This window comes from Streptomyces sp. NPDC052043, assembly GCF_044548235.1.
Taxonomy (GTDB): domain Bacteria; phylum Actinomycetota; class Actinomycetes; order Streptomycetales; family Streptomycetaceae; genus Streptomyces.
Map to the genome: position 1 here is coordinate 289,515 of NZ_JBIUBT010000005.1, position 57,671 is coordinate 347,185.

Annotated in this window: 46 protein-coding genes and 2 pseudogenes (2 of these 48 cut by a window edge); 25 read left to right on the top strand and 23 right to left on the bottom strand. The window is 72.4% G+C overall.

The annotated features are described in order from the left end of the window. The 4 genes from ACIHCX_RS15610 to ACIHCX_RS15625 all read left to right on the top strand — a co-directional run. Positions 1-568 carry the end of a DUF5682 family protein gene (locus ACIHCX_RS15610; RefSeq protein ID WP_400029550.1) on the top strand. It extends 1,757 nt beyond the left edge of the window, so only the last 568 of its 2,325 coding nucleotides appear in the window; its start codon lies beyond the left edge, outside the window; it ends in the stop codon at positions 566-568. Next, a complete protein-coding gene (locus ACIHCX_RS15615; protein ID WP_400029552.1) occupies positions 565-1,725 on the top strand; it encodes a VWA domain-containing protein in 1,161 nt (386 codons plus the stop codon). Before ACIHCX_RS15610 ends, ACIHCX_RS15615 begins: the two co-directional genes overlap by 4 nt. Next, entirely contained in the window at positions 1,722-3,680 is a 1,959-nt protein-coding gene (locus ACIHCX_RS15620) for a hypothetical protein (RefSeq protein WP_400029554.1), read from the top strand. Before ACIHCX_RS15615 ends, ACIHCX_RS15620 begins: the two co-directional genes overlap by 4 nt. A gap of 855 nt (positions 3,681-4,535) precedes the next feature. Further along, entirely contained in the window at positions 4,536-5,843 is a 1,308-nt protein-coding gene (locus ACIHCX_RS15625; RefSeq protein ID WP_400029556.1) for a tetratricopeptide repeat protein, read from the top strand. 229 nt (positions 5,844-6,072) lie between these two features. Here the strand turns inward: ACIHCX_RS15625 and ACIHCX_RS15630 are convergent. Continuing rightward, positions 6,073-6,282: pseudogene (locus ACIHCX_RS15630) on the bottom strand (Fic family protein); the annotation flags it as partial. 2,348 nt (positions 6,283-8,630) lie between these two features. Continuing rightward, positions 8,631-8,759, bottom strand: a pseudogene (locus tag ACIHCX_RS15635) (GlcNAc-PI de-N-acetylase); the annotation flags it as partial. Positions 8,760-9,069: 310 nt separating this feature from the next. Here ACIHCX_RS15635 and ACIHCX_RS15640 point away from each other — a divergent pair. Beyond that, positions 9,070-10,590, top strand: a complete 1,521-nt coding sequence (locus tag ACIHCX_RS15640) for an MDR family MFS transporter (RefSeq protein WP_400029558.1) — start codon at positions 9,070-9,072, stop codon at positions 10,588-10,590. Between the two features lie 92 nt (positions 10,591-10,682). Here ACIHCX_RS15640 and ACIHCX_RS15645 read toward each other — a convergent pair whose 3' ends face one another. From ACIHCX_RS15645 to ACIHCX_RS15655, 3 genes are all read right to left on the bottom strand, one after another. Beyond that, a complete protein-coding gene (locus ACIHCX_RS15645; protein ID WP_400029560.1) occupies positions 10,683-10,847 on the bottom strand; it encodes a hypothetical protein in 165 nt (54 codons plus the stop codon). A 382-nt stretch (positions 10,848-11,229) separates the two neighbouring features. Then, positions 11,230-12,354 carry an NAD(P)-dependent alcohol dehydrogenase gene (locus ACIHCX_RS15650; protein ID WP_400029562.1) on the bottom strand — a complete coding sequence of 375 codons (1,125 nt, stop codon included), beginning with the start codon at positions 12,352-12,354 and terminating at the stop codon, positions 11,230-11,232. Positions 12,355-12,514: 160 nt separating this feature from the next. Next, on the bottom strand, positions 12,515-13,204 hold the full coding sequence (locus tag ACIHCX_RS15655; protein ID WP_400029564.1) for a type 1 glutamine amidotransferase domain-containing protein: 690 nt from the start codon (positions 13,202-13,204) through the stop codon (positions 12,515-12,517). Positions 13,205-13,575: 371 nt separating this feature from the next. On the opposite strand from ACIHCX_RS15655, the gene ACIHCX_RS15660 reads away from it, so the two are divergent. Beyond that, positions 13,576-14,448 carry an SDR family oxidoreductase gene (locus ACIHCX_RS15660; protein ID WP_400029566.1) on the top strand — a complete coding sequence of 291 codons (873 nt, stop codon included), beginning with the start codon at positions 13,576-13,578 and terminating at the stop codon, positions 14,446-14,448. A gap of 35 nt (positions 14,449-14,483) precedes the next feature. On the opposite strand, the gene ACIHCX_RS15665 is transcribed toward ACIHCX_RS15660, so the two are convergent. From ACIHCX_RS15665 to ACIHCX_RS15675, 3 genes are all read right to left on the bottom strand, one after another. Then, complete coding sequence (locus ACIHCX_RS15665) at positions 14,484-15,251, bottom strand: SDR family NAD(P)-dependent oxidoreductase (protein WP_400029568.1); 768 nt, start codon at positions 15,249-15,251, stop codon at positions 14,484-14,486. A gap of 372 nt (positions 15,252-15,623) precedes the next feature. Continuing rightward, a complete protein-coding gene (locus ACIHCX_RS15670) occupies positions 15,624-16,364 on the bottom strand; it encodes a class I SAM-dependent DNA methyltransferase (protein WP_400029570.1) in 741 nt (246 codons plus the stop codon). A gap of 84 nt (positions 16,365-16,448) precedes the next feature. Continuing rightward, a complete protein-coding gene (locus ACIHCX_RS15675) occupies positions 16,449-16,844 on the bottom strand; it encodes a DUF5997 family protein (RefSeq protein WP_400029572.1) in 396 nt (131 codons plus the stop codon). A gap of 58 nt (positions 16,845-16,902) precedes the next feature. Between ACIHCX_RS15675 and ACIHCX_RS15680 the strand changes: the two genes are divergently transcribed. Continuing rightward, positions 16,903-17,784, top strand: coding sequence for a LysR family substrate-binding domain-containing protein (locus ACIHCX_RS15680; protein ID WP_400029574.1), 882 nt, complete (start codon positions 16,903-16,905; stop codon positions 17,782-17,784). Positions 17,785-17,808: 24 nt separating this feature from the next. Here the strand turns inward: ACIHCX_RS15680 and ACIHCX_RS15685 are convergent, their stop codons facing one another. Further along, entirely contained in the window at positions 17,809-18,285 is a 477-nt protein-coding gene (locus ACIHCX_RS15685; protein ID WP_400029971.1) for an Lrp/AsnC family transcriptional regulator, read from the bottom strand. 325 nt (positions 18,286-18,610) lie between these two features. Between ACIHCX_RS15685 and ACIHCX_RS15690 the strand changes: the two genes are divergently transcribed. Together ACIHCX_RS15690 and ACIHCX_RS15695 are read left to right on the top strand one after the other, a co-directional pair. Beyond that, a complete protein-coding gene (locus tag ACIHCX_RS15690) occupies positions 18,611-20,152 on the top strand; it encodes an FUSC family protein (protein ID WP_400029576.1) in 1,542 nt (513 codons plus the stop codon). Between the two features lie 99 nt (positions 20,153-20,251). Next, positions 20,252-21,286 carry a lactonase family protein gene (locus ACIHCX_RS15695; RefSeq protein ID WP_400029578.1) on the top strand — a complete coding sequence of 345 codons (1,035 nt, stop codon included), beginning with the start codon at positions 20,252-20,254 and terminating at the stop codon, positions 21,284-21,286. 232 nt (positions 21,287-21,518) lie between these two features. Here the strand turns inward: ACIHCX_RS15695 and ACIHCX_RS15700 are convergent, their stop codons facing one another. Both ACIHCX_RS15700 and ACIHCX_RS15705 read right to left on the bottom strand, forming a co-directional pair. Next, entirely contained in the window at positions 21,519-22,442 is a 924-nt protein-coding gene (locus ACIHCX_RS15700; RefSeq protein ID WP_400029580.1) for a sirohydrochlorin chelatase, read from the bottom strand. Positions 22,443-22,627: 185 nt separating this feature from the next. Next, complete coding sequence (locus tag ACIHCX_RS15705) at positions 22,628-23,620, bottom strand: N-acetylglucosamine kinase (protein WP_400029582.1); 993 nt, start codon at positions 23,618-23,620, stop codon at positions 22,628-22,630. 248 nt (positions 23,621-23,868) lie between these two features. On the opposite strand from ACIHCX_RS15705, the gene ACIHCX_RS15710 reads away from it, so the two are divergent. Then, positions 23,869-24,546 carry a uracil-DNA glycosylase gene (locus tag ACIHCX_RS15710; protein WP_400029584.1) on the top strand — a complete coding sequence of 226 codons (678 nt, stop codon included), beginning with the start codon at positions 23,869-23,871 and terminating at the stop codon, positions 24,544-24,546. Positions 24,547-24,594: 48 nt separating this feature from the next. On the opposite strand, the gene ACIHCX_RS15715 is transcribed toward ACIHCX_RS15710, so the two are convergent. Beyond that, positions 24,595-27,123 carry an FtsX-like permease family protein gene (locus tag ACIHCX_RS15715; RefSeq protein ID WP_400029973.1) on the bottom strand — a complete coding sequence of 843 codons (2,529 nt, stop codon included), beginning with the start codon at positions 27,121-27,123 and terminating at the stop codon, positions 24,595-24,597. Positions 27,124-27,420: 297 nt separating this feature from the next. Here ACIHCX_RS15715 and ACIHCX_RS15720 point away from each other — a divergent pair, with 297 nt between their 5' ends. Continuing rightward, complete coding sequence (locus ACIHCX_RS15720) at positions 27,421-28,224, top strand: SAM-dependent methyltransferase (RefSeq protein ID WP_400029586.1); 804 nt, start codon at positions 27,421-27,423, stop codon at positions 28,222-28,224. Positions 28,225-28,233: 9 nt separating this feature from the next. Here ACIHCX_RS15720 and ACIHCX_RS15725 read toward each other — a convergent pair whose 3' ends face one another. Beyond that, the gene (locus ACIHCX_RS15725) at positions 28,234-29,319 is read right to left on the bottom strand and encodes a WD40/YVTN/BNR-like repeat-containing protein (protein ID WP_400029589.1); all 1,086 of its coding nucleotides are present in this window, start codon (positions 29,317-29,319) and stop codon (positions 28,234-28,236) included. A 309-nt stretch (positions 29,320-29,628) separates the two neighbouring features. Here ACIHCX_RS15725 and ACIHCX_RS15730 point away from each other — a divergent pair, with 309 nt between their 5' ends. After that, a complete protein-coding gene (locus ACIHCX_RS15730; RefSeq protein WP_400029591.1) occupies positions 29,629-30,204 on the top strand; it encodes a hypothetical protein in 576 nt (191 codons plus the stop codon). 133 nt (positions 30,205-30,337) lie between these two features. Here ACIHCX_RS15730 and ACIHCX_RS15735 read toward each other — a convergent pair whose 3' ends face one another. Next, positions 30,338-32,086, bottom strand: a complete 1,749-nt coding sequence (locus tag ACIHCX_RS15735; protein ID WP_400029593.1) for an acyl-CoA dehydrogenase family protein — start codon at positions 32,084-32,086, stop codon at positions 30,338-30,340. Between the two features lie 76 nt (positions 32,087-32,162). On the opposite strand from ACIHCX_RS15735, the gene ACIHCX_RS15740 reads away from it, so the two are divergent. Next, entirely contained in the window at positions 32,163-32,912 is a 750-nt protein-coding gene (locus ACIHCX_RS15740; protein ID WP_400029975.1) for a PaaX family transcriptional regulator C-terminal domain-containing protein, read from the top strand. 92 nt (positions 32,913-33,004) lie between these two features. Here ACIHCX_RS15740 and ACIHCX_RS15745 read toward each other — a convergent pair whose 3' ends face one another. After that, positions 33,005-33,994: a polysaccharide lyase family 1 protein gene (locus tag ACIHCX_RS15745; RefSeq protein ID WP_400029595.1), complete on the bottom strand. Its 990-nt coding sequence runs from the start codon at positions 33,992-33,994 to the stop codon at positions 33,005-33,007. 440 nt (positions 33,995-34,434) lie between these two features. On the opposite strand from ACIHCX_RS15745, the gene ACIHCX_RS15750 reads away from it, so the two are divergent. The 3 genes from ACIHCX_RS15750 to ACIHCX_RS15760 all read left to right on the top strand — a co-directional run bounded on the left by ACIHCX_RS15750 (position 34,435) and on the right by ACIHCX_RS15760 (position 41,242). Further along, positions 34,435-35,745, top strand: a complete 1,311-nt coding sequence (locus ACIHCX_RS15750) for an SGNH/GDSL hydrolase family protein (protein ID WP_400029977.1) — start codon at positions 34,435-34,437, stop codon at positions 35,743-35,745. A 529-nt stretch (positions 35,746-36,274) separates the two neighbouring features. Next, entirely contained in the window at positions 36,275-36,913 is a 639-nt protein-coding gene (locus tag ACIHCX_RS15755; protein WP_400029597.1) for a hypothetical protein, read from the top strand. A gap of 9 nt (positions 36,914-36,922) precedes the next feature. Further along, on the top strand, positions 36,923-41,242 hold the full coding sequence (locus tag ACIHCX_RS15760) for an HAD-IC family P-type ATPase (RefSeq protein WP_400029599.1): 4,320 nt from the start codon (positions 36,923-36,925) through the stop codon (positions 41,240-41,242). A gap of 141 nt (positions 41,243-41,383) precedes the next feature. Here ACIHCX_RS15760 and ACIHCX_RS15765 read toward each other — a convergent pair whose 3' ends face one another. The 5 genes from ACIHCX_RS15765 to ACIHCX_RS15785 form a co-directional block, all read right to left on the bottom strand. Further along, a complete protein-coding gene (locus ACIHCX_RS15765; RefSeq protein WP_400029601.1) occupies positions 41,384-42,730 on the bottom strand; it encodes an FAD-dependent oxidoreductase in 1,347 nt (448 codons plus the stop codon). Positions 42,731-42,877: 147 nt separating this feature from the next. After that, positions 42,878-43,555 (bottom strand): TetR/AcrR family transcriptional regulator, encoded by a 678-nt coding sequence (locus tag ACIHCX_RS15770; RefSeq protein ID WP_400029603.1) that lies wholly within the window; start codon positions 43,553-43,555, stop codon positions 42,878-42,880. A gap of 238 nt (positions 43,556-43,793) precedes the next feature. Next, complete coding sequence (locus ACIHCX_RS15775; protein WP_400029605.1) at positions 43,794-44,492, bottom strand: HAD family hydrolase; 699 nt, start codon at positions 44,490-44,492, stop codon at positions 43,794-43,796. Positions 44,493-44,545: 53 nt separating this feature from the next. Continuing rightward, positions 44,546-45,481: a M56 family metallopeptidase gene (locus ACIHCX_RS15780; protein WP_400029607.1), complete on the bottom strand. Its 936-nt coding sequence runs from the start codon at positions 45,479-45,481 to the stop codon at positions 44,546-44,548. A gap of 204 nt (positions 45,482-45,685) precedes the next feature. Then, positions 45,686-46,237 carry a DUF5134 domain-containing protein gene (locus ACIHCX_RS15785; protein ID WP_400029609.1) on the bottom strand — a complete coding sequence of 184 codons (552 nt, stop codon included), beginning with the start codon at positions 46,235-46,237 and terminating at the stop codon, positions 45,686-45,688. A 196-nt stretch (positions 46,238-46,433) separates the two neighbouring features. Between ACIHCX_RS15785 and ACIHCX_RS15790 the strand changes: the two genes are divergently transcribed. Then, on the top strand, positions 46,434-48,113 hold the full coding sequence (locus tag ACIHCX_RS15790; protein WP_400029611.1) for an FUSC family protein: 1,680 nt from the start codon (positions 46,434-46,436) through the stop codon (positions 48,111-48,113). Beyond that, positions 48,110-48,703 carry a MarR family winged helix-turn-helix transcriptional regulator gene (locus ACIHCX_RS15795; RefSeq protein WP_400029613.1) on the top strand — a complete coding sequence of 198 codons (594 nt, stop codon included), beginning with the start codon at positions 48,110-48,112 and terminating at the stop codon, positions 48,701-48,703. Before ACIHCX_RS15790 ends, ACIHCX_RS15795 begins: the two co-directional genes overlap by 4 nt. A gap of 39 nt (positions 48,704-48,742) precedes the next feature. On the opposite strand, the gene ACIHCX_RS15800 is transcribed toward ACIHCX_RS15795, so the two are convergent. Both ACIHCX_RS15800 and ACIHCX_RS15805 read right to left on the bottom strand, forming a co-directional pair. Continuing rightward, positions 48,743-49,507 carry a VOC family protein gene (locus ACIHCX_RS15800; protein WP_400029615.1) on the bottom strand — a complete coding sequence of 255 codons (765 nt, stop codon included), beginning with the start codon at positions 49,505-49,507 and terminating at the stop codon, positions 48,743-48,745. A gap of 102 nt (positions 49,508-49,609) precedes the next feature. Further along, positions 49,610-50,002, bottom strand: a complete 393-nt coding sequence (locus tag ACIHCX_RS15805; RefSeq protein ID WP_400029617.1) for a VOC family protein — start codon at positions 50,000-50,002, stop codon at positions 49,610-49,612. 296 nt (positions 50,003-50,298) lie between these two features. Between ACIHCX_RS15805 and ACIHCX_RS15810 the strand changes: the two genes are divergently transcribed. After that, the gene (locus tag ACIHCX_RS15810) at positions 50,299-50,838 is read left to right on the top strand and encodes a GNAT family N-acetyltransferase (protein ID WP_400029619.1); all 540 of its coding nucleotides are present in this window, start codon (positions 50,299-50,301) and stop codon (positions 50,836-50,838) included. Positions 50,839-50,858: 20 nt separating this feature from the next. Here the strand turns inward: ACIHCX_RS15810 and ACIHCX_RS15815 are convergent, their stop codons facing one another. Beyond that, positions 50,859-51,542 (bottom strand): glycerophosphodiester phosphodiesterase, encoded by a 684-nt coding sequence (locus tag ACIHCX_RS15815; protein ID WP_400029621.1) that lies wholly within the window; start codon positions 51,540-51,542, stop codon positions 50,859-50,861. A gap of 370 nt (positions 51,543-51,912) precedes the next feature. On the opposite strand from ACIHCX_RS15815, the gene ACIHCX_RS15820 reads away from it, so the two are divergent. The 6 genes from ACIHCX_RS15820 to ACIHCX_RS15845 all read left to right on the top strand — a co-directional run. Continuing rightward, positions 51,913-53,310, top strand: a complete 1,398-nt coding sequence (locus ACIHCX_RS15820) for a DUF6421 family protein (protein WP_400029623.1) — start codon at positions 51,913-51,915, stop codon at positions 53,308-53,310. A gap of 44 nt (positions 53,311-53,354) precedes the next feature. After that, positions 53,355-54,110, top strand: a complete 756-nt coding sequence (locus tag ACIHCX_RS15825) for an SDR family NAD(P)-dependent oxidoreductase (RefSeq protein ID WP_400029979.1) — start codon at positions 53,355-53,357, stop codon at positions 54,108-54,110. Beyond that, positions 54,107-55,183 carry a threonine aldolase family protein gene (locus tag ACIHCX_RS15830; RefSeq protein ID WP_400029625.1) on the top strand — a complete coding sequence of 359 codons (1,077 nt, stop codon included), beginning with the start codon at positions 54,107-54,109 and terminating at the stop codon, positions 55,181-55,183. Before ACIHCX_RS15825 ends, ACIHCX_RS15830 begins: the two co-directional genes overlap by 4 nt. Positions 55,184-55,494: 311 nt before the next feature. After that, positions 55,495-56,097 (top strand): toxin-antitoxin system, toxin component, encoded by a 603-nt coding sequence (locus ACIHCX_RS15835; RefSeq protein ID WP_400029627.1) that lies wholly within the window; start codon positions 55,495-55,497, stop codon positions 56,095-56,097. 54 nt (positions 56,098-56,151) lie between these two features. Further along, a complete protein-coding gene (locus tag ACIHCX_RS15840) occupies positions 56,152-57,342 on the top strand; it encodes an MAB_1171c family putative transporter (RefSeq protein WP_400029629.1) in 1,191 nt (396 codons plus the stop codon). Further along, positions 57,335-57,671: the 5' portion of an FAD-dependent monooxygenase gene (locus ACIHCX_RS15845; protein ID WP_400029631.1), read on the top strand. It continues 1,091 nt past the right edge of the window; 337 of the gene's 1,428 nt are visible here — the first part of the coding sequence; its start codon is at positions 57,335-57,337; its stop codon lies off the right edge, out of view. The genes ACIHCX_RS15840 and ACIHCX_RS15845 overlap by 8 nt, the downstream gene beginning before the upstream one ends.

Below are 57,671 nucleotides of genomic sequence, written 5' to 3' on the forward strand. Positions count from 1 at the left end.
GCGCGCCCTGACCGCCGCCCGCGACGCCCTCCTCCACGCCGCACCCGCCCTTGGTCTCACCCCGGAAACCGCCGCCGCAACCGCCGCCCGCATCGCCCGCGACCGGCACGCCCCCGCCGACCTGCGCGGCGCCGCCCTCGGCCTGCGCCGCGCCCTCGGAGCCCTGGCCGAACCCGCCGGCGAGGCCGAAGCGTTCGCCGTCGGGGCCGACCCCGCCGTCCTCGGCGACTGGCTGGCCGGCCTACTCGCCCTCGCCCGCGACGAGATCCTGCGGCCCGCCCCGAAGGGCGAACAGTCCCTACTCGACACCCTGGACGGCGTCGTCACCACCATGACCGACGACGTCTTCCTCCACGCCCTGCCCGCCCTGCGTCAGGCCTTCGCCTTCTTCCCGCCCCGTGAACGCGAACGCGTCGCACAACTCCTCCTCGACCGCCGGAACCTGCACGGCTCCGCCCGCACCCTGCTGCGCACCACCGCCGACCCGCTGCTCCTCGCCCGTGCCGCGGCCCTCGAGGAACACACCGACCTCCTGCTCGACCGGCACGCCCTCGGAGCACCCCGATGACCCCCGACGACCCCCGCGCAGGACTGGAACGCTGGCGGCTGATCCTCGGCGCCCCCGCCGAACGCCGCACCGGCGGCCTCGACGGCCCGGACGCCGCCCGCGACACCGCCCTCCAGTGGCTCTACGGCCGCGACGACGACCTCGCCCGCCGTGGTGAACGCCGCGGCACCGCCGACGACCGGGAAGGCGGCGACGGCCCCTCCACGCTCGCCGTCGTCGACTGGCTCGACGACATCCACCGTCTCTTCCCCCAGGAGACGGTCGAACGCCTCGAACGCGACGCCGTGGAGACCTACGGCATCGACGAGATCGTCACCGACCCCGACGTTCTTCTCCGCGTAGAACCCAGCACCAGCCTGCTGCGGGCCGTGCTGCGCACCAAACACCTGATGAACCCGCAGATTCTGGCCGCCGCCCGGCGCATCGTCGAAGCCGTCGTGCGCGACCTGACCGAGCGGCTGAGGCCGGAGATCCGGCGCGCCCTCACCGGAGCCCGCTCACGCCGCCCCAGCCGAACCCCCCGCGCCCGGAACTTCGACTTCAGGGCAACGATCCGCGCCAACCTCGCCCACTACCGGCCCGAGGACCGCCGCATCCTCATCGAGCAGCCGCACTTCCACTCCCGCACCCGCCGCCACATCGAGCAGTGGCAGCTGATCCTCCTCGTCGACCAGTCCGGCTCCATGGCCGGATCCGTGATCCACTCCGCCGTCACCGCTGCCTGCCTATGGGGCCTGCCCGGACTGCGCACCCACTTGGTTGCATTCGACACGCAGGTCGTCGACCTCACCTCCGACGTCACCGACCCCGTCGAACTCCTGATGAAGGTCCAGCTCGGCGGTGGCACTGACATCGCCCGCGCCGTCGACTACTCCGCCGGCCTCGTCGACAACCCGCGCCGCACGATCGTCGCCCTGATCACCGACTTCTACGAGGGCGGCGACGCCCACCGCCTGACCCGCACCGTCCGCGACCTGACCGGACAGGGCGTCACCGTCCTCGGCCTCGCCGCCCTCGGCGAGGAGGCCGCCCCCTCCTACGACCGCAACCTGGCCGGCCGCCTCGCCGAGGCCGGCGCACACATCGGCGCCATGACCCCCGGCCACCTAGCCGAATTCGTCGCCGAGAGAATGGCCCACGGAGGACGAACGGCATGACCCGCACCGACCTGCTCGCCCTCACCCCCGACACCCTCGCCGCCCTCGCCAACCGCGGCCTGGTCAAACGCGCCGCCAAGGACCTCGACGCCGGAGCAGGCCCCGACCTGGACGTCACCGGCGACCACACCGTGCACGGCTGCTTTCCTGACGGCACCGAGACCCGACTGCCGCCCGGCGCCACCCTGCAGGACGCCCGCTGCAGCTGCGAGGCTCACGGAGTCTGCCGCCACCGCATCGGCCTCGTCCTCGCCTACCAGCGCACCGCGACCGCATCGGACACTCCGCCGCCTTTCACCGACTGGTCCCCCGGAAGCATCGACGACACCGCCCTCGCCGAGGCCTTCGGCCGTCCCGCCCTCACCGCAGCCCGTCGCACCCGCGACCGCGGCTACCAGGCCGTCGTCCACCGCCCCACCCCCGCCGACCCCGTTCCCGCCGTCGAGCTCCCCGCCTGCACCGTCCGTTTCCCCGTGCCCCACCGCCCCGGCTTCGCCGTCACCGACGCGGCCGAGCCGCTGCGCGGCGCGACGGTCGTACTTGCCGTCTGGGCCTTCCGAGCCGCCTACACCGAGGGCAGCGACCGAGTCACCGTCGGAGGAAAGGAAACAACCCCGGACAACGGCGACAGCGCCCACCGCGCAGCCATGGACCTCGTCGACGAACTCCTCGTCGAAGGCGTCCCCCAGGCCGGCCCCGTCCTGGACGGAACCCTCCGCCGTGCCGGCGCCGCCCTCACGGCTGCCGGCCGCCACTGGCCCGCCGCGGCCCTCGAGGGGATACGCCATCAGCTCGCCGAGCACGCCGTCCGCGGCGCCCGCCACGACCGCGAGACCCACGCCCTGCTCCTCGCCGAACTCCACGCCCGCCACCGCGCCGCCCCCACCGACCCCGCAGCCGTCCTCGGCACTGCCGAGACGGCCCGCACAGCCTTGCGCCGAGTCCGCCTCGTCGCCCTCGGCTGCCACGTCGACGGCTCCGCCCGCGACCGCACCGCCGACGTCTTCTTCGCCCACCCCGATGCCGGTATCGTCCTCGTTCTGCACAAACGCTGGGAGCTTCCCGACGGTCAGGCGCCCACCAGCCACGACCTCGGCTCCCGCAGGATCCTCGGTACAAACCTGCGCACCCTTGCCGCCGCCAACGTGGTCAGCGAGGCCACCTCCCGCACAGCCAGCCGCGCCGTGGAGATCTCCCGCGGCCGGATCGCCACCACGTCCGTCACCCCCGTCGGCACCGCCTGGGACGACCTGCCGCCCGGGCTGCTGGTCACCGACCTCGCCGCACAGTTCCCCGCCCCCGGTACCCTCCCTCCCCGCCTCGTCCGCCCTCGAGTGGAGGCCGAGTCCATGCGCGTCCTCGCCGTCGCGGAGGCCGGACCCGTGCGGTACGACCCGGCCGCACAGCGCCTCGAAGCCGTCCTTCACGACCCGGCCGGCAACGAGGCCCTGCTGAGCACCGCGCACAACCCCCACTGCCCCGGCACCCTGGACGCCCTGGCCGACGCCCTCGCCTCCGGCACCGCCGACCGGATCAGCGGTTCCCTCCGCCATGACCGGGGCAGGGTCCTCCTCGCCCCTCTCGCCGTCCGCACCTCCCGCGGCGTCCTCGTCCCCGACCTCGTCCCCGGCGACGGCGACACCGCCCTCCCCGTCGCCCCGCGCCCCCCGGACGACCCCCTCACCACCGCCTTGGAACAGGCCCTCGCAGCCCTCGCCGAGGCCGCCCACCAGGGCCTGAAGAACCTGACTGCCACCGACCACGACATCCTCGAATCAGTAGCCGCCCTCCTGCACCGAACCGGCTTCCACACCACGGCGGACAAGGTCTCCGCTGTGACAACCACCCTCCGCACCCACGGCCCGGCCCCCGCCACTTCTCACTGGCACACCGCCGTCATCCGCCTCGCCACAACCCTGGAACTCCACCGGGCCGGCCCGTATACATTGCCGTGACCGGAAATGATGGTCCGGTGCGTTCACGTTGAGCCCCAGCATCTTGTGCACGTCATCCTCGATCAACTCTCGGTTCGGTGGGACAGGCCGGGTCCACGTGGGGCGGTCGCGGGGCGGGCGGCTGGTGGCGCCGACGCGGAGGCCGTCCTGGCCGGAGACGGAGCCGACGGCCGGGACCAAGAGGTCCTGACAAAGGGTGTGCGAGTGCTCAAGAGCGGCGGGCCCCGGGAGGACCAAGGATCGCGACCAGCCTCTCTTCAGGGAGGCCAGCTATCCTCGGGGTTGCCTTAACGGAGGTTGGTGGACATCAACAAGGACAATCCCAACCGCCAGGTGCGGCTCAGCTTTCTCGGCTGACGTCTGTGGTGGGACTGTAGCGTCGAATTCCGGCCGCGCCGAATGCCCCTTGGACCGTGATCAGTCGTCATGGGCCTGGGCGTGGTCGGGCGGCGGGATTTGAACCGACGACATCTTCGTCCCGAAGCAACTCGGGTCGGGGCTCTGCACTCGTTGCTCTACCTCTTACTGGCGCTGATGGTCCGCAGGCGTCAGCCCCTGCTCGACAGCCCGTACCTGGTCGAAGAATGGGGCCTGCCCACGGCAGTGGTGCTGGTCTCGGGTGACGGGCAGTGGATTGGGCTCGACTACAGGACCCGCGGCCGATACGGGGAACTGTCCGTTGCCTGGTTCGATGCGGAAACAACTCGGAACTGGCCCTCGCACCGGACGTCCACTCCTTCATCCGGGGACTCACCTTCGCCCGGGAGCTCGAGAGCGAGCGGAGCGAGGGCTCGCCCGACTGAGAGGCGCCCACCCAACCGGGGCATGCCACGAGCCCCGTTACCGGGGCAAACCATGCCTGATGCGGCACTAGAGTTCGCGATCATGGACTCAGTCGACCTCGACCACCGCCACCGCATCTACGACGGCTGGATACCACCCGCCGTCGCTGCGGCTCTTCACAAGCATGGCTATCACGGCACACTCCGCGAGGCCGCAGCTCGCGGTGACTGGTTCTGCGCCCACCGACTCGCCGAAGCCGCCGTGGCCGGCGGTGGATCCGATGGACAGGCCGAGGCGTTGACGCTCCTGGAGCCGTTCGCCTCCACCGGATGGTGGCCGGCTGTCCGCACCGTCGGCCGGCTGCTCGCCGACTGGGGGCGCTTCGACGAAGCCGTCGAACTGTTGGGTCTGCACGCCGACACCGGTCACCGAGAGGCCGCGTGCGAGTTTGCGCGCGTGCTGGCCCGGCAGGGTCACATCGACCAGGTCCTCGCACTGCTCGGTCCCCGGACCGCCGACAGTTTCCTTGCCGAGGTACTGGTGGAAGTCACCCTGGGCCATGGCCGTGATGACGAGATCGCCGCCCTGCTCCCACCCGTCGGCGTCGGTGCGACGGTCCCGTTCGAGCCGTGGGCGACGGATGCCTGGGACACCGTCCCCCTGCATGCCACGCTCCTGGAACGCCAGGGTCGCGTCGACGAGGCGGCGGTACTGCTCAGGAAATACGTCAGTGTCGACGGCATGGTGTTCGCCGGGCATGCCGAGCAACTCGCCGCTCTGCTGGCCCGGCACGGACGTGAGGCGGAGCTGCGTGCCTGTCTCACCGAGGACGGGGCCGAGTACGCCCGGACCGCGCTCGCCCGCCTCCTGGAGGAACGGGGCCGGATCGAGGAGGCGATTGCTCTGCTGAAGCAGTACAGCAGAGCAGGAGAACCTCATGCGGCATTCGAACTCGCTGAACTTCTCGCGCGCCATGGCCGCCACGACGAGGCGATCGAGATGCTGAGCCGGGCGGCCGAGATAGCCGGCGGGGACTCCGACTGGATCATCCATCTGCTCTGCCGCATCTTCGTCGAGGCCGACCGAGCAGACGAAGCTCTCGCGTACCTGGACGACCACTTCGCCCGGCACGGTGGTCACTCTGACGAGTATGCCTGCGCCCGCGCCCAGGTCATCAGGCTGTGCAGCCTTCCTGAGACAGCTGACGTCGAACCCTCCCCGCAGACCGTTCCCGCAAAAGACGGCAGTTCCTCCGGGACGCTGGGCGGTGTGGTCGCGGAGGCCGAACGCCTGGTGCATCAGGGTGAGCCGGAGAAGGCGATCGCTCACCTGCGAGAACGCCTGGACGGTATGAGGAGACTGCGCATCGAAGATCTCTGAACTGCTTCTCCGGACGCTCAGGCTGGTCACGGATCCCGATCGACAGCCTCGCCCGACATCCCGGAGAAGGGACCGGCGCCCGGCCCTCCGGTGGCAGTACGCGTCGTATGAGGACGCCGACCACCCGTGCCAGGCCGAGCGCCCCTTCCGCGTCGTCCGCCCTGCGGAGCACACGCCGAACGGGGGCGACCTGGTCGAGGACGATGCCCTCACGGGCCAGGAGATAGGTCAACGTCAGGAACGCACACCGTGCGTTGCCGTCCTCGAACGGGTGAAAAAAGCAGATGTCGCGGTAGGCGCGGGCCGCGCGGGCGTTGAGGGGGAGGGCACGGTCGGTGGCCTGGGCGAGGCAGGCGTTCTGCCGCATCCTGGCCCGCTGGTTCGCCGGGGCACCCGACGACGACGCCCGGCACCGGCTGTGGCGGGGCAGCGCTGGCAGGCTCCGTCCGGGTCGCCGGTCCGCAGGCGTGGCTGCGGCGCGCGTGTCCCACTTCTGGTCCACTGCCGCAGCTTGGTGGTGCGTTCGAACCAGTCCATGGCCGCTGATCGTAGTGACGTTCCGCGGCCCGCAGGCGTGCCCTCGAAATGTTATGCCTGGCAGGCGGGTCAGTTGGCGACCTGTCCTGTGCGGGCACTGTCGGCGTGACTCGCACGGGCCTCCCGTCCGCCACCTGCGGACACCAGCTTGTGGACGATGCTGGACAGCGTCAGTCACTGCCTGGCGTAGGGCGTGCCTGCTTGACGGTGCCAGTAGTTTCGCTTCGCCCCCCTTGGCCGGCGCCTGCTCAAGTTAGGGTTACGACAACAGTTGTAGGAGCATGATCAGTACCACGAGGGCTCCGAGAACCACTGTGGCGATCTGCCAGAGACGCCGGGGCGAGGGCAGGATGACCGCTCTGGGCGAACTGGCCGTAGGAATGACGTAGTAGACACGGTGCGGGTGCGGCGGTGCCACCGCGCGGGCCAGTTTTAGGTGTTTGAACGTGGCCTGCCGCGCGATCTCGGCACGCCTGCTTCGGGCTCCCTTACCGTGTCCTTCTTCGGAGTCCGGGAGATGGTGCCCTCGGTCCACGTCACGATCCGGCCCGCGCCTTTGCACTTATCGTGGTCTTGGGTTCCCGCGCGGTTGCAGTCTGGGCAGCTGCGCTGTCCTCTGCCGCCGCACTGGGAGCAGGGGACGCGGCGTCTGCCATGGCAGGTGGTACATGCGGCGTCCCGCTCCCCGCAGCGTCGGCACAGACCACGTTCGTCCACCGGGCCGCGGTCCTCGGGGATCTTCCGGTTCTTGGTTCCGGTGCCGTCGCAGCGCAGACAGGAGTCCACACCACGGCAGGCCGGACAGATCAACGACTCCGCGCAAGGCAGATCGCCCCGGCCGCTGCAGCGGGGGCAAGGCACCTTGCCGTTACTGCACGAACATGACTCGTCAGCCGCCGTTCCGCGTCGCACCAGCTTCAGCGTCAGTTTCTCCTCTGGGCTCTTCGGCGGCGCCACGTGGTAATTGCTCAGGACGTCGTACACCGGTCGGCTCGACAGGTCGATGGAGCCGTAGTGCTCCTGCTGGCCTTCTTTCCGGGTCTCGATGCATCGCACGGTCTCACCCTCCAGCGGGGAGAACCAGGTGAGCTCCACTGTGTCCGGCAGTCTCAGTTTGGAAGATCCCGCTTGCTCCTGGACACGCTGCCGTACAGCGTTCAGAACGTCGCTCTCGCTCAGCACACCGCACCCCCCTGCCGTCCGCCTGGGGCCTCCACAGTCCCTGTTGCGGATGGAACTCCAACTGGGACAGTAGCGAACGAGCCTCACGACCGTCGGGCGTTCCGCCATTGACCCAGCGCGGCCAGCCGTCGAAGTGCGCCACGACCGGCCGATGGGTCGCGTGCTCGCCTCGCGACGGACCGTTTCGATCGACGTCGGGTGGAGCGATCTCCCTGATGATGAAACGGGCTTGGCTGCAACCCCATGTGGAGAGGAGCGGTGGCACGCTGCGGGGGCCGCGGGACGTTGCGGCATTTCCGCGTAGCTACCATCGGGGTTGCCTTAACGGAGTCTGGTGGAGGCGAGGGTTAGCACCTTTGACAACCGTGGGGCACGCCTTCGAGGATCTCTGCTGGCCTCTTCGACGTGCACGTCGTTGTCAGAGCTGAAGAGGCTGGCGAAGGCGGATCCGGCGTTTGCTGGCTTGTCCTAGAGCGCATCGGGCTGCCCGCCGAGCGGTGGGTCTTCGCGGACGCACGCGGCGACTCTTTCGTCGGCGGGAGCGCCGGGGATCACCACCGTCCACTCAGCGGTCGAGGTCGTGAACGCTACTCGCTACCCGTCCTTACCACTCGTACCGGAACTGACGTGCTACGGATGGGACTTCGCTGAGCACCGCGATCCGGTCTCTCAGTGATCGCCGCGTTCTCCTCCGCTCGGGACTTCAGCCGCGGCGGCTGCGTCCTCCTGATCGTGCACACGCAGGGATTCCGCACCAAGCGCGGTGACGACTTCGGGGGCTAGGCGAACCAGCGCCGGCAGACAGATGCTCCAGTGGCCGGCGCAGAGGGCCTGTGCCACCAGTGCTGGCGCACGGTCGGAGTCGGAATCGATCGCGATCGCCGTCAGGGCCCTGGCACGCTCGGCAGAATCGGGAATGCCGACGGCAATCTCCGCAGCACGCGCGGTATCGTCGCTTCCCGCGTGACCGCGGGCGATCTCGCCGAGAGTGCGCGCTCGCTGGAGCGGCTCGGTGATCGACTGAGAGATGCGCCCCGCCTCGTCAAGGGCGCCGGATGCCACCGCAATCCGCGCGGCGTGCGCGGCCAGCGCATCGAACTTCTGACCACCGAACGCGGTGGTGTCCACCCAGGTGGTGATCTCCTCGTCGGGGAGTCCGATCTCGGCCATCGCGGCGGCCTCGGCGGGATCCGGCTGCTCCCACTCCCTCGCATCCCGGCTGCACACACCCGGCTACGGCAGCTTGCCGACCAGGCCGGGTCCGTGCGCCGGCTGCCGACCCGTACCTTCGTGATCGGATCATGCAGGTGATCAGTCGATGCCCCTCAGGGCGCGATGTGCACCACGCTTTAATTCGGGGGTGATCCACTCGGCGATGAGGCACACTCAGGCGGCCGATGAGTTCTGGTGTGCCCGCCGGTCTGTATCGGTGCGACTACCGACCATCCAGTCCGGCGACCCTCGGCTACGGGGCGACTGCGACCAGGAACCCCAGTGAGGTGCTGTCATGTCAGCTGCGATTCCGGAACGACCAACCGCTGCGGAGGCGGGCGGCGGCACACCTATTGTGGTGCGGCTGCTGGTGCTGGCCACGTTCGTGGTGATCCTCAACGAGACCATCATGATCAACGCGATCCCGCGGCTGATGGATTCATTGCACATCACCGAGCAGTCGGCGCAATGGTTGTCCACCGCGTTCATGCTCACCATGGCTGCGGTGATTCCGGTCACGGGATGGTTCTTGCAGCGGGTCACTACCCGGCGGGCGTACGCGCTTGCGATGGGCACCTTCCTCGTGGGTACCGTCGTGTCGGCCGTCGCCCCGGCCTTCGCGGTGCTACTGGCGGGCCGTGTCGTGCAGGCCGCAGGCACGGCCGTGATGATGCCGCTGTTGATGACCACGTTGATGACCGTGGTGCCTGCGCAGAACCGCGGCAAGGTGATGGGCAACGTCACCCTGGCGATGTCGGTGGCGCCCGCGCTCGGGCCCGCCGTGTCCGGGGTCATCCTGCAGGCCGGCTCCTGGCGGCTGCTGTTCGTGGTCGTGCTGCCGATCGCGGCCGGGGTGACCCTGTTCGGGCTGCGCAAGCTGGAGAACGTCGGTGAGCAGCAGGCGAGTTCCATCGACTGGTTCAGCGTCTGCGTCGCGGCGCTCGGTTTCGGCGGGCTGGTGTACGGCCTGAGCCTGGTCGGTGAGAGCGACCGCAGGACGCTCGGCATCGGCATCGCCGCCGCCGGTATCGCGGCCATCGCGGTTTTCGCGCTCCGCCAGTTCAGGCTGCAGCGCGACGGTACGCCGCTGATGGACCTGCGCACCCTCCGGTACGGCACCTTCACCCTGTCCCTGGCCCTGATGTCCATCGGCTTCCTGACGATGCTCGGCTCGATGATTCTGCTGCCGCTGTATCTGCAGAACGTGCGCGGCCTCAGCCCACTCGAAACCGGCCTGCTGGTCATGCCAGGTGGTCTGGCCATGGGCCTGCTGGGACCGACCGTCGGAAAGACGTTCGACCGGTTCGGCAGCCGGACGCTGGTGCTGCCCGGCTCGATCGGCATCGCGCTCGCCCTCGCCGGATACGCACAGATTGCGATGACGACGCCGTACTGGCAGATTCTGGGTCTGCACGTGCTGCTGATGGTTGGCCTGGCGGCGACGTTCACCCCGGTCTTCGCCCTCGGCATGGGCGCGCTGCCCTCGCACTTGTACTCCCATGGCAGCTCGATTCTGGGAACGCTGCAGCAGGTCGCCGCGGCGTTCGGCACCGCGCTGATGGTGACCGTGATGTCCTCGCGCACCACCAGCCAGATCGCCGATGGTGTCGCCGCCGTGCCCGCCCAGGTGAGCGGTATGAAACTGGGCTTCGGCGTCGCGGCAGCCCTCGCTGTGGTGACGATCGCGATCGCGGCGAAACTGCCGCAGCGGGTCGCGGGCACCGACACCCCCGCCGATGCCCTCGCCGATGCCGACGCGGGCCCGCCCGCGGACGGGAATCCCGACCTCGGTGAGCGGGGCACCGTCAAGGCGTAGAGGCCCTGACCCACCCCCTCCGACTGCGCACCGATCGCGCTGCCGCCCGGCGACAACGTCCGGGCGGGAGCGCGGTCGTATTCAGCGCCGACTCATGACCGCGAACCGGCCAGGACGTTCACGCAGCCAGGCAGCGATGCCCACCCGCCTGGGGCGAGCTGCTTGTTCTTCTCGACCTTGGGGATCGCGAGGGAGCTGCCGCCGTTCTCCGCGCTGTCGATGCCGCCCTTCTTCCACTGCGGCAGTGCGCGACGCACCGGTCGTCTGCGGCGGACTTGACGCCCGAGGTGCAGCTCGCGGGCATACAGGCGCCCATAGTGAGCGTGTCAATGCTGCCGGGATTGGGATGTGTCCAGCCCTTGATGGCGCTGACAACGAGGCCGCCCCACGAGGTCCTTGTTCGACCTTCATGGCTACGCCTCAGCGCAGCTCGCCAGGTATCGTGACGGTTGCCCTAACGGAGGTTGGTGGATACAAACAGGGATAATCCGAACCGGCAGGTGCGACTGAACTTCCTGGGCTGATGCGTGTGACGGAACAGTAGCGTCGAATCCCGGCCGCACCGAATGTCTGGCCCGTACCGGCCTCTCCTTGCTCAGGGCTACGCCTTCCGTCCCGGCGTAGGCGGACCAGTGAGGCTCATTCGAAGACGATGACCCGTCGTCCGACGACGTCGCCGCGGCCGAGGGCCTCCAGGTTCTCATTGATGTCTTCGAGCCTGACTTTGGTGACGTTGTGTTTGACGAGACCGGCTTCGGCGAGGGAGAGCACCTCGACGAGGTCCATGTGGTTGCCCCAGAAGGAACCGAGGTAGGACAGCTCCATCCCTACGAAAGGGAACTGATTGTGCTCGACGCGGTGGCCCATGAGGCCGACGGCCGCCAGTGCGCCCTCGGGGCCCAGAAGGTCGAACCCCATGGAGATGGATGCCTCGCTGCCGACGCAGTCCAGGATCGCGTCGATCGTCGTGCGACCGGTCAGCCCCTCCAACTCGTCCTGGATGGCCTCGGCGGACTTGTCCCTGACGTTGATCCCGTAGTCGGCGCCGTTCTCCCTCGCCACCTCCAGCTTGCTGTCCGTACGCGCGAGCGCCACCACCGTCGCGCCGCTTCCGAGCAGCTTCGCGTACTGGACCGCGTAGCTGCCCAGACCGCCGATACCCGTGACGGCGACGATGCGGCCCGGCCCGAGCTTGCCGGCGTCCCGGAGCTTCCTCATCCCGCGGTACGGAGTCATTCCCGCGTCGGTCATCGGGGCGAGGAGCTCAGGCGCCTTTGCCGCCTCCTCGGAGACCGGAATGGCGTGGCGGTACTCCACGGCCATGTACTCAGCGAAACCGCCCGGAGGGCCGAAGCCCACCCACCGGCCGTTGCCGCTGCACAGATGTTCGTTGCCTTCGCGGCACTGGCGGCATGTGCCGTCTCCCCAGCTGGGATTGACGACGACCATGTCGCCCTCCGAGTAGTCAATCGTTGCTGGTACAGCACTGCCCAGGCCAGCTACACGGCCCGTGACCTCGTGGCCCGGGATGTAAGGCAGGTCCACAGGAAACGGACCTTTGAAATAGCCGTCGACGAGCTGGTAGTCGCTTCGGCACATACCTGTCGCGGCGACCTTCAACAGAATCTCGTCGGGCGCGGGATCGGGCACGGGAACCTCTTCGATCCGAAGGGGCTTGTTGTATCCGCACAACTGAGCTGCTTGCATCTGCATAGGGGGTGCCTCGCTTTCGCCGGCAAGCAGCAGCACGAGCCGGTGCAGCATGGCGAGATCTGGGCGTCGTCACCTGTCCCTGCGGCCGCCACTCCGCTTCGGATACCACCGGGTTCCCGCGTCGGCCGTTACCACGCATCGGGAGATTCGAAGGGCGATAGGCACGGGGGGAGACCTCCGTGGGGTGGGCGGCCAGAGCAGAATCGATCATCTAGAGAACCTTGAGCAGGCGTTCCGCCAGGACGGATGCCGAGGCAGGGTTCTGTCCGGTGAACAGGTTGCGATCCACCACCGTGTAGGGCTTCCACATCTCGCCCTTGGTGAAGTCGACGCCCATTTCAACGAGCTCGTTCTCGACCGTCCACCTGGCCCTCTTGAGGAGTCCGACTGCTTCCTCTTCCTCATTCGTGAACGCGGTGACCTGGTAGCCGGTGAACGGTGACCTGCCGTGAATCCTGGTCGACAGCATCGCTGCCGGGGCGTGGCAGACGACGGCGAGCGGTTTGCCGGAAGCGAGAGCCGCCGTCAGCAGTCGGCCGGCGTCAGCGTCGACGCAGAGGTCCTCCATGGGCCCGTGGCCACCCGGAAAGTAGACGGCGTCGTAATCCTCCAGGCGGGCGTTAGCCAGTTGGATCGGCCGCCGCATCACCTCTGCGGAGCGGATGATCGCCTCCAGTTCGAGGGCGATCTGGGCACTGCCGGCCATCTCGGGGCGCAGGCTCATCATGTCCACCGTCGGCACGACTCCGCGGGGAGTGGCGACGACGATCTCGTGACTGGCCTCGGTGAGGGCCTTGTACGGGGCGGCGAACTCCTCGGCCCAGTAGCCCGTCGCGTGCCTGGTGCCGTCCTTGAGTGTCCAGTAGGCCGTCCCAGTCATCACGAAAAGTAGCTTTGCCATCCGACAATCGCCTTCCTGCCCGGATCCGACATGGTTAGCACGCATCTCATGCGAAAAGCATCATATGCACCTAGGTGATCCGCGAGGTGTGCGGTGCTGACGGATAGCCAGGCCGAGTTCCCTGAGTTGCCGGGAGCCGCATGCGGGCCCAGACTGGATGTCGGGTACGGCGTGGGGGCCATCGGGGCCCGGTCTGAAGATTCTGGTGGCGCTGCGTGTGGCAGGCGGCTCGAGGCTCGACCCCGGTCACTTCACCCAGCCTCACCGTTTGCTCCGAGCCGCCGAGAGGCGCCTGCCGTTGAGCGTTTCCTGCAGTGCCAGGTCCCTACAGCGCCGTGGAGTGACAGAGGATCTGAAAGGAACGACTCCACATGGCGAATGCAGCATTGAAGGAGCTGAAGAAGGTCCTCATTACGGGAGCAGGCACCGGCTTCGGGTTCGAGGCCGCAATGCGCCTCGCCGAGAAGGGCTTCGACGTGATCGCCGGGGTGGAGATCTACGCCCAGGTGCAGACGCTGAAATGGCAGGCGGCGGAGCGAGGAGTCACGCTTCAGGTCGTGAAGCTCGACGTCACGAACGACGGAGACCGTCGCAAGGCCCTCGACTGGGGTGTGGAGATCCTGGTGAACAACGCCGGTGTCGGTGAGGGCGGCTCCACGGTGGACATTCCCGAGGCGAACATCCGGCATCAGTTCGAGGTCAATGTCACGGGTCCGCTGGTACTCACCCAGGGAATCGTCAAGCAGATGGTCAAGCGCGGGGCCGGCCGCGTTGTCTGGGTGTCCTCGAGGGAGGGCCTGAACGTCAATCCCTTCACCGGCATCTACTCCGCCTCGAAGCACGCGATCGAGGCCATCGCCGAGACCATGGCCTACGAGTTGCAGGAGCACAACATCGAAGTCGCCACGGTCAACCCGGGGCCCTTCCTGACCGGCTTCAACGACCGCATGTTCCAGACCTGGGAAAGCTGGGAGGACGACGCCTCGCAGCGCCTCTTCGAATACTCCAAGCTCGCCTTCCCGCGCCCGCAGTTCGACCCCGAAGCGGTGTTCGCCACGTTGACGGCCGTTGCCGCTGGGGAGGTCGACAGCTTCCGCAACCTGGAGCCCAAATCGATGCTTGAGGAGACCAAGCAGCTCCAGGCGGTTCCATGGGAGCGCAAGGTCACGGACGGCCTCGGAACCCGGCATCCGGCAATCCAGCACTCCTACGAGATGAAGCCCGAGACCCCCGTGACCGCCTAGGGCCGGGGCCGCCACAGACGGTGCCGGCTCCGGGTTCACGAGCTCGGGAACAGGGGCCCGCCTGCCATGAGGCCGCCGTCGGCCAGGAGGATGTGCCCGGTGACGTAGCTCGCCTTGTCCGAGCCCAGGAACTGGACGGCTGCGGCGATCTCCTCCGGGGTGCCGGCCCGGTGCAGGGGCAGCACCGAGTCGACCGCGTCACGGGCTGTGTCGTCTCCGGTGAACCGGTCGTACATCGCGGTGCGGGTGTAGCCGGGCGCGACCGCGTTGACCCGGATACCGTGATCGGCGCCTTCGAGGGCGGCGGCCTTGGTGATGCCGACGACGGCGTGCTTGCTGCCGACGTACAAGGCCGCCCCGGGATAGCCCATCAGGCCGAAGGCGGAGCTGACGTTGACGATGCTGCCGCCGCCCTGTGCCCGCATGGCCCGGAACTCGTGCTTCAGGCAGAGCAGCGTTCCCTTGACGTTGGTGTCGAAGGTGGCTTGGTAGGCATCGTCGGTCACCTCGGTGACGGGGCCGGTTGTTCCCTCGATGCCGGCGTTGTTGAAGGCGACGTCGATCCGCCCGAACCGCGCGACCGCGCGGTCGACGAGGTCCTTCACCTCGGCGTCGAAGCGCACGTCGGCCCGGACGAACTCGGCCTGGGCGCCGAGGCCGGCCAACTCCCCGGCAAGCTGTTCACCCGCGTCCTGATGACGGCCGCAGACCACGAGGTTCGCGCCCTCACGGGCGTAGGCGAGGGCGGTGGCGCGGCCGATACCGGTGAGTGCGCCCGTGATGAGGACGACGGGGTCAGACACGTCAAGGTCCTTCCTGCGATCACACAGGTGAGCGACGGGCTGCGACGCGGAGCCCGCGGGCACCGGTTCCCTTCGGGCAGGGCGTATCCCGTGTGCTCCGGGAAGGAAGGTGTCCCGGCCGCGCCGGATCCAACCGCCGCATCCCCCGGACGGCAGCACGTGTTGCCCTGTACGGCGCACGGGCGGCGACCGGGACGGGCCGGACCCGCAGCGGTCACGCGGGCGTGAGGAGAACCGCGGGTTCGCTCGGGAGCCGCCATAGGGCCCCGATCGGTGAGCGGTCCCCGTCGGAGCGCCGGGCCCCGGCGGTGGAGTGCGGCAAGAGGGCAGGAGCAGGATGACAGCGGGGAACCGCGTCAGACCGTCCGATTCTCAAGCGGGCTTGCGCCATACGGAGATGTGCTGGGGGGAGTCCTCGGTGAACGGCGTCCCGTCCCAGTCCGCGACGCGCCGTTCCAGTGCGAGCCCCGCGATCCGCGCCATGAGGTCGAGTTCCGCCGGCCACGCGTACCGGTGCCGGGATTCGGCGCGCCGGTAGCGGCCGTCCTCACCGTCACGGCTGAGGTGGTGCGAGACGAGGACCTGCTCGACGAGGTCGAAGGTGTCGAAGCCGAGGTGCCGGTCGGACACGTCGAACGGCACCGCGAGCTGCCCGGGCGGCAGGAACCGCAGCGGCGGCACGCCCAGCTCGATGACGAACCGGCCACCGGGCGACAGATGGCGCGCGGCGTTGCGGAAGCACTCGACCTGCTCGTCCTGGGTGAGCAGGTTCGTGATCGTGTTGTAGACCAGGTAGACCAGGGTGAACTCGCCGGGGACGGTGGTCGTGGCCATGTCCCCGAGGACGACCGGGAGCCTGTCCTCGTCGATCTTGCGCCGCAGGACCGCCGCCATGTGCTCGGACAGTTCGACGCCCACCACGGGCACGCCCCGTTCCCGGAGCGGGACGCCCACGCGTCCGGTCCCGATGGCGAACTCCAACGCCCGGCCGTCACCGGCGAGTTCGGCGAGGAAGTCGAGAGTCGGGCCGAGGACGGCGGCCGATGACCGCTCGGTCTCCCCGGCGTCGTAGCGTTCGGCGGTTTCGTGGCTCCAGAGTTCGCTGCTCGTCACGGGCGGCCACTTTGCCGGGCGGGCGGGACGCTGTCCACGGGTTTTCCCGCCACCGGCCCCGTCGGCAGGTCAGCGGCCCGGCGGTTACTCCGTGTCCTGCTCGGCGCGTTCGGCGGCGCGCTGCTTCAGACGTGCCGTCTCCTTGCGCACCTCGGCCTGCGTGGCGCGCTCCTTCTCCAGCCACTCGGGCTGCTCCTGCTTCAGCGCCTCGATCTGCTCGGTGGTCAGGGCGTCGGTGACCCCGCCGCGCGCGAGACCGGAGATGGAGACACCCAGCTTGGCCGCGACCACCGGGCGGGGGTGGGGGCCGGTGCGCCGCAGCTCCCGCAGCCACTCGGGCGGATCGGCCTGGAGTTCGGTGAGCTCGGCACGCGAAACGACGCCCTCCTGGAACTCGGCGGGCGTGGCGGGGAGGTACACACCCAGCTTCTTCGCCGCGGTGGCGGGCTTCATCGTCTGGGTGGTCTGGTGCGACTTCATGGTGTCCAGACTATCGACCGTGGACGAGGGCGCCGACCACGCCGGGTAACCTTGCGGCGTGACCGGCTCGGATGCATCTTCCTCGTTCCGGCTCGCGTACGTCCCCGGGGCGACGCCCGCCAAGTGGGTGCGCATCTGGAACGAGCGCCTGCCCGACGTCCCCCTCGACCTCCTCCAGGTCCCGGCCGCCGAGGCGGCCGAGGTGCTGCGGGGCGGTGCGGCGGACGCGGGGCTCGTGCGCCTGCCGGTGGACCGTACGTACTTCAGCGCCATCCCCCTCTACACCGAGGCCACGGTGGTGATCGTCCCCAAGGACCACCTGGTGACGGCCGTGGACGAGGTGTCCCTGGCGGACCTCGCCGACGAGGTCGTCCTCCACCCGCTCGACGACGTCCTCGGCTGGGAGCGCCCGCCCGGCGAGGAGGCCTTCGAGCGGCCCGCCACCACGGCTGACGCCGTGGAGCTGGTCGCGGCCGGAGTGGGGCTGCTCGTCGTCCCCCAGTCGCTGGCCCGCCTCCACCACCGCAGGGACCTCACCTACCGGCCGGTCGTCGACGCCCCGCAGTCGAGCATCGCGCTGTGCTGGCCGGAGGAGGCGCACACCGACCTGGTGGAGCACTTCATCGGGATCGTCCGCGGCCGGACCGTCAACAGCACCCGGGGCCTCGCCCAGCCCCGGACCGAGGAGCAGTCCCAGCGCAAGGACCGGCGTGCCGAGGCGACGGAAACCCGCCGCAAGCCGGCGACCGGTGGAAAGACGACCGGTGGGAAGACGGCCGGAGGCAAGGCGGGCGGCGGTCGTACGGGCCAGGCGGCGGGCCGCTCCGGCAGGGCGACCGGCCGTGCGGGCGGGTCCGCGTCCCACAGCCGGCGCGGCGGCTCGGGTGGCTCCGGCGGCGGCAGGAGCGGCGGGCGGGGCAGGCCGGGCCGCGGGGCCTAGGGCCTCTCGTTAGTCGCCCGCGCGTCACTTCCGTGCGCTGCGGCCGATCGACTCCACCAGGGGCAGCAGCCGGTGCGGGACCCGCTCGCGCAACGCCACCTCGGTGCGGGTGCGCACCACGCCCGGCAGGCTGATGAGCTTCTGGATGACGTCCTCCAAATGTGCGTTGTCCCGAGCCACGACACGGGTGAGCAGGTCGCCTCCGCCGGTGATCGAGAACGCCTCGACGATCTCCGGTACGGCGGCCAGCGCGTCCCCGACGTCGTCCAGGTGCCCCTGGGTGACCTCGATGTGCACGAACGCCAGCACCGGGTGGCCGAGCGCGACGGGGGAGAGGGCGGGGCCCGTACCGGTGATCACGCCGTCCCGTTCGAGCCGGTCGAGGCGTGCCTGGAGGGTGCCCCGCGCGACACCGAGGACGCGGGCGCACTCGCGCACGCTGGTGCGCGACTGCTCCAGGAGCAGCCGCAGAATGCGGGTGTCGAGTTCGTCCACGGCCATGGCGGCGGGGGCCTCCTCCCGGGGCGTCCGGGTCATCCGGTTCGTCCGGGTCGATGATCGATGAATGGTGATCGCTGCTGACTGTACCAATGGCTCATCAGAACGCCACTGGGATGAGCCAGGGTCCTTGGTCCATTGGCTGTCTGCCAGCGCGTTGACCATGTGCCGGAATGTGCCAATGGCTCAGTGTTGCCGGGTTCGCTTGAGCCAGGGGTGCCGGTGATGCTCTCATGGACACGTCGATGGCGCTGCGGATCACCGCGGCGCCTTTCTCATGCCGGTGCGACGCCGGCGTTCCAGGTGTCTTCCATGGGGGCGGTAAGCAGTGCTGAAGAGGGTGTTCGTGGCTCCGGACCCGGGGCGGACGCGGCTGCGGTTCGCCGCGAGGGCCGTCCTTGGCATCGGCCTGGCGGTCGCCGTCTGCGGGCTGGCCGGACACTCCCTTCCGGGGGCCGTCACCGGCGGTCTCGCCGCCCTGCTCGCCCTGTTCACCGTCACCGACCCCACGGTGCGCGGCCAGTTCGTCACCACCGCGCTGCTGCCGGTCGCCGGACTGCCCGTGCTCGCCGTCGCGGCGGTGTTGCACGACCACCCCGCGGCACGCGGCCTCGCCTTCCTCGCCGTGGTCGGCGCGGGCGTGTACGCGCGCCGTTGGGGGCCGCGCGGCCACAGTCTCGGCGTGTTCGCGTTCATGACCTTCTTCGTGGCGCAGTTCCTGCACACCACGACCGGGCAGCTGCCCGAGGTGTCCGCCGCCGTCCTGCTGTCCGTGCTCACCGCGGCGGTGGTGCGCTTCGGCGTGTGGTGTTATGAACGCCGGCTGCCCGCCGCCGCGGCTCCCGCCGCGCTGGGCGGTGCGGGGCTGGACCGGGTGACCACCCGGCAGGCGGTGCAGGCGACCGCGGGCGCCGGCTTCGCCCTCGTCGTGGGCCAGCTGGTGTCCGGGGACCGCTGGTACTGGGCCGTCGGCGCCACCTGGTGGGTGTTCGTGAACACCGCCTCACGCGGCGAGACCCTGGTCCGCGGCTTCCGCCGGGTCCTCGGCACGGTGCTCGGCATCGGCCTGGCCGCCCTGGTCGTCGTCCCGCTGCACGGGGCCGCGCTCCCCACGACCGTCCTGGTCGCCGTCTGCGTCTTCGGCATCTTCTACACAGCGGCCGTGTCCTACACCTGGATGATGCTCTGGGTCACGCTGCTCGCCGCCGCGCTCTACGGCCTGCTCGGCGTCCTCGTCCCCGGGCTGCTCGCCCTGCGGCTCGGGGAGACCGCCGTCGGCGCGCTCGGCGCCTGGCTGGCCGTGCTGTTCGTGCTGCCCGTCACCACCCACGCCGTCACGGACGCCTGGATCCAGCGGGCGCTGCGCTGCGTCCACGTGTGCACGGCCGAGGCCGCGGCCCGGCTGGCCGGCACCGCCGGCGCCGACCCCGCGCCCCGCGTGGCCGAACTCGAGCAGTCGCTCGGCCGGGTACGGCTCTCCGTGGCGCCGCTCGTGCACCCGCTGAACCCGATGCGCGGCCGCAAGCGGCGCGCCCGCCAGGTGCTCGCCCTGCTCGACGACTGCGCCCGCGAGATCCGCGGCCTCGTCGCCGTCGCCGCCGACCCGGAGGCCTCCCACGACGAACGGCTGGCCGAGGCGTGCCTCCGCGTGGAGAGCGCGGTCGAAGCGCTCATCGACATCGCCGGCGTCGGCGACAACGGAGGCAGGGGCGACGCCGCCGCGAACACCGTCCTGTGGGTCGCCCCCGCCCACCTCCGGCCGACGGCCGAGGAAGCCGCCCTCACCCACGTCCACGCCCTGGAACAGGCCCTGGCGGAACTCGCCACGCCGCTGCGGGCGCCGTCGGGTTCGCGGCTGGTCGGAGCCTGACACCGACGGCACGTCACAGTCCACCTCCCGGCTTGGTCTAGACCGAAATTGATCTGCTGCTACCGTCGCTCGGACCGGACGACCGAGAGGGGACCAGTGGTGACACACGGCGGCAGGCGGCGGGCGTTCATCGGGTCGTTCACGGCGGCGGGGGGACCAGGGGTCGTCACCGCGGCCGTGTCCGAGGACGGCGGGGCGTTGACCGTGCTCAGCGGTGTCGACGGCGTCCTCGACCCCTCGTACCTGGCCCTGTCCCGAGACGGCGGCACGCTCTACGCGGTGAGCGAGACGACCGAGGGCGCCGTGGCGGCCTACCGGGTGAAGGGCGAGACGGTCGAGCTGACCGGCCCGCCGGTGAGCGTCGGCGGCAGCGGCCCCACCCACCTGAGCCTGTTCGACGGGCACGTCCTGACGGCCAACTACGGTTCCGGCAGCGTCAGCGCGGTTCCCGTCCGCGCCGACGGGCGCCTCGCCCCGGCCGCCTCGTTCGTGCTGCCGCACATCGGCTCGGGCCCGCACGAGCGCCGCCAGCGCGGTCCGCACGCCCACCAGGTGCAGCCGGACCCGAGCGGCCGCTGGGCCGTCAGCGTGGACCTGGGCACCGACTCGGTCCGGGTGTGCACGCTGACGGACGGGCGGCTCGCCGTGCACCGGGAGATCGCGCTGCGGCCCGGCTCCGGGCCCCGCCACCTGGCCTTTCACCCGGACGGCGCGTACGCCTACGTCGTCAACGAACTGACGCCCACCGTCACGGTCTGCCGCTGGGACGCCGCCGAGGGCTCGCTCCGACCGCTGACCGAGAACCCGGTCCTGCCCGACGCCCCGGCCGGCGACGCCTACCCCTCGGGGATCGCGGTAGCGCCGGACGGCCGGTTCCTGTGGACCGCGACGCGCGGCGAGGACGTCCTGTCCGTGTTCGCGGTCGAGGCGGACGGGGAGCGGCTGCGGCTGGTCGGACGCGTGCCGTGCGGCGGCCACTGGCCCCGGGCGCTGTCCCTGTCCGACGGTTTCCTGTACGTCGCCAACGAGCGCTCCGGGAACGTGACCTGGTTCGCCGTGGACGAGGAGACGGGGCTTCCCACGCGGGCCGGCGCGGTCGAGGTGGCGGCGGCGTCCTGCGTGGTCTTCGGCTGAACGCCCGCGCGGGCGCCGGACGGTCCGGACGGCCTGTCCCGACGACAAGGACGGTCCGGGCGGCCCATCCGCACGATAAGGAAGGACAGTCCGGGCGGCCCGTCCGCACGACAAGGACGACCCGGGCGCAAGAGGGGTCCTGGCGCTTAGGCCGGCGGCGCGGGCGGCATGGCGAGGGGCCCGCCCCTCGCCCGGCGAGGAGCGGGCCCCTGGTCGTACGGGGGCGCGGGCGTCAGTGGGCCGGCGCGCTCTGCGGCTGCTGCGGGGTGATGCCCAGGGCCGTCGCGTAACTGGCCAGGGCGAGCTTGCCGATCGCCGGGTAGGGGCCGAGTGCCTCGGCGGCGGCACAGCCCGCCTCCTCGGCGGCGGCCTCGAGCAGCTCCGCTTCGATCTCCGGGCCGATCAGGTAGGGCGCCAGGGCGAGCTGCTGGGAGCCGGCGGACCGCAGCTGCTCGGCGACGGAGGCGATCGAGCCCTCCTGGTCGAGAGCGGCCGCCATCACCGGCACGGCGAGGCGCGCGGCGAGCAGCATGCCGGTGATCCCGGCCGCCTGCACGGCCTCCTCGCCGCCCACCGAGGCCAGGATGATCCCGTCCGCCGCGGTCGCCACGGTGAACAGCCGCGCACGGTCGGCGCGGGCCAGGCCCGCCTCCGACAGTCGGACGTGCAATGCCTCGGCGAGCAGCGGGTGCGGGCCGAGCACGTCGGTCAGCTCGGCGGCGACCCCACTGTCCATGACGGCCTGACGGATCCGGCGCAGCAGCGCGCTGTCCGGGCCGGCCAGCAGCGGCACCACGACCGCGACCGGGCCGTCGGGCTCCTTGACGTCCGCGCCGGCGGCGACCGCCTGCTCGTAGCGGGCGGTCCGCTCCTCGGCCGCGCGGGCGAGCACGGACTGCACGGTCGGGTGGTCCGCGTCGTCCCCGTCGAGGTAGGCGATCCGGGCGTCGAGTCCGGGCAGCTCGGAGCGGGCGATGCTCACGACCTCCTCGGCGAGGCCCCGCGTGGCGTCGCCAGGGGTGCCCGGCACCGCGAGGACGAGAGCGGGCGCGCCCTCGGGCGCCGCCAGCGGTTCGGGGCGGCGGTGCCGTCCCGGCTGGCGGGGGCGCGGCATTCGTACTGGTAGGCCGGGCGCGGGCCCAGTGGGGGAGCTCATGGCGCCGCATGTTACTGGCTTCCGGGGCTGCCCTGTTCGGGGAGGGTGCGGGTGAGCGTCATCCGTCCGGTTTTGTCTGATGCGTTACGTACGGGTGCGAAGTGCCGGTGTGGCCCCGCCGGGCCGGATGCGGCAACTCGCTCGGCCCGTCAGATCATTTGTCCGGCAGATGCGGATGTAGGGGATCAATCCCCTTGTGGGGGTGGTACGTACAGCAGCTTTTCGTCACCCGGCAGGGCGAGGACGTCCCCGGCCAGATCGGCCGCGATGCGCACGCAGCCGTGCAGCGGATCGCCCTCGGCACGCACCCGCCGTGCGTGCGGCAGCCGTTCGGAGAGCTCCGTCTCCAGCGGTACGAGGAGCGGGTCGCCCATCTTGAACAGGCCGCCGGTGAGGGCGAGCAGCGGCTCTCCCGAGTGCGGGCAGACGGCCGCGGCGGACTCGGCCATGTGCCGGGCCGCCGCGCGCAGCACACCGGCCGCGACGGGGTCGTCGGCCGCGCACGCCGCCACCTCGGGCGCGAAGGAGGCCAGGACGGCGGCGCGGTCGGAACGCGGGTAGAGCCTGCCGGGCAGTTCCGCCATCGGCCCGAACGCCTTCTCGGCGCGGGCCAGCAGCCGCGCCGAACCGCCGTCCCGGCCGTCGTGGGCGCGCAGCGCGGCCTCCAGCCCCGCCCGTCCGATCCACGCTCCGCCGCCGCAGTCGCCGAGCAGATGCCCCCAGCCGTCGGCACGCCGCCAGCCCGTGAGGTCGGTGCCGATCGCGATCAGGCCGGTTCCGGCGGCGACGACCGCGCCGGGGCGGGGACCCAGGGCACCGGTGTAGGCGGTGACCGCGTCGGCGGCCAGCGCGACCCGCCGCACGCCGAGGTGCCGGGCCAGCGCGCCGGGAAGTTCGGCGCGCAGCGCGTCGCCCAGGGTGGCGAGCCCGGCCGCCCCCAGCACGGCCGTCTCCAGCCGCCCCACCCCGGCCTCGGCCGCCAACGCCCGAGCCATGGGCACCAGTTGCTCCATGAGATGTCCGGGGTCGATACCCCGTTCGCCGGTGCGCACCGGCTCACCGGACTCCCCTCGCGCCAGCGGTCCGCGCCCGGGCACACCGACGACGGCCCGCAGCCCGGAGCCGCCCGAGTCCACGGCGAGGAATCCGGCCGCACCGTCCGGCGCGTCCCCCGTCACGGCAGCACCCCGACCTCGGCGGGGTCCGCCGACGCGGGGGAGGGGGACGAGGGGGCGCGGCGCCCGCGGCCGAGTGGGGTGGTCACTGGACGCACGCCTTGCTCCCTCCCCCTCACGGCCGGCCGCGTGATCCGCCCAGCCGGCTCGATGGCCTTGGTGAGGAGGAAGACTAGCGCCCGCCGACCTTCCCCGGCAGAGGCCGGTCCGCCGGTCCGGGTTGTCGGTGCGGGCCGCTAGAGTGACGCGGCGTGGCACCACGACCGTTGCATGAACTAATAGAGGCCGGCTGGGCGAAGGCCCTGGAACCGGTGGCCGGGCGTATCGCGGGCATGGGCGACTTCCTGCGCGCGGAGGTCGCGGCCGGCCGGACGTATCTCCCGGCGGGAGCGAACGTCCTGCGGGCGTTCCAGCAACCCTTCGACGACGTAAGAGTCCTGATAGTAGGTCAGGATCCCTATCCGACGCCGGGGATGGCGATCGGCCTGAGCTTCGCGGTCTCGCCGGAGGTGCGGTCGCTGCCGGGCAGCCTGGAGAACATCTACCGCGAGCTGAACTCGGATCTGGGCCTGCCCAGGCCCTCCAACGGCGATCTGACCGCGTGGACCCGGCAGGGCGTTCTGCTGCTCAACAGGGCGCTCACCACGGCCCCGCGCAAGCCGGGCGCCCACCGGGGCAAGGGCTGGGAGGAGGTCACCGAGCAGGCCATCCGTGCCCTCGTCGCGCGGGAGCGGCCGCTGGTGTCGATCCTGTGGGGGCGGGACGCGCGCAACCTGCGCCCGCTGCTCGGCGAGTATCCGGCGATCGAGTCGGCGCACCCCTCGCCGATGTCCGCGGACCGTGGCTTCTTCGGTTCCCGCCCCTTCAGCAGGGCCAACGAACTCCTCCAGCGGCAGGGGGCCGAGCCGGTGGACTGGCAACTGCCCTGAGGCTGTCGGCCCAGCCGTCACCGCCTCGCCGCGGAAGCCCTGAGGACGTCACTCCTTGGCCGTCGCGACCGTCACCGCCCGGACCTTCAACGCCAAGTGTCCCGGCAGCGCGGTCGCGACGAGCGCGAGGAACCCGGCCCCGGCGACCACCGCGGTGTACAGCAGCGGGGCGACGGACGGCGCCGCCCGGCCCGTCATGCCGATGCTGAACGAGGTCAGGACGGCCATCGCGATGGTGCTGCCGAGGGCGGCGGCGAGGAGGAGCAGCGACAGCGCCTCGGTGCGCAGCATGCGCAGCACCTGGCCGCGGGTCGCTCCGGACAGGCGCAGCAGCGCGAATTCCCGGATGCGTGCCGAGACCGACACGGCGAGCGTGTTGACCACGGCGATGGCGGTGAAGGCCAGTACGAGCCCCATGGCGAGGAAGCCGACCTCGGCGTCGGCCCGCTGCCGCCGCGCCTGGAGCGAGTCGGCGGCGCCGGGGGAGAGCACGTCGAGCCCGGGAAGGCCGCGCAGTGTGTCCGCGAGCTGTTTCGGCGTCCGTTCCGTGGCGACGAGAAGCGAGGAGGCCAGCGGGTTGTCGACGTGGCGTGCGATGAGGTCGTGCGCGAAGGTGAGATCTCCGAACCCGAGGCCCCTGGAGTAGACGGCGGCGACCGTCAGGGTGGCGGGTGTGCCGTCGCCGAGCGTGAGCTCGAGAGTGCTTCCGGGTTTCAGGTGGAGCCGGTCCGCCGCCAGTCGGCTGATGGCCACGGTGTGTTCGGTGAGTCCGCCGAGGGAGCCGGCGACGACGCCGGGGTCCCAGGTGCGGGTGAGGCCGGCCGGGGTGACGCCCTGGGCGGTGTACTTGTCGAGGCCGACCCGGACGGTCGTACGGACCACTTCGGTCACGGTGTCGTGGTGGGTGCGCAGCCGTCGTGCCGCCTCGGCCGGGACACCTGGTCCCCGGGCGGTGACGATCCGGTCGGCGCGGATGCCTTCGCGGGCCTGGGCGCGGGCCGCGTCGCCGAGGGTGGGCTGGACGAAGAGCACCGTGCAGGTCATGCCGATGAGCAGGGTGAGGGGCGTGACGACGGAGGCCGAGCGGGCGGCGTGGCCGCGGAGGTTGGCGGTGGCGAGCCTGCCGCCGGGGCCGGTCAGGCGCAGCGGGCCGGCGAGGAGCCGTGCCGCCGTTCTGACCAGGAGCGGTCCGAGCAGGGCGACGGAGGCGGACAGCACCACGACGGCCAGATACGTCACCGGTGTCGCGGCGGGCTCGGTGTGGAGCCGGCCGAGGAGGGCGACGAGGGTCGCGCCACCGGCGAGCGACACCAGGCCGGCGAGGAGGCGCCCCAGCGCGGGCCGGGCCCGCTCGGTCCGGGCCTCGGCGAGCGCTTCGGCCGGGCGGATCCGGACGAACCGGCGGGAGGCGATCCGCGAGGCGGCCCAAGCGCCGGACAGGGTCGCGGCGACGGCGGCGAGCGGCGGGAGGACTCCGGTGGTGTGCTGGAGCGTCGAGGGCACGGCGCCCAGCGCGACGAACCTGCCGAGCAGCAGGCCGCCCAGGGGAAGCCCCAGCAGCGCACCGGCTGTGCCCGCGACCGCTCCGACGACCAGCGCCTCCCGCCCGAGCAGTCGGCGGATCTGTCCGGAGGTGGCGGCGACGGCGCGCAGCAGGGCGAGTTCACGGTGGCGTTGCTGAACGGAGAGCGTGAAGGTCCCGACGACCACGAGCACCGCCACGAGCAGCGACGTGCCGCCCATCGCCCCGCCCATGCTGACCAGTTTGGTGCGGGCCGCGGCGGCGTCCGGGAACTCCACCGGGCCCCGGTCGTCTCCCGAACTGACCTGGGCGCCCGTGCCGTGCAGCGCGGTGGACACGGCCTGCCGCAGCCGGCCCGGTTCGGTGCCAGGGGCGGGCAGGACGCCGAATGCGGTGACCTGCCCGGGGTGGGCGGCGAGACGGCGGGCCTCGGCGGCGGTGAAGAAGAGGGGCGTCTGGTGGCGGACCGCCGTGGTGGGGGCGGCGACACCGGAGACGCGGTAGGTGCGCGGAGCCCGCGTCGACTGGACGGTGAGGCGGTCACCGGGGCCGAGGTGGGCCCGCTCGGCCAGGTGGCGGTCGATGACGACGTCGGTGGCGGCCTGGGGGGCGGTGCCCGCGGTGAGCCGGTACGGCGTCAGCGCGGCGGATTCCCAGGAGTGTCCATAGGCGGGTCTGCCGCCGGTGCCTGCGGAAGTCAACGGCTCGGCGAGAAAGGTGAGTTCGGGGATGACCCGGGCGACCCCCGGGACGCCGGCCAGGGTGCGCTCCAGGTCGGCCGGCAGCCAGGCGCGCTCGGTGAGGGGTTTGGCCTTGTGCTTGACCTTGGTCTTGCCCTTCTTGTGCTCGACCGTGGTCCGGTGGACGTTCTGGTCGGCGGAGACCACGACCGGGGTCGCGGCGTAGCGCTCGGTGCCGATGGTGCCGCGCAGGCCCGTCTCCAGGAGCGTGCCGCACGCGGTGATCAGGGCGGCGGCGCAGGCCAGGGCCAGAAAGGCGCCGAGGAAGCCTGCCTTGCGCGCGCGGACGGATCTCAGGGCGTAGCGCAGCATCACGAGGGTCGACCTCATCTCAGTCGTGTGCGGGGTCATGTCCGCGCCAGGCCGGTGCCGTTGGGTGTCGGTGCGGGCCGGGTTTCTGCGGCGTGCGTCCACGGTCCTCCGTGCACCGGGCTCCGCGCACTGCGGCAGCCCGGCGTCCTGGGCGGGGGTTGTCCCCACCCCGGCTCAGCGCGAGACCGCCGTACAGGAGTGCCCGCGGCCGCCGGCCGGGTTGGCCGGGTCGGCTGACAACGATGGCCGTCGGCACGGGAGTTGATCATCGCGACGATCTCTGTGTGCGATGCTCTGCCCATGACTGATCGAAGCGACTGGGACAGCAGGCTGCAGACCGATCGACCCCACTCCGCGCGCGTGTGGAACTACCTGCTCGGCGGCAAGGACCACTACCCGGTGGACAGCGAGACCGGCGACGTGATCCTGCGGATGTTCCCCGAGATCGCGGCCATCGCACGTCAGCAACGGAGCTTCCTCGTACGGGCGGTGACGTTCCTGGCGGGCGAGGCGGGGATCCGCCAGTTCCTCGACGTCGGCACCGGGCTGCCCACCGCGAACAACACCCATGAGGTCGCCCAGGGCATCGCGCCCGACAGCAGGATCGTCTACGTGGACAACGACCCCGTCGTCCTCGCCCACGCCGACGCGTTGCTGCGCAGCACGCCCGAAGGGAAGTGCGCCTACCTCGACGCCGATGTGCGCGATCCGCGGAAGATCCTCGCCCAGGCGGCCCGGACGCTGGACTTCGACCAGCCCATCGGCCTGATCCTGCTCGGCATCATCGGGCAGCTCCCGGACGAGGAGGAGCCCGAGCGGATCGTGGCCGAGCTGATCGACGCCCTGCCTCCCGGCAGCTACGTGGCCTTCAGTGACGGCACGGACACCAGCGACAAGCTCACGTCGGCCATCACCGCCTACAACGCGCAGTCCGCCAATTCGTACCACCTGCGCCCGCCCGAGCAGATCGGCCGTTTCCTCCAGGGGCTGAGTCTGGTCGAGCCGGGTCTGGTCAGGTCCGCCGACTGGCGCCCGGACCCCGACACCGCGGACATCACGCGCGACCAGGGCCACGCCGTCGGCGCGGTGGGCCTGAAGGAGTAGACGCCCTCCTCAGCCGATGACCGCCGCCCGCACGCAGAGCACGTCGGGCAGGTGCGAGGCCAGTTGCCGCCAGCTGTCGCCGTCGTCCGCCGACGCGTACACCTCGCCGTTGCGATTGCCGAAGTAGACGCCGGCCGGGTCCGCGTCGTCGGTGCACAGTGCGTCGCGCAGCACCGTGCCGTAATGGTCCTCCTGCGGCAGCCCCGCCGCGAGCGGCTCCCAGCTCCGGCCCGCGTCCGCGGTGCGGAACACGCGGCAGCGGCGGCCGGCGGGCACCCGGTCCGCGTCCGCGGTGATGGGGAAGACGTACGCGGTGCCGCCGCGGTGCGGGTGGGCGGCCACGGCGAAGCCGAACGTCGACGGCAGGCCCTCGCCGATGTCCGTCCAGTGCGCGCCCCCGTCGTCGCTGCGGTACACGCCCCAGTGGTTCTGCAGATACAGCCGGTCGAGGTTCTCCGCGTCCTGCGCGACCTTGTGCACGCACTGGCCGAACTCCGGGTTCGGATCCGGCAGGAACACGGCGGACACTCCGGAGTTGGACGGTGCCCAGCTCACTCCGCCGTCGCCCGTGCGGAACACCCCGGCGGTGGACACGGCGACCGTGACCGCCCGTGGATCGCGCCGGTCCGTCACCACGGTGTGCAGGCCCTCACCGCCGCCGCCCGGCACCCACTTCGACCGCGTGGGGTGCTCCCACAGCGGGCGGACCAGGTCGAAGCTCTCGCCGCGGTCCTCGGAGCGGTACAGCGCGGCCGGCTCCGTGCCCGCGTAGACGATGTCGGGCTCGGCGGCGGCCGGGTGCAGCTGCCAGACCCGCTCCAGCGAGGCGCCGGTCTCCTTGGGGAACCTCACGGCGGGCCGGGCCGGTTCGGTCCAGGTGCGGCCCAGGTCGTCGGAGTGGAACACCGACGGGCCCCAGTGCGCGCTGTCCCCGCCGGCCAGGAGCCGTGGGACGGAGCCGCGGACGTCGATCGCGACCGAGTAGACGGCCTGCGCGTTGAAGTGGGGACGGTCGTCGAACTCCCAGTCGCCGCCGCGCCGCCGCCCGATGAACAGGCCCTTGCGTGTGCCCACGGCGAGCAGTACTTCGGTCATGCCGATCACCTCCGCGAGGTCTTCGTCCGGACCCTTTTGTCCCGGACACCGGCCAGTCTGCACCCCACCACTGACAGTCACTCCCGCATCGGCGTCGTCGCAGGTCACAGCGGCCTGGCTGGGACAGGGCACCGGTCGAGCCCACCGTGGGAGCCATGGGACGGCCGGACCGCGGCGGCCATGGGACGGCCGGGGCGCGGCACCCATGGGAGGGCCGTGGCCGGGAACCCGCCATGAGCGTCACAGTGCCCTTCGCCGTATGGGAGGGCGGTCCGGCAGGTTCGTGCGCGCACAGGGAGGATGCCGTCGATGGCGTTCCGTGGTCCGAAGGTGCGGCTGTGGCGGTGGCGCCGCAACTCGCTCAAACGCCGCTCCGACACGGTGGAGGGCTGGATCGTGCTCGGCACCTGGGCGCTCGGCGTTCTCGCCGGATGGACGGCGGCCCGGGGCGCGGAACACGCCGCGGCCCTGGAAACCCTCGCGCGGACGCCCACCGTCGCACAGGTGACCGAGCGGGCGCCCGGCTCGCCCGCCGGGTCCGGCGAGGACCCCGGCAGCACACTCCGGGTGTGGGGAAAGGTGCGCTGGACCGCCCCGGACGGCACCGCGCGCACCGACTGGGCCCGGGTACGGCCCGGCAGCGCCGTCGGCACCGAGGTCGCCGTGTGGACCGACTCCCACGGACGGCTCGTGACCGGACCGGCCACGCCCGCCCAGGCCCGTACGCGGGCCGTGATGGCCGGCGGCCTGGTGGGACTGAGCACCGCCGCCGTCCCCTTCGCCACCGGCCACTTCCTGTGCGCCCGCCTGGAACGCCGCCGTCTGGACCAGTGGGACGCCGAGTGGGCCCGCTTCGGCCCACTGTGGAGCCGCAAGACCTGGTGAACGACTCCGGCCCGGAGGTCGGCCCCTTCGGCCCGGAGGTCGGCGCCGCCGAGCGGGGACCTTGCCGTGCCGCGGGACACCGCCGGACGGGGCCCCGCCGCGCCGGAGCGTCGGCCCGGCCCCGGGCAGACCCCTAATCCGGAAGTGACCGTTCCAGGACGGCGTCGAGGTCCGCGCTGTTCGGCAGCGTGCCGAAGGAGTGGCCCCAGTCGCCGCCCAGCCGGGTCGCGCAGAAGGCGTCGGCGACGGCGGGCGGGGCGTGCCGGACGAGCAGGGAGGCCTGCAGGGCCAGGGCCATGAGCTCGACCAGGCGGCGGGCGCCGACCGGGGACGCCTCGCCCAGACCGGTCCTGAGCCGGGTCACGGCCGCGTCCAGGCGGGCGTCGGCGCCCCGGGCCAGGGCGAGTTCGGCGAACAGCGCGTCCGCCGCGCCGGGCTCCCGGCCGAGCGCCCGCAGCACGTCCAGGGCGTTGACGTTCCCCGAGCCCTCCCAGATCGACAGCAGCGGCGCCTCCCGGTAGTGCCGGGGCATCCCCGAGTCCTCGACGTAGCCGTTGCCGCCCAGGCACTCCAGGGCTTCCGCCGTGAAGGCGGGCCCCCGCTTGGTGACCCAGAACTTGCCGACCGCGGTCGCGATCCTGCGGAACGCCGCCTCGCCTTCCCCGCCGCCCGCGCGCACCGTCCGGTCGGCCGCACCGGCCAGCCGCAGCGCGAGCGTCGTCGCGGCCTCGGACTCCAGCGCCAGGTCGGCCAGTACGTTGCGCATGAGCGGCTGGTCGATGAGCAGCGCGCCGAAGGCCCCGCGGTGGCGCACGTGGTGGCCCGCCTCGACGAGCGTCTTGCGCATGAGCGCCGCCGACATCATCACGCAGTCCAGGCGCGTGCAGTTGACCATCTCGATGATGGTCTTGACGCCCCGACCCTCGGGCCCCACCAGCCAGGCCACCGTCCCGTCGAACTCCGGCTCGGAGGAGGCGTTGGACCGGTTGCCCAGCTTGTCCTTGAGCCGCTGGATGCGGAAGGTGTTGCGGCTGCCGTCGGGCAGGACGCGCGGCACCAGGAAGCACGACAGGCCGCCCGGAGCCTGGGCGAGCACCAGGAAGACGTCGCACATGGGCGCCGAGGTGAACCACTTGTGCCCGCGCAGGGTGTACACCCCGGGCTCCGCGGTCGGCGTGGCCGTCGTGGTGTTCGTCCGTACGTCCGAGCCGCCCTGCTTCTCGGTCATCCCCATGCCCGCCAGCAGGCCCTGCTTCTCGGCCGGCACCCGCAGCCCGGGCTCGTACACCCGGCTGGTCAGCAGCGGTTCGTACACGGCGGCCAGCTCCGGCTGGGCGCGCAGGGCGGGTACGGCGGCGTACGTCATCGACGTCGGACAGCCGTGTCCGGCGTCCGTGTGCCCCCACACCAGGCCACCGGCGGTGCGGGCCACGTGCGCGCCGGGCCGGTCGTCCGCCCAGGGCGCGCCGGCCAGGCCCTCGGTGACCGCCGTCCGCATCAGGTGGTGCCAGGCGGGGTGGAAGTCGACCTCGTCGATCCGGTTGCCGTAACGGTCGTGGGTGCGCAGTTCGGGCTCGTGCCGGTTGGACTGCTCGGCCCACTCCTGCGCCTCGACGCTCCCGGCCAGCGCTCCGAGCCGCCGCAGGTCCTGCTCGGCCCAGCCCGCGCCCTCCCGGCGCAGGCCCTCCAGCAGGGCCGCGTCGTCGGAGGCGTCGTAGGGCGCCAGGGGAGGGGCCTGGTTGGTGACGGCGTGCGTGGCGTCCTGCCCGTGCGATCGGGGCCGCGGTCCGGGCGGCGCCTCTCCTGCCCGCCCTGCCCGCTGCTCCTGCGGTGCCCGCCGTGCCTGTCGTTCCTGCTGTTCGTGCGCGAGTGTCGAGGCCATGCACCCATGTTGCACTCATGCTGCGGTCGCAGCAATAGTGCAACACGCTCGATGTCCGTACAGTACGTACGTGACCATGAACGCCTCCCAGGGGACCGCAGGGGCGGGGCTGCGCCCGCTGTCCGCACGGTCGGTCGTCCTGAGCCTGCTGCTGGGCACGCATCCGCCCGAACTGCCGGTGAAGGACCTCGTACGGGCGGTCGAACCCTTCGGGATCGGCGGATCCACCCTGCGGGCGGCCCTGAGCCGGATGGTGGCCGCCGGAGACCTGCGACGCTCCGACACCGTCCACGGCCTCAGCGACCGGTTGCTGGAGCGTCAGCGGCGCCAGGACGCGGCCGTGCACCCCGAGACGAGTCCCTGGGACGGGGAGTGGGAGATGGTCGTCGTGACGGCGACCGGGCGCGAGCCCGCCGAACGCGCCGAGCTGCGCGCCCGGTTGACGGCTCTCCGGCTCGCCGAACTCCGCGAGGGCGTCTGGCTGCGCCCCGCCAACCTGCGCCGCCCCCGGCCGGACGGGGCGTCCCCGGCGGTCCGGCGTTTCACCGCCCGGCCCGAGGAACCCGCCGCCGACCTGGCCGCGCGCCTGTGGCCGCTCGACGACTGGGCGGCGACCGCCCGGACACTGCTCGCCCTGGTCGCGCGCACGGAACGGCCGGCCGACCGCTTCACCGCCCTCGCGGCCGTCGTACGGCACCTGCTGGCCGACCCCGTGCTGCCCGCGCCCCTGCTGCCGGCGGACTGGCCGGGTCCGGCGCTGCGCGCCACGTACACCGCCCGCCGGCGGGAGTTGACCGAGGAGGTGCTCGGGCACGCGAGGCGGTGAGCGGACGGCGGCGGTCGCACGCGGCGCCCTCGGGCACGCCGCGCGCGACCGCGCTCACCGCGTCGGGAGGCCGAGCGCGGCCAGGCCCGTGGTCAGATCTTCCCGGTGCCCGCGCCCGCGGTCACCGAGGAGGCCACACCGGAGGCGGCCTCGGCCGTGTAGCTGTACGGCGGGCTGGTGAAGGTGCCGGTCTGCGACACCTCGGTCGCGGCCCCGCCGAGGTCGTTGCCCCGCAGGTTGGCGTAACCGTCCTGCTTGCTGTCCCGGTTGGTGGTGACGGCGACCGACGTGCTGCGGAAGACGTTGTTCTCCACCAGCATCTGGGCGCCCATGCGCGAGTGCACGGCGGTCTCGGCGCCCACGACGTAGTTGTCGTAGAAGTGCCCCGTGCCGAAACGCAGGCTCGGGATGCGGGAGTTGACGTTGTTGAACCAGTTGTGGTGGTACGTCACCCGCAGATGTCCGGTGTCCTCGCTCGCGTTGCTGTCGCTGTGGCCGACCAGCGAGCCCTTGTAGTGGTCCTTGAAGGTGTTCCAGGACACCGTGACGTAGTCGGAGGCGTGCGAGACGTCGAGCAGGCCGTCGTAGTAGTCCTTGCCGTGGTCGCGGTCGGAGGACAGGGAGTTGTGGTCGATCCAGACCTTGGTCGAGCCCTGGACGGTGATCGCGTCCGTCCCGACGGCCTTGCTGATCTGGAGATTGCGCACGACGACGTTGCTGACGTTCTTCAGCCGCAGCCCGCCGCCGGTGAACCCGGACGACGAACCGACGCCCAGCACCGTGGTGTTGGAGCCGACATCGATCTGACCGCTCAGCGAGATCAGGCCGTTCACCTTCACCACCTTGGCCGTGTTGCCGGTGACGGCCGACTTGAAGGCGCTGAGCGTCGACACGGTCACCGCCGAGGAGCTGCCGCCGCCGGTGGTGCCGGCGCCGAAACCGACCGGTGAGCTCTCGGCGGCCCCGGCCTGCTGCGGCAGGGCGAGCACCGCGAGGGCGGCGGCCGCGGCGACGGCCGCCGCCAGTGCCGGCCTGGGGGCGTGGGGGCGTGAGGAGCGAGGACGTGAAGAGCGAGTACGCATGCGGAAGTTGTCCCTTCGAAAGGACCGGTGGGGGCGTATACGAGATCGTGCGAGGCCGTACGAGGTCGTATACGTGAATGGCGCACATCATCTGGAACGACTCGCGGGGGCAGTGTGGCGGTATGGGCCTGGCGGAGCGCCCACCGGTCACACTGTTGAACGGACCGTAGGGTGCAAGCGCTTTCTAGTCAACGGCTCGCGCAGGTCACATCCGGCCACTGTCGGGTGGATGGTGGAAGGTGTCGGCGGCTAGCTGTGGGAGCGCTTCCATGACGGCCATGTCCATGCCACCATGCAGCAGCGGCGGCCCGCCGCGGGCAGTCCCGCGCGCCTCGGGCCGCCGCCCGCACCCCGTCCGATCGCAGCCCCCGCACATCCCACGGAGGACGCAAGTGACACCGCCCGGAAGAACCCGCCGCGCCAGAACCCGCCACGCCGATCTGATCAGCGTGTGCGTTCTGGTGCTGGCCCTAGTCGTCACCGTCTCGGCCGTCACCGCCCTGGTACGCCGGCCGGACCGTGTGACCGTCGGCGCCGCCGACCGGCCGCCGGCCGCGGCCCCGGCCGCACGGCACTGGGTGAACACCTGGACGGCGATGCCGCAGCTCACCGAACCCGACAACCTGCCGCCGGCCCCCTACACCGGTGACCACGCCGTCCTCGTCGACACCACCGTGCGGCAGACGCTGCGCGTCTCCACCGGCGGTGACCGCGTCCGGCTGCGCTTCTCCAACGCCTTCGGTGACACTCCGCTGCCCCTGACCGCCGTGACGGTGGCGCTGCCGCGCGGCGGCGCCGCCGGCGTCAGCGCCGTCGAGCCGCGTACGACCCGGGAGGTGACGTTCTCGGGGCGGGCGTCGACGACCGTGCCCGTCGGGGCCCAGGTCGTCTCCGACCCGCTGGACCTCGACCTGCGCGCCGCGTCCAACCTCACCGTGACGGCGTACCTGGCCAAGGGCCAGCCCTCCCTCGCCCTCACCTCGCACCCGGGCTCGCGCACGACGTCGTACTTCGTCCACGGCGACCACACCCGGGACGCGGACCTGTCCGGGGCGACCCCGGCCGACCACTGGTACCTGATCAGCGGTGTCGAGGTGGAGGCCAAGACCTCGACCGAGGCCGTCGCGATACTCGGGGACTCGCTCACCGACGGGCGCGGCTCCACCACCAACGCCAACGACCGCTGGCCCGACCAGCTCTACGACCGGCTCCGCTCCAGCCCCGCCACGGCGAACATCGCCGTTCTGAACCAGGCCGCCGGGGGCAACCGCGTCCTGAACGACGGCCTCGGCCCCAACGCCCTCGCCCGCCTCGACCGCGACGTCCTCGCGAGCAGCGGCGTCGCCTGGCTGATCGTCTTCGAAGGCGTCAACGACATCGGCACCGCCGACGCCACCCCGGCGGCCCAGCGCCAGGTCACCGAGGACCTGATCGCCGCCTACCGGCAGATCGTGGTGCGCGCCCACGCCCAGGGCATCCGCGTCTACGGCGCCACCCTGCTGCCGTTCGGCGGCAACGACCCCTACGACGACCCGGCGGGCCTGCGGGAGAAGTCCCGCCAGGCGGTCAACGCCTGGATCCGGGCGAGCGGGCACTTCGACGCGCTGATCGACTTCGACCGCGCGGTCCGCGACCCCGCGCAGCCGAGCCGGCTGCGGCCCGACCTCCACGCCGGTGACTGGCTGCACCTCAACCCGCAGGGCTACGGGATCCTCGCCGACACGGTGCCCGCGGGACTGTTCCGCCACTGACGGCGCGGCATCGGGTTGCGGGCGCCGGCCTTCGCAGCGGGCGCCCGTCGGCCGGCCGGGTGCTCGGTGCGACGGGTGCGCCGGTACGGGCGGACTCCGTGCCGGCGCCGTTTACGGCGGCACGTCCCACCACTGCTTCCGACGCGGTGGCGGGACATGCCGCCGTTGGCCTGTCGGCGTCGGCCTTTCGGGCGGGACGTCCGTGGGCCGTTCGGCTGGGTGTCCGGTGCGGCGGGTGCACCCCCGGCCGCAGGGGCGAGGTCGTCGTGCCGGTGCCGTCCGCCGGAGTGGTTCCGCCGGTTCCGGTACGGGGGCGAGCCGCCGGCGGCCGGGGGTGCACCCGCCGCACCGGTGCCGTGGGGTGGGCTGCCGGCCGGTGTTCCCGGCGCCGACGCGGCCCGTGGCGGACGGCGGAGCCCGGTGGCGCGGACGCGGGCGGTGGCGTTCTCTGAGAGAGCCGGGGTGACCAGGACGGTGGTGGGCACCCGTGGGCACGAGGAGTCGATCTCACCCCCAGGCGAGGAGAGTCATGGCTGAGCAGAAGTCGTCGTCCGCCCTTCCGGCACCGCTGCACGGTGCGGCCTCGGTGCTGCGGAGGGTGCCCGGCGCCGAGGCGGTGGGCCGGGCCGCGCAGGGGGCGCTCGACAAGGTCGGCGCCGTCTCGCCGCGCGGACGGCGGCTCGCGGTGTACACGGGAGCCGGAGTGCTCGGTGCCGCCGGGGTGGTGGAGTGGCCGGTGGCGCTCACCGGCGCGGCCGTGGCCTGGCTCACCCAGCCCCGCCCCGAACGGGCCGCCGGCGGCGAGGAGCGGGCGCGGACACCGCAACCGCCACCGTCCGCCGCGGCCCGCAAGCCCGCGAGGAAGCGCGACACGGCTGCCCGGGAGACCGCGCAGGACGCCGGCACCGGCCCCGAGGAGCAGGCGTCCGAGCCGGATGCGGACACCGGGCCCGACGGACCGGCGAAAACCAGGATGTCCGCGGCGGGCGGACCGGAGAAAACCAGGACGTCCGCGGCGAGCGGGCCGGAGAAAACCAGGACGTCCGCGGCGGGCGGACCTGAGAAGACCAGGACGTCCGCGGCCGGGCGGGGCAAGTCCTCGAAGGGGCAGTCGGCGGCCACCGGACTCCTCGGCCCGACGGCGCGACCCGACCGCACCTCCCTCTGAGGACGCGCCATGGAGCTCGGACTGCTGACTGCGCCGTCGGCCGCTGCCCGCCTGGTCACCCGGGCGGCCGCGCCGGCGGTCGGGGCCGCCGCGGGAGCGGTGGCCGGAACGGCACGGGCCAGCGTACGCGGTGCGGACGCCGCCGTGCGCGTCGCGCGTGTCGCCTGCAACGCCCTGCCCGGCACGGACCACCACTGGCGCTCCGGCACCCGGGTGCACCTGTCGCTGCGCTCCCTGGATCCGGAGAAGGTGCTCCGTGCGGGTGGGAAGAACCATCTGGCCCGGCGCATCGCCGCGAACCTGGCCGAGCGGCCCGACGTGCTCTTCGCGTGCTGGGACGAGGGCCTCGGGCGGCTGGTCGTCGCCGTGACGGAGGAGGAGGCCATCGACCAGGTCGCGGACCAGGCGGCGGGCCTCGCGGCCCGGCACGGGCTCGTCCTTGACGGTGACGACCCGGAGGAGATCACCCACCCGGGGGACCCGGCCGGGGTGCGCGCGGCCGCGGCCACGCTCGCCGCCGACGTGGTGGGCATCGGCGTCGCCCTGACCTCCTACGTGTTGCGCCTGCCGCCCTCGCCGCGCATGGTGACCGCCGCGGTGACGCTGCTGCGGGAGAACCCCAGCTTTCGCGCCGGACTGAGCGCCCGGCTGGGCAGGACCCGTATGGACCTCCTGCTCGCCTGCGCGAACGCGGCCGCCCACGGCACCGGCCAGACCCCCACCTCGCTGCTCCTGGACGGCGCGCTGCGCACCTGTCAACTGGCCGACACGGTGGCCCGCACGGCCGCCTTCGACGCGCTCCACGACCAGTTGTGCGCACCCGACCGCGTCAGCGTCGCCGCGGACGACACCCCGCGCCCGCCGCTGCGCGTCACACCGGCCCAGGAGTACGCCAACCACGCCTCCGCCGGCAGTGTGCTGGGCGCGGCGCTGACCACGCTGGTCAAACGCAATGGGGCCGAGGCCGCCGAGGCGGTGCTCGCCGGTTCGCCCAAGGCCGCGCGCTACGGACCCGCCGTCTTCCACGCCGTGCTCGGCACCCTGTTCGCCCGGAGCGGCGTGCTGGTCCGGGCCCCGGAGCGGCTGCGGCAACTGGAGATGGCCGGCACCGTGGTCCTGCACGCGAGCGCGCTGCGCACCGAGGAGGGGGAGGCGGACCCGTGGGCCGAACCGGTCCTGGACGCGGCCCGCCGGGCCGGACTGCGGGTGGTGCTGGTGGACGATCCCGCCCTGGAGGACCTCGTCGGCCTCGCCGACCAGGTCGTGGACGCCCGGCGGCCCCTGGACGACGTGGTGTACGGGCTGCGCGGCGAGGAGGGCGCGGTGCTCACCGTCGCCCGGATGAGCTCCGCCGACGACCACGACGTCCTGGCCGGGCTGCGCGGCAGCGACCTCGCCCTCGCCCTCGTGGACGGCGACGCCGCCGTCGTCTGGGGCGCGGACATCCTCGCCCTGCACGGACTGTCCGACGTGTGGCGGGTGCTGACGGCCGTCCCGGCCGCCCGGACGATCGGTCACCGGGCGCAGACCCTGGCCCGGTCCGGCGCCGCGCTGTCCGGGCTGCTCGTGGCCATCGGCGAGTCCAAGGGCGGCCGCGGCCGCCGTGCCCTCCTGCCCGGGCTGCGGCACGCGCCGGTCGACGCTGCCGCGGCCGCCGCCCTGCTGTCCGGGACGCGTGCCGCGCTCGCCGTGGCCGCGGCGCACGCCCCGCACCCGCGGCCGCGGGTGCACTGGCACGAACTCGACGCGAAGGAGGCCCAGGAGCGGCTCGACCACGAGGCGCCCCGCCGGCGCACTCCGTACGAGTGGGTCTCCGCCCAGGTCCGCAGGGCGGCCGTCGGGATCGCCCGGCACCCCGTCCTCGCCCCGGTCCGCTGGACGTACGAGCTGGGGCAGGCCGTGCGCGGCGAACTGCACGACCCCCTCACCCCGGTCCTGGCGGTCGGCTCGGCGGCCTCGGCGATCCTCGGCTCGGTGGTGGACGCCCTCCTCGTGGTCGGCGCCCTCGATCTGAACGCCCTGGTCGGCGGATTCCAGCGACTGCGCGCCGAGCGTGCCCTGTCCGGCCTGATCGCCGAGCAGAAGCGGAAGGCGCGCATCGCACCCCCGGACTCGCAGGCCCCGGCCGGCGCCACCGTCACGGTCGACGCCGGGAAGCTCAAACCGGGTGACGTGATCGAGCTCAAGGGCGACGAGGTGGTGCCCGCCGACGCCCGGCTGCTGTGGGAGGACGGTCTCGAGGTCGACGAGTCGGCGCTGACCGGCGAGTCGCTTCCGGTGGAGAAGCAGACCGACCCGACCCCGCACGCCGTGGTCGCGGACCGCAGCTGCATGGTCTTCGAGGGCACGACCGTGGTGGCCGGGCAGGCCCGTGCCGTCGTGGTCGACACCGGCGACCGGACCGAGGCCGCCCGCGCCGTGCACCTCGCCGCCCGCACGTCCCCGTCCGCGGGCGTACAGGCCAGGCTCCAGGAACTCACCCGCAAGGCACTGCCGCTGACGCTGGCGGGCGGCGCCGCGCTGACCGGTATCGCGCTGCTGCGCGGCACCTCCGTGCGCGAGGCGGTCAGCGGCGGCGTGGCCGTCGCCGTGGCCGCCGTCCCGGAGGGCCTGCCCCTGGTGGCCACCGTGGCGCAGCTGGCGGCGGCCCGGCGCCTGAGCCGCGACGGCGTCCTGGTCCGCACCCCGCGCACGCTGGAGGCGCTGGGCCGGATGGACACCCTCTGCTTCGACAAGACCGGCACCCTCACCGAGAACCGGCTGCGCGTGGTGCGGGCGTCCGACGCGGACGGCGAGGTCCACGTGGTGGGCGACGAGGCCTCCGCGCGGACCCTGCGGGCCGCGGCGCGGGCCTGTCCGCGTCCCAACGGCAGCTCGGACCGGCCCGTGCACGCCACCGACGAGGCCGTCCTCGACGCGGCCGGTCCCGACCCGGACTGGGTCGAGCTGGAGGACCTCGGCTTCGAGGCCGCCCGCGGATACGCGGCCGCCGTCGGCCGGGTCGCGGACGGACCGCGGATGCTCGTGGTCAAGGGCGCACCCGAGACGGTGCTGCCCGCCTGCTCCGGCCTCCCGGCCCACGCCATCGAGACCTCGCACGCCCTGGCCGGCGACGGACTGCGGGTGCTGGCGGTGGCGCGGCGGCGGCTCGACGAGCACGAGAGCGAGGAGGACGCACTCGACCGGATGCTTCACGGACTCGAGTTCATCGGGCTGCTGGCGCTGTCGGACGTGCCGCGCGATACGTCCTTGGCGCTCGTGAGCGGGCTGTACGAAGAGGGCGTACGGCCGGTCATGCTCACCGGCGACCACCCGCAGACCGCCCGGGCCATCGCCACCGAACTGGGCTGGCCCAAGGACACCACCGTGGTCACCGGGGACGAACTCGCCGCCGCGGACCGGTCGGCCCGCGCCCGGATGCTGCGCGACGCCGATGTCGTCGCCCGGGTCGCGCCCGAGCAGAAGCTCCAGGTCGTCGAGGCGCTGCGGGACGCCGGCCGGGTGGTCGGCATGGTCGGCGACGGTGCCAACGACGCCGCGGCGATCCGCGCCGCGGACATCGGCGTGGGCATCAATGCCCGTGGTTCCGCGGCGGCACGCAACGCCGCCGACATCGTCCTCACCGACGACGACCTGACGGTCCTGATCGACGCCATCGGCGAGGGCCGCGCCCTGTGGCACAGCGTCGCCGACGCCATCGCCATCCTGATCGGCGGCAACGCGGGCGAGATCGGCTTCGGCCTGTTCGGCACGCTGCTGTCGGGCACCGCGCCGCTGTCCACCCGGCAGATGCTCATGGTGAACCTGTTCACGGACCTGTTCCCGGCGATGGCCGTGGCGGTGACGCCGAAGGAGGACCCCGAACAGGCGCGGTCGGCGACGCCGGAGGACGCGGCGGGCTCCGTCCTGGGCGAGGGGCTGATCCGGCAGATCCGCCACCGTGCCCTGACCACCTGTCTGGGCGCGGTCACGGCCTGGATGGTCGGCCGCTGGACACCCGGCACCGCCCGCCGCTCCAGCACGATGGCCCTGTGCGGCGTCGTCGGCACCCAGCTCGCCCAGACCCTGCTCGACCGCCGCGACAGCACGCTGGTCCGGGTGACGTCCCTGGGCTCCGCCCTCACCCTCGCCGCCCTGATCCAGACCCCCGGCGTCAGCCGGATCCTGGGCTGCACCCCGCTCGGCCCGGTGGCCTGGGCCGGCGTCGCCGCGGCGATCACCCTGGCCCTGGCCGGTCAGCGGGTCCTGCCCCGCCTGGAGGAGACCGTCGTACGGCTGCTGCCGGAGAGCGGTCCCTGGGTCGTCCGAGAGCCGACGGCCGGGGGATGACGGCCGGCGCCCCGGTCCCGCCATGGTCTGGCGGGACCGGGGCTTGGGCCTGCTCACGGAGCCCTGCGGGCACGTATCGGGGGCAGGGGGACCTCGCCGCCTTCTCCGCCCGGAGGACAGGAGGCAGGCTTCCCGGGACCCCTAGGAGACCGCGGTGCCGGCCGCCGCTCGCAGGGAATCCCAGTCCGGCAGCTTGACCACGCCGCGTCCGAGGGAGGCGCCGAGTTCCGCCTCGGCCCGCTCGATGGCCTGCCAGCCCGCCCACCGCACGGGCTCGACCCCCTCGGCCCGCAGCACCGGGAGGCTGTCGTCCGGCACCCGCCTGCCCACGAGCCCGGGCGCGTCCTGGAGCAACGAGGACACCGTCTCCTTCGCGCACGGCCGGTTGGTGCCGATGACACCCGTGGGCCCGCGCTTGATCCAGCCGGCCACGTACTCGCCGGGCGCGACGGCACCCTCGCGCAGCACGCGCCCCTGCTGGTGCGGCACCGTGCCGGTGCCCGCGTCGAAGGGCAGCCCGTCCAGCGGCACTCCGCGGTAGCCCACCGACCGCAGCACCAGCTGGGCCGCGACGTCCTCGTACCGTCCCGTCCCGACGACACCGCCGTGCCCGTCCGGCGCCGTGCGCTCCAGCCGCACCGCGCCCACACGGCCGCTGTCGGCGATCAGTTCGACGGGGCGCAGGAAGAAGCGCAGCCGGATCCGGCGGGAGGCGCCCTTCGGAGGTGTGGCGGCCCAGCCGCGCAGCACCTCGACGTTGCGGCGCTGGGCGGCGGGCAGCGCCGAGGGGTCGGCGCAGTCGGGGTCCAGCGCCAGCTCCTTTGGGTCGACGACGACGTCGGTGTCCGGCAGGGCGCCCAGCTCGCGCAGCTCCTTGGTCGTGAAGCGGGCCTGCGACGGGCCGCGCCGGCCCACCATGTGGATCTCGGTCACCCGGCTCGCGGCGAGCGCGGTGAGTGCCTCCTCGGGCATGTCGGTGGGGCTCAGTTCGGACGTGCCGCGCGCCAGGATGCGGGTGACGTCCACGGCGACGTTGCCCACGCCGACGACGACCGCCGACCGTGCGCCCCGCACGAATCCGCTGTCCACGGAGTCGGGGTGGGCGCTGTACCAGGAGACGAACTCGGTCGCCGACCAGCTGCCCGGCAGGTCCTCGCCCGGGATGTGCAGACGGCGGTCGGTGGCGGCGCCCACGCAGTACACCACCGCGTGGTACAGCTCCCGCAGCCGCGCGGCGGGCAGTCCGCCGGGGCCGCCGACCTGGACACCGCCCAGGAACCGGACCCGCTCGTGCTCCAGGACCGTCCGCAGGTTGTTCTGCAAGGACTTGATCTTCTCGTGGTCCGGCGCCACGCCGTAACGCACGAGCCCGTACGGGCACGGCAGCCGGTCGAGGACGTCGACGTGTACCGAGGGGTCCTGCTGGACCAGGCCCTGAGCGGTGTAGCACCCGCTCGGCCCCGAGCCGACGACGGCGACACGCAGCACGGCGGAACCCCTTACCCCGATGGATCACTGGTGGATCGCAGGAGATCGCTGATGGCTCCAGCATGGCACCAAGCGGCCCGCCGGGGGAGGGAGGCGGCACGGGATGGCGCGCGTGTCGCGGTCGGGACCCGTACGACGGCCGCCGGACTACCGCTTTGGTGGGGGCGCCGGGCTCCGGTCGGTCGCGAAGAAGCGGGACAGGTCCGTGTCGCAGGACCCGCCGGGCGGCTGCGCCTCCGGCGGCGCTCCCATGTCCCAGTCGAGCCGGTAGCGCTCGAACAGCTCGGCCCGCAGCACCGGCACCGGCATCGGCGCCCCGGGCACCAGGGCGGCGTAGACGGCGCCCATCAGCAGGGCGCGCAGCATCGGGTAGTCGGCGTCGACGTCCTGTGAACCGCGCCGGGCCACCGTGTCCCGCAGCAGCTCGGAGAGGCGCTGCTGCTCCGGGCACTGCACGAAGCCCTCCTCGAGCAGGATCCCCGCCATGTGCTGGCGCATGAGCACCGGCCGGTCCCGGGCGAGCCCCAGGATCGCGTCGACGGCCCGCGCCAGCCGCTCCCGGCCGTCCTCGGTGTGCGGCTCGCGCTCCAGCGCCTCCTGGAGCGTGCGGTGCATCAGCCGGTGCACGGCGGACTGCACCAGCTGGCGCTTGCCGGGGAAGTAGTAGGAGACCAGGCCGCGCGCCGACCCCGCGCGGTCGGTGATGGCGCCGAGTGTCGTCGCGTCGTAGCCGTGCTCGCCGACGAGCTCGACCGCCGCCTGGAGGAGCCGTTCCCGGGAACGCCGCCGCAACTCTTCATTGACCGAGGCGCTGCGCGGGGACATGCGGTGACTCCTGCGTTGACTGGCTGCCAGCCAACTATACTCGGTACGAGCGGACCGGCCCCGGAAGGGGTCCGTCGTGCTGCCGTCCGTCTCGGGCGACGCGGGGGATCGTCCGAGGCGGGCGGAGTTTTCCGTGCCGGGCGCCGTCCAGGACCTCCCGCCGGGTGGCCGGGTGGCCCCGGCTCCCGTGCCAGTCGTAGGGGCCGCGCCCGCCCCGGTCACCCCGGTCCGCGGCGGCTCAGTCCGTCGGGCCGAGCAGGTCGAGGACGGGCAGCAGCGCGTCCGGCCGCTGGGTGACCGGCAGGGGGTCGACGAAGTGCACGCCGCAGCCCAGGGCGCTCGCGCCGCCGTCCGCGGGACGGCTGTCACCGACCATCAGCACGTCCTTCGGGTCGGCGTCGAGCGCCGCGCAGGCGAGAGCGAACAGGCGCGGGTCCGGCTTCTGGACGCCGTGCTCGTACGACAGGGCGTAGGTGTCCACGTACGCGTCGAGGCCGTGGGCGCGGAACACCGGGCGCAGGTCCCAGCCGATGTTGCTCACCACGCCCACCGCGACCCCGCGCTCGTGCAGTGTGCGCAGGACCTCGGGTGCGTCCGGGTAGGGGGCCCAGGCCGCCGGCGTCATGTGCCGGTCGTAGAGCGCGTCGTGCAACACCGGGTCGGGCAGAGGCACTTGGCGGGACAGGGCAGTGAAGGCGGCCCGGTGCAGCGCGGTGCTGAGGTCCCGGCCCTCCCACAGCCGGGCCGCCTCGTCGGACATGCGCACCGGCGGAGCCCCGCCGGGCAGCGCCCCGGCTTCCTCCAACGCGCGCGCCGTCCGAGCCAACTCCCGCTCGTCAAGGGAGAGTTCCGCTTCGTCGAGGACGGCTCTCAGCCAGGACTCGCACGATTCGATGCGGAAGAGGGTTCCGGAGAAGTCGAAGAGCACAGCAGCCATGAGCTGATGATGGCCCAGCCCCGGGCGCCGCGGCCAGCGGACCCGAACAGACCCTAGCTCAGGGCCCTCAGAGCAGGTGTCACCGTCACCAGGACCGGTAGGACCGGGACGAGGGAGGCGACCGCGGTCAGGCGCAGTCTGCGGGCGACCGGGAGGCGATTCGGGGGAGTGAGGAGGCGGTGCACGCGCTGCGGGACGTGTGCCTGCGCGGCGGGGCAGGGGCCGAACACGCCCCGGTGCTCGTTGAGTCCGACCAGCGCGAGGGCGGTCGTCAGGCGTCCGAAGCGACGTGAGGCCATGTCGTCGGCGGCGAGTTCGACCAGGCGGTGCATCTCGTCGCGGAACGCGGCGAACACCGGCACCTGCGGAAACCCGCCGGCGAGCGCGGCGGAGCAGTGCAGCAGCCAGTCGTGCCGGGCCCGCGCGTGACCCTGCTCGTGCGCGACGACGGCGTCCAGCTGCCGCCCCTTCAGGCGGCGCAACGCGGCCGTGGTGATGACCAGCCGGGGCGACGGGCCGGGCAGCCACCAGGCGTCCGGGCGGTCGCCCTCCAGCACCACGAGCCGGTCGGTGCCGGGCTCCTCACCGGGCAGCAGCGGCGCGCGGACGAGCAGTTCGGCGCGTCGCAGCCTGCGGCGCGCCCGGGCCCGTACCACCTCGCGGAGCAGCATGGCCGCGCTCCACGCACCGCCGCAGGCGAGCGCCACCGCGGTCGTCGGCGCCCAGTCGTCGGCCGTGCCGAGCGCGTAGGCCTCCACCACCGAACGCGGAGCCGGGGCGAACACATGGCCGCGCACCGCCTGCCAGGCGGCGGCCGCGCTGAGCGTCATCGACAGCGCGCAGCACAGCAGGACCGCGGCGACCACGCACTGCCACACCCACAGCGCGAGCACCGGTTCACGGTCCGGCCAGTCGGCCCGGGCGAGCAGCCGAGGGGCGGTGACGGCGGTCAGGGCACCGAGCAGCAGCAGGACCGCGGGGACCATCATGGGAGCCACTTTATGAGCGGCCGACAGCTCGGGGGCACGGCTCCGCGGCGAAGTGACGCAGACCACTGCGGCGTGGCGCAGGCCCTGCCGTCCCCGCGGGTCACAGCGCCGCTCTCGCCGTCCTGGCGGGTCACTGGGCCGGTTTCGCCGCCCCGGTTGATCACCGGCCCGATCGCGCCGTCCTGTCCGTCGCACGGTCACCGGTCACATGGTCAGCAGCATCGCCACCATCGCGATCCCCATCGACAGCCGGCACGCCCGCGCCAGTTCCGGTCGATCGCCCCACCTCGTGCCGCCGGGCGCGCCGACGGCGGCCACCGTCCCGGTGGGGACCAGCCGGACGCCGGACAGCAGGACGTAACCGGCGAAGTACAGCAGCAGCGCGCCGGTGAGCAGCGGCACTCCCGCCCCGCCGTGGTGGTGGGGTCCGGGTGAGACGGCCATCACCACGGACATGTAGACCATGGCCGTCTCGCCCACCAGGTGGTGCCGATGGTGTGGGCTCGTCCGCGCCGACCACAGCGAGTGCAGCGCGGTCGCGCCGAAGACGGCCGCATAGGCCGACCAGGCCCACGCGGGTGGTGTGAACACCGCCGCCGGGACGGCCATGGCGGCCATGCCGAAGCCCATGAGCGCCTCACCCCCCGCGGTACGGCGCTGCTCCTCGACCGCGCTGCGCATCCGCAGCAGGCAGTACGCCCCGGTCGCCGCGCACAGCGCGACGAGCAGCCAACCGAACGAAGCTGATCCGTGCACCCCCGACCTCCCCGCTCGACGGGTCGCGGCCGCCGCCGGGCGGCCGGTCGGTCAAGCGATGCCCAAGGCGCGCGGTGCGCACACGAGCGCAAGGAGGTATACGGGGCGCGTTCGGCGAAGCACGGCACGTCACGTGCGGGGGAGTGGCGAGTCTCCGGGATGCTTTACAAGTAAAACACCTGCTAAGGTTATGGGTATGAGCAGTGTGCCCCCCACCCCCCTGAGCCGGGTCGCCCGGCGTCTTCCGCTCACCGGCGTGCTGCGGCTCGGCCGCCCGTCCGACATCTGGTTCAAGCCCGCCCTGAGCGCCGTCGTCTCGGTCGCCCTGCCCAACTTCACCCTGCTCGTCCTCGGCCGGCTCGACCTCGCCATGTACACGATGGCGGGCTCGCTGTGCGCCCTGTACGCGCACAACCGCCCCTACGCCGCCCGGGCCCGCGCCCTGGCCTGGGTGGTCCTCGGCATGATCGGCGGCCTCGCCGTCGCCCTGGTCACCGCCTCGCTCACCACCGCCCCGGTCGTCCTGGTCACCGTGGGCGCCCTGATGGCCGCCGTGCAGAAGGCGCTGTGCGACGCCACCCGCATCGGACCGCCCGGCAACGTCGTCCTCACCTTCATCAGCTCCGCGTCCCTCTTCGCCCCGCAGACCCTCGGCCAGGTCCCGGCCCATCTGGCGCTGGCCCTCGCCGCGGCGGCCTGGGCCTGGCTGGTCGGCATGGCGCCCGGGCTGCTGCGCCCGCACGGCCCGGAGCGCCGCGCCACCGCGCAGGCGCTCAACGCGGCCGCCGCCCACGCCGCCACCGGAGGCACCGGCGACGGCCACGCCCGGACCCGCGCCGCCGCGGCCGCCGCCGTCCAGGCCGCCTGGCAGGCGCTGCTGTCCACCGGCGCCCGCACCGCGCCCCGGCGCGCCCTGGAGCGGCTCGTCGTACGCGCCGAGGTCGCGCTCGCCGCCCCGGCGGACGCGGACCCCGAACGGCTGCGCACGTGGGCCCGCGCACTGTGCGGGACCGGGCCGATTCCCGAGGCCGGCCAGACGGCGGCGGACGCCGACGAACTGCTCGGCGTGGACGCCGAGACCACCGCCCCGCACCGGCCCTGGTGGAGCCGGCTCGGCCCGCTCACCCCGATCGTGGTGCGCACCGCGCTGGGCTGCGCCCTCGCCGGCTACGCCTCCCTGGCGCTCGGTGTCGGCCGCCCCTACTGGGCCCTGGTCACCGCCGCCTCCCTGTACCAGGCCAACATGACCCTGACCTGGAAGCGGGGCATCCAGCGTGTGGTCGGCAACCTCGTCGGCGTCCTCGTCTTCGCCGCCGTCGCCCCGCTCGCGCACGCCAGTGGCCTGGCCCTCGTCCTGCTCTGCTTGGCCTTCAACTTCGGCGCCGAGGCGCTGATGGGCCGCAACTACTGGCTCGGCAGCATCTGCGTGACCCCGCTCGCGCTGCTCGTCATCGAGTTCGCCGGACACCACGAGGCGGGTGAGCTGATCACCGAGCGGGCTGTGGACACCGTCGTCGGCGCGCTGGTCGGCTTCGTGGCCGCCGTCGCCGTCACCAACCGCCGCGCGGGTGACCGCATCGAGCACGCCCTGGCCGCCGTCGACCGGGCCCGCGAAGGGGCCGCCCGCCTGCTCGCCGAGGACCGGCCCGCGCCCGCCGCCCTGGAGTCCGCCCGCCGGAGCCTGGCCGCCGCGCTGGTCGACCTGCGCGCCACCGCCGACGCCGCGTCCGGCGAGTGGTGGCAGCGCGCCCTGCCCCAGGAGCGGGTCGTGCTCACCGAGCAGTCCGCACACCGTACGCTCGCCGCGACGATACGACGCCAGGGCCTGCACGCCCCGGCGAGCACGGGCGAGACGACGGAGGACGTACGGCCATGACGGCGAGGAACGGACGGCCGGCCCACGGGGAGACGGCGACCGGGGACGAGGCGCACGAGCGGACCCGGCCCACGGGGACCGGGCCGGGCGACGACACCGTCGCCGGCGTGGTCCGCCAGTGGCGGGCCGTCCACCCCGACCTGGACACCGCGCCGATGGAGATCATCGGCCGGATCAACCGCTGCGCCGCCCTCCTCCAGCAGGCCGAGGACGCGCCCCTGCGCCGGGCGGGTCTCAGCAGGCCCGAGTTCGACCTGCTCGGGGCGCTGCGGCGGACCGGGGACGAGCTCACCCCGAGCGAACTGACCCGCGAGACGTTCTCCTCGGGGGCCGCCGTCACCAAACGTCTGAAGCAGCTGACCGAACGCGGTCTGGTGGAGCGCCGCGGCGACACCCGCGACCGCCGGGTCGCCCACGTCCGCCTCACAGACGCCGGACGCGACCTCGTCGACGGCATCCTGCCGGAACAGCTCGCCTACGAACGGGCCGTCCTGTCCGGTCTGGCCGGACAGGAGCGGGACGGCCTGGCCGCCCTCCTGGGCGAGCTGCTCGGCCGGCTGGAGGGGCGCCGGGGCGCCCTGCGCCTCTGATCCGAACGCTCCCGGGGACCGGAAACCGGAGGGGGGACCTCAGCTTTCCTGTACGGACCGGTAGAGGCCGAAGGCCGCGCCCTGGGGGTCCCGCAGGACCGCGATGCGGAGGCCGTCCGGGAGCGAGGTGGGCTCCAGCAGGGCCTTGGCGCCGGCCCGTACCGCGATGTCGGTGGTGGTGTCGACGTCCTCGGCCGCGAAGTAGGGCAGCCAGTGCGGCGGCACATCGGCCGGGAAGCGGTCGTGCATCGCCGTCACCCCGCCGAAGTCCTCGCCGTGCAGACCCCACTGCGTGTACCACTCCGAGGCGTTGACGCTCCAGCCGAACACGCTCGTGTAGAAGTCCCTGGCCCGCCGAGGATTGCGGGTGACGAGTTCCACCCAGCCGAGTGAGCCGGGGCGGTTGAACACCCCGGCACCGGAGAACTCGCGCGCCTGCCACATCTGGAAGGCGGCGCCCGACGGGTCCAGGGCGATGGTGAAGCGGCCCTCGTCGTAGATGTCCCGCGGGCCGTGGATCACCGTCCCGCCGGCCTCCACCACCCTGTTCGCCGCGGCGTCCGCGTCGGCGACGGCGAACGAGACGTTCCACGCGACCGGCTGCGACCTCTGGTACAGGGGCGTGATCGCGGCGACCGGCGCGTCCCCCAGGTGAGCGAGGGTGTAGCCACCCGAGACCAGCCGGGGGTCGCGGCGCATGCGCCAGCCGAAGACCTCCGTGTAGAACCGCGTGGACGCCTCCAGATCGCTGGTGCCCAGTTCCGCCCAGCAGGGTCCGCCGACCACCGGTTTGTCGAACTCCATGGCATCCTCCGGGAAGCTCGTTCCCACCCACCAGCACGCTAGCCCCGGCCGCCGAAGCGGGCCAGTGGGAACGTTCCCGGACCACCGGTGCCCGAGCCCGGCTCAGATCCCCGCCCGGTACCGCAGCGGATGGTCCGCCGGCACCTCGACGAGCACGATGGGCGTGCCGTCCGGATCGGCGATCCACATCTCGATCAGCCCCCACGGCTCGCGCACCGGCTCACGCGTGATCTCGACGCCCTTGGCCCGCAACTGCTCGCGGGCCGCCGCCACGTCCTCGACCTGGAGCCACAGCCGCAGGGAGGAGGACGGCGGGTCGGCCGAGCGTCCGGAGAGCTCCAGGAAACCGCCGCCGAGGAAGTAGACGGTGCCGCGCTCGGGCCCCGTGCCGAACTCGCGGTGGACGGCGAGGCCGAGTTGCTCGCCGTAGAAGACACGGGAGCGCTCGGGGTCCGTGGGCCGGACCAGTGTCCGGCTGCTGAGTACGTGCACCATGCACCCCGACCCTAGTGCCGCGACAGGCAACGTTTGCCCCGTCGTGACGCCCGGCACGCACTCTCGCCGCACCGGCCGAAAGCCCGAGTACATCCAGTACGAGGACTTCCGGCCGGCACTCCCCCAAGCTCTTCGAGCAGGGGGGACCCCCAGAGCACGCACCGGACGCCGCTCCTTGACGGGCAAACGTTGCCCGCCGCGGCACTAGTGCCGAGACAGGCAAACGCCCGCCGCGGCACTAGTGGCAGGATGTCGCTGGCCCCGTCCGACAGCGCCCGAACCGAAAGGCACGCCCGATGAAGACCGCCGCCAGCGGACTGACCTTCCGTGACGCCCTCGACGCCGATGTCGACACGCTGGTGCACCTGATCGAGTCGGCGTACCGCGGGGACTCCAGCCGGGCCGGCTGGACCACCGAGGCGGACATCCTCCAGGGGCAGCGCACCGACCCCGAGGGCGTGCTGGAGGTGATCGAGTCGACCGGCAGCCGACTGCTGACGGTCGAGCGGGACGGCAGCGTGGTCGCCTGCTGCCAGCTCGAGCACAAGGGGGACCACGCCTACTTCGGCATGTTCGCCGTGAGCCCCACGTTGCAGGGCGCCGGCCTGGGCAGGACGGTCATCGCCGAGGCCGAGCGCCGGGCCCGGGAGGAGTGGGGGGTCAAGGAGATGCACATGACCGTGATCTCCGTACGCGAGGACCTGATCGCCTGGTACGAGCGCCGCGGCTACCGCCGTACGGGAAGGACGACCCCCTTCCCGTACGGCGACGAGCGCTTCGGCATTCCGCAGCGCGACGACCTGGAGTTCGAGCTGCTGGTCAAGGAACTCGCCTAGGCGGAGCTCCGTGCAGGGGGTCAGGCGGTGAAGCGGCCCGTGAGCTTGATCTCCGGGTAGTCGGTGGTCGCGCCGTCCAGCTCCAGGGCGCGGACCAGGCGCAGATGGTCCAAAGTGTTGACGACCCAGCCGATGATCCTCAGGTCCGCCTTGCGTGCGTGCTCGACGATCTCGAGGGTGAGCCGGCGGATGTTGAGGCAGACGGTCCCGGCGCCCGCCGCGGTGGCGCGGGCGACGACCCCGGAGTCGTAGCGGCTGGCCACGAGCGCGGTGCGCACCCCCGGCACCAGCCGGGCGATCTCGGTGATCGCCTCGTCGTGGAACGAGGACACCTCCACGCGGGAGACCAGGTCCCGCTCGTGCAGGACCTCGGCCAGTGCGCGGGCCGCGGCCACGTCCTTGATCTCGGCCTGGAGCGGCGCCCGCACCGCGTCGAGGACCTCCTCGAAGACCGGGATCCGCTCACCGCGGCCGGCGTCCAGGGAACGCAGCTCGGCGAGTGTCTTGTCGGCGATCGCGCCGCTGCCGTCGGTGGTGCGGTCCACCTCGTCGTCGTGCATGACGACGAGCGCGCCGTCCTTGCTCAGGTGCAGATCGAGTTCGATGACATCCAGGCCGGCCTGCTGGGCGGCGACGAAGGAACGGAGGGTGTTCTCGGGCTCGACACCCATGACTCCGCGGTGACCGAGGGTAAGGAAGTTCAAAGTTCAACTCGCTTCCGTCGACGGCGGCTCGGCGCGGCGCGGAGCGGACGGACCTCGTCGTCCGCGCGGTAGTGACGCAGCCTAATGGCCCCCACGCGGGTTGAACCCCCGCGTACACGGTGCAGTGGGGTGACGGCCCGCGGGAACGGGGGCGCATCCGCCGCGGCTCTCACTCCGGCGTGGGCGTGTGGGCGACGTGGCGTCGATCACCCGAACGGCCGATCGGATCTGCCTCTGTCCGGGTGTACGGCAGGAAAATAGGCGGTGACCATGGCTACGCGCGGAATTTTTTCCCGAGGGCGCCCTTGCTGGGAGAAAGCCTGTATGTATACGGTCGTCCTACGCGAGGTTCTCCCGTGGAGGATGAGACATGACGGAAATTCTTGTGCAGCTGGGTGCGGAGGGAAAGGTTCCTTCGGTGGCCAGGGTGGTTGACCATCCGGCGTGGCCCGTGCTCAAGGATGCCGTGGAGCGAATCCGGCCCTGGCAGTCGAAGGACGGCTCGATCGACTTCGCGGCCGAGGGCGCCCCGGGCCGCGCCGACGCCGACGCCGCCGTGCGCGGCGTGATCGACGCCGTCGAGGAGCTCTCCCCGCTGCTGCCGCACGACGCCGCCTACCACGAGGCGCTCGTGGGGGACCTGCGCCGCTGGGCCGAGGGCGGTTTCGAGGTGCCGGACTTCCTGGACTCGCTGCTGGCCTTCCAGCCCGCCGCGCACCGCGTGGACGGCCTCCAGCACCTGGTCGTCTTCCCCATGTACACGCAGAACGGCAACCCGGACCGCAACCTGGAGGCGGTCGCGCTGCGCATGGTCTGGCCTCAGTGGCTGGCCGAACTGGAGCGCACCCGCTACGACAACCCGCTGTTCTGCGGCATCACCTTCGAGGACTTCACGGGCGGCTACGACACCAACTCCGCCGTGCTCTTCCCGGAGACGATCGCCGTGCGCGAGGCGCCGGAACGGTTCTCCTGGGGCGGAATCTTCTGCGACCGCGAGGCCGCCCGCTTCCGCCGCGTCACCGCCGCCTCCGTCGACCTCCTGGGCCTCGACCTGCCCGAGGACATCGCCGCCATGGTCCACGACCAGAAGCGCTGCGAGGAGGCCTTCGTGCTGTGGGACATGGTCCACGACCGCACCCACAGCCACGGCGACCTGCCGTTCGACCCATTCATGATCAAGCAGCGCCAGCCGTTCTGGATGTACGGCCTGGAGGAGCTGCGCTGCGACCTCACCGCCTTCAAGGAGGCCGTGAAGCTCCAGGCCGACGGCGTCGCGCAGGCCCGTGACGTGCAGTACGCGGTGCTGTTCGACCGCATGTTCCGCTTCCCGGTCACCGGCGAGCGCGTGCGCAACTACGACGGCCTCGGCGGTCAGCTGCTCTTCGCCTACCTGCACAAGCACGACGTGGTGCGCTGGACCGACAACAAGCTGACCATCGACTGGGAGCGCGCCCCGCAGGTCACCAACCAGCTCTGCGCCGAGATCGAGAAGCTGTACCGCGACGGCATCGACCGCCCCAAGCTGGTCCACTGGCTCGCCGGCTACGACCTGGTCTCCACCTACCTCGCTCCGCACCCGGGCTCCAAGTGGGCCAAGGGCCCCGACGCCCTGGATCTGACCCAGCCCCCGCGCAAACTCGTGGATGACGTGCTTCCGGACGAGTTTCCGCTCAGCATGTTCTACGAGGCCCTGTCCAAGAAGCTGAAGAACGTGATCGCCGGAACCAAGGGCATCACGGCGGACAGCGCCGAGCGGGTCGCCGCGTGAGCGGCCGCGTAACCGGGAACACTGCACAGGAGGCGAGGAACATGGTGGCGAACGGGGCTCTCAGCGGTGCGGTGATCGCGGTGGCCGGCGCGGGCGGCCCGGCCGGCCGGGCGGCGCTGCTCAGGCTCGCCGAGGCGGGAGCGACCGTCGTCGGCGCGGACAACGACCCGGAGCGGCTCTCGCAGGCCGTGGACGCCGCCCGGTACGCCTCCGGCGGCGCCAGCGTCACCGGGGACACGGTCGACCTGCTCGACCTCCAGTCCACCCGCGACTGGGCCGCCCACATCGAGAAGGACTTCGGCCGGATCGACGGCCTGGTCCACCTCGTGGGCGGCTGGCGTGGCAGCGAGACCTTCACCAAGACCAGCCTGGACGACTGGGACTTCCTGGAGCTGCTGCTCATCCGCACCGTGCAGCACACCTCGCTGGCCTTCCACGAGGCGCTGCAGCGCAGCGAGCGCGGCCGGTACGTCCTGATCAGCGCGGCCGGCGCCAGCAAGCCCACCGCGGGCAACGCGGCCTACTCCGCCGCCAAGGCCGCCGCCGAGGCGTGGACGCTGGCCATGGCCGACTACTTCCGCAAGGCAGGAAAGGCCGAGGGCGCCGAAGGGCCGACGTCCGCGGCTGGGATCCTGGTGGTGAAGGCGTTGGTGCACGACGCGATGCGCGCCGACCGCCCCAACGCGAAGTTCGCGGGCTTCACGGACGTCAAGGACCTGGCCGACGCCATCGTCGACGTGTGGAGCAAGCCCGCCGCGGAAGTGAACGGAAACCGTCTGTGGCTCACCGAGAAGCCGTGAACCCTCCCAGGACCGATGCGCGTCGTCACCACGACCCCGAGGTCCGCGGGTTCGCCAGCGACAACTACGCCGGAGTCCACCCGGAGGTGCTCGCCGCCCTGGCCCTGGCCAACGGCGGGCACCAGGTCGCGTACGGCGAGGACGACTACACCGGGAACCTCCAGCGGATCGTCCGCGGCCACTTCGGCGCCACCGCCGAGGCGTTCCCGGTGTTCAACGGAACCGGCGCGAACGTCGTGGCACTCCAGGCGGTCACCGACCGCTGGGGCGCGGTGATCTGCGCGGAGAGCGCGCACATCAACGTCGACGAGGGAGGCGCCCCCGAGCGCATGGGCGGCCTGAAGCTGCTCACCGTGCCCACGCCCGACGGCAAGCTCACCCCCGAGCTGATCGACCGTCAGGCGTACGGCTGGGAGGACGAGCACCGGGCGATGCCGCAGGTCGTCTCGATCACCCAGAGCACCGAACTCGGCACCCTCTACACGCCCGAGGAGATCCGCGCCATCTGCGAGCACGCGCACGCGCGGGGCATGAAGGTGCACCTGGACGGCTCCCGGATCGCCAACGCGGCCGCCTCCCTGAACGTGCCGATGCGGACGTTCACCAACGCGGTCGGCGTCGACATCCTCTCCCTGGGCGGGACGAAGAACGGCGCGATGTTCGGCGAGGCGGTCGTCGTCCTCAACCAGGACGCCGTCCGCCGGATGAAGCACATCCGCAAGATGAGCATGCAGCTCGCCTCCAAGATGCGTTTCGTGTCGGTGCAGTTGGAGGCGCTGCTCGCCAAGGACCTGTGGCTGCGCAACGCCCGGCACGCCAACGGGATGGCGCAGCGGCTCGCGGAGGGCGTGCGCGCCGTGCACGGCGTGGAGATCCTCTACCCGGTGCAGGCCAACGGCGTCTTCGCCAAGCTCCCGCACGAGGTGAGCGAGCGTCTCCAGAAGCGGTTCCGCTTCTACTTCTGGGACGAGGCGGAGGGCGTCGTGCGCTGGATGTGCGCCTTCGACACCACCGAGGACGACGTGGACGCGTTCGTGGCGGCCCTGAAGGAGGAGATGGCGCGCCAGGACTGATCACCCTCTGATCACCTCTGATCACCCCTGACCCCGTCGGGTCGTCCGCCCCCGGGTGGGCGCGGACCCGATCGGCGAGTTGGCGGTAAACGATCGTTGATAGCGGTGAGGGGCGTCGGTAAGGTGCCGTGCACGCACCGCTCTGATCAACTGCCCGCCCTCGGAGGACAGGAGGCCCCCTGGTGGAGCCCGTCCCCTTCTGGCAGCGGCAGTTGAGCGCCTCACCGCGCACCGCTCCAAGAGCGGGTGCGAGGTGGTGAACCGTCGGCGGGCACCGTCCCCGGCGTGGAACCCGACGGCGAAGAGCACCGATGAGTAGCGCGTCCAGGGCGATGCGAAGGCTCAGCGCTCAACTCGTCGGAAACCTTCGGCCACCGGCCGAGAACGAGGACGTCACCGTCGCCGTGGGCCAAGCCCTCGGCCAGGTGCGCGGCCGACCCGTCCGGCTGCACAAAGCGGTGTTCCCGCCGGCGACGGTCAGCGGGTTGTGGGTGGACCGCACCAGTCACGACCTGATCGTCTACGAGGAGAACACCGATCCCGAGCACCAGCTTGTGATCATCGGCCACGAGGCGTGGCACATGTTCCAGGGCCATGGCGGCAGCGGCACCGCCCACGGCACGGCCGCGCGCACGGGGGACACCGAGGCGGGCGCGCTCGCCGAACTCGCGGCCCGCGTCTTCGCGGCGGCCGACACCGAGCTGTCTCCCGGCGCACGCATGGACATCGCGCTCCACTTCGCCGCCCGCGCCGAGACCCGCCAGATCGACGAAGAGGTCGAAGCGGAACGCTTCGGCTTCCGGTTCGCCACGGACGTGCGGACCGCCCTGGCGGAGACCCGCGCTCCCGTCGATCCGCACGACCTCGCCGGGCGCATCCAGGCCTCCATGGCGCATCGCTTCCGCCGGAACTGATCCCGCCCGGCGAAGCCGCCTGTCACACCCACCACAGAGGAGCGAAGCAGCACGGTGACATCCGGCCCCAGCAACATCGGCTTCTACGTCTGCGGGCTCATCCTGCTGCTGGTCTGCGCCCTGAAGATCCCCGCTCTGCTCCGCAGGCGGCACGACACGCTGTTGCGTGCGGCCTGCCTGTTGCTCTTCGCCGGGGGCTGCCAGCTGATCCTCGCCGCCCCGGATTCCATCACCACGCTCAACCGGCTCACCGGGACACCCAACATCGCCGCTGCCGCCGTATACGCGGTGACGACCGCGTTCGCCGGGGCCAGTCTCCTGCTGATCATCAACTGGCGGCCTGCGCCCCCGGAGCGGACCCGGCGCTTCTCACGCCTGTGCGTGAGCGCCTACAGCCTGGTCGTCGTGGCCGTCATCGTCCTGTTCTGGGCCGGGGACGCTCCCGTCGAGCAGGTCACTCTCTTCGACGTCTACTACGCCGAAACCCCCTACATCCGCGAGTTGATCGTCACGTACCTGGTGGCCCAGGGCGTGGCCATGATGGCCGCCGGCATCCTGTGCTGGCGGTGGTCCAGGGAGGTCCGCGGGTCGCTCCGGGCAGGCCTGCGTATCCTTGCCCTCGCCTACCTGATCATCGTGTGCTACGACCTCATCAGGCTCGTGGCGGTGGCTGCCCGGTGGACGGGCCACCACCTCGACTTCCTCGTCGACGAGGTCTCGGTCCGGCTCGCCGCTCCCGTCGCCGTTCTCGGCGCCGTCGGGTTCGCCCTTCCGCTGGCCGGCCCCCGGGTGGCGGGGACCGCTCGAGCGGTGCGGCAGTTGCGGCAGCTCACACCGCTGTGGCGGGCCCTGCGGGACGTGCCCACCCCTGGCGCGATCCGCGCGTCGCTGCCCTGGTGGCGGACTCCGCCGGCCGTGCTGCTCACGGCTCGCAGGACCGCCCTGTACGACGCCCTCCTCACGCTGAGCCCGTACTGCGACCCCGCCGTTCGCGCGGCTGCCTACGAGGCGGCGCTTCGCCACGGCGACGACACGCCCCGCGCGGCGGTCACCGCCGACGCGGCCGTGATCCTGGTCGCGCGCGACCGGCAGCGCGCCAACCCCGAACCGCCGCAGGCCATGACGCGCACACCGGCAGGGCGCGCGCAGGACCTGGTTCCCCTGTCCCGTGCGCTCACCTCGCCCGTACTGCCCGACCTCCTGAATCACCTTCGTGCTCCGAGGAAAGCAGCCCGCCATGAGTGAAGCCCCGCGCCACCGTCCCGTCCGCGTAGTCGTCATCGGGGGCAGCATGGCCGGCATGCTCGCCGCGGCCGCCGTCAGGGACCACGTCGACGCCGTCGAGATCGTCGAGGCCCACGAACTGCCCGAAGGACCCGAGCCGCGCACCGGTGTTCCCCAGGCCGTGCACATCCACATGCTGCAGACCGGCGGCGCCGAGGCGATCGAGGATCTCCTGCCCGGCAGCATCGACCGTCTGCTGGCCGCGGGAGCCCACCGCATCCCCGTCACCTCGAACATGGTCATCTGCTCTCCCGAGGGCTGGTACCGCCGCTGGCAGCGCGCCACCCACT

What these genes read in the sequence shown, in the direction of transcription:
- ACIHCX_RS15650 (WP_400029562.1), bottom strand. Translation starts at nt 12,354, where the DNA reads ATGCTGCACCGGCTCGTGCTGCTGCTTGCCGGCGAAAGCGAGGCACCC.
- ACIHCX_RS15730 (WP_400029591.1), top strand. Translation starts at nt 29,629, where the DNA reads ATGGCGTTCCGTGGTCCGAAGGTGCGGCTGTGGCGGTGGCGCCGCAAC.
- ACIHCX_RS15755 (WP_400029597.1), top strand. Translation starts at nt 36,275, where the DNA reads ATGGCTGAGCAGAAGTCGTCGTCCGCCCTTCCGGCACCGCTGCACGGT.
- ACIHCX_RS15770 (WP_400029603.1), bottom strand. Translation starts at nt 43,555, where the DNA reads ATGTCCCCGCGCAGCGCCTCGGTCAATGAAGAGTTGCGGCGGCGTTCC.
- ACIHCX_RS15700 (WP_400029580.1), bottom strand. Translation starts at nt 22,442, where the DNA reads ATGAGCTCCCCCACTGGGCCCGCGCCCGGCCTACCAGTACGAATGCCG.
- ACIHCX_RS15735 (WP_400029593.1), bottom strand. Translation starts at nt 32,086, where the DNA reads ATGGCCTCGACACTCGCGCACGAACAGCAGGAACGACAGGCACGGCGG.
- ACIHCX_RS15800 (WP_400029615.1), bottom strand. Translation starts at nt 49,507, where the DNA reads ATGGAGTTCGACAAACCGGTGGTCGGCGGACCCTGCTGGGCGGAACTG.
- ACIHCX_RS15625 (WP_400029556.1), top strand. Translation starts at nt 4,536, where the DNA reads ATGCCTGATGCGGCACTAGAGTTCGCGATCATGGACTCAGTCGACCTC.
- ACIHCX_RS15615 (WP_400029552.1), top strand. Translation starts at nt 565, where the DNA reads ATGACCCCCGACGACCCCCGCGCAGGACTGGAACGCTGGCGGCTGATC.
- ACIHCX_RS15805 (WP_400029617.1), bottom strand. Translation starts at nt 50,002, where the DNA reads ATGGTGCACGTACTCAGCAGCCGGACACTGGTCCGGCCCACGGACCCC.
- ACIHCX_RS15740 (WP_400029975.1), top strand. Translation starts at nt 32,163, where the DNA reads ATGAACGCCTCCCAGGGGACCGCAGGGGCGGGGCTGCGCCCGCTGTCC.
- ACIHCX_RS15820 (WP_400029623.1), top strand. Translation starts at nt 51,913, where the DNA reads ATGACGGAAATTCTTGTGCAGCTGGGTGCGGAGGGAAAGGTTCCTTCG.
- ACIHCX_RS15780 (WP_400029607.1), bottom strand. Translation starts at nt 45,481, where the DNA reads ATGATGGTCCCCGCGGTCCTGCTGCTGCTCGGTGCCCTGACCGCCGTC.
- ACIHCX_RS15775 (WP_400029605.1), bottom strand. Translation starts at nt 44,492, where the DNA reads ATGGCTGCTGTGCTCTTCGACTTCTCCGGAACCCTCTTCCGCATCGAA.
- ACIHCX_RS15640 (WP_400029558.1), top strand. Translation starts at nt 9,070, where the DNA reads ATGTCAGCTGCGATTCCGGAACGACCAACCGCTGCGGAGGCGGGCGGC.
- ACIHCX_RS15660 (WP_400029566.1), top strand. Translation starts at nt 13,576, where the DNA reads ATGGCGAATGCAGCATTGAAGGAGCTGAAGAAGGTCCTCATTACGGGA.
- ACIHCX_RS15795 (WP_400029613.1), top strand. Translation starts at nt 48,110, where the DNA reads ATGACGGCGAGGAACGGACGGCCGGCCCACGGGGAGACGGCGACCGGG.
- ACIHCX_RS15685 (WP_400029971.1), bottom strand. Translation starts at nt 18,285, where the DNA reads ATGGCCGTGGACGAACTCGACACCCGCATTCTGCGGCTGCTCCTGGAG.
- ACIHCX_RS15620 (WP_400029554.1), top strand. Translation starts at nt 1,722, where the DNA reads ATGACCCGCACCGACCTGCTCGCCCTCACCCCCGACACCCTCGCCGCC.
- ACIHCX_RS15835 (WP_400029627.1), top strand. Translation starts at nt 55,495, where the DNA reads ATGAGTAGCGCGTCCAGGGCGATGCGAAGGCTCAGCGCTCAACTCGTC.
- ACIHCX_RS15720 (WP_400029586.1), top strand. Translation starts at nt 27,421, where the DNA reads ATGACTGATCGAAGCGACTGGGACAGCAGGCTGCAGACCGATCGACCC.
- ACIHCX_RS15760 (WP_400029599.1), top strand. Translation starts at nt 36,923, where the DNA reads ATGGAGCTCGGACTGCTGACTGCGCCGTCGGCCGCTGCCCGCCTGGTC.
- ACIHCX_RS15745 (WP_400029595.1), bottom strand. Translation starts at nt 33,994, where the DNA reads ATGCGTACTCGCTCTTCACGTCCTCGCTCCTCACGCCCCCACGCCCCC.
- ACIHCX_RS15675 (WP_400029572.1), bottom strand. Translation starts at nt 16,844, where the DNA reads ATGAAGTCGCACCAGACCACCCAGACGATGAAGCCCGCCACCGCGGCG.
- ACIHCX_RS15725 (WP_400029589.1), bottom strand. Translation starts at nt 29,319, where the DNA reads ATGACCGAAGTACTGCTCGCCGTGGGCACACGCAAGGGCCTGTTCATC.
- ACIHCX_RS15790 (WP_400029611.1), top strand. Translation starts at nt 46,434, where the DNA reads ATGAGCAGTGTGCCCCCCACCCCCCTGAGCCGGGTCGCCCGGCGTCTT.
- ACIHCX_RS15810 (WP_400029619.1), top strand. Translation starts at nt 50,299, where the DNA reads ATGAAGACCGCCGCCAGCGGACTGACCTTCCGTGACGCCCTCGACGCC.
- ACIHCX_RS15655 (WP_400029564.1), bottom strand. Translation starts at nt 13,204, where the DNA reads ATGGCAAAGCTACTTTTCGTGATGACTGGGACGGCCTACTGGACACTC.